The organism is Gammaproteobacteria bacterium (assembly GCA_019748175.1).
Taxonomy (GTDB): domain Bacteria; phylum Pseudomonadota; class Gammaproteobacteria; order JAIEPX01; family JAIEPX01; genus JAIEPX01.
Genome location: JAIEPX010000012.1, coordinates 115,343 through 173,013, shown reverse-complemented (window position 1 = coordinate 173,013; position 57,671 = coordinate 115,343). Strand labels below are relative to the sequence as shown.

Genomic DNA, 57,671 nt, shown 5'->3' with positions numbered 1-57,671 from the left:
ATATTTACATTTCAAAACCGTTGCAGAAGCCGTTGCAGTCCCTCAAATATTGTATAACGTTCCCGGCAGAACCAGTTGTGATTTATTACCTGAAACCGTAGCGCGATTAAGTAAAATCTCTAATATAGTAGGCATAAAAGAAGCCAGTCCTGATCCGCAACGCCCAGCGCAACTTATGCAAGCATTGACTGAAACTGCAAATCTATCTTCCAAACCCATCATTGATATTTTCAGTGGTGATGATATTAATGCCTTAGCGTACATGAAACAGGGAGCAAAAGGTGTGATTTCAGTCACCGCAAACGTAGCCCCTCAGTTAGTGCGCGAGATGAGTGACGCGGCTTTATCAGGTAATTTAGAGAAGGCTGAAAAACTTAATCAACAATTAAATCCTTTAAATACGGATTTATTTGTTGAGACCAATCCTATTCCTACAAAATGGGCATTATCTGAAATGGGTAAAATTCCGGCGGGAATTCGTTTGCCATTAACGCAGCTGAATCATTCTAAGCAAAGTATTGTTAGGGAAGCGCTAACAAAAGTGGGTGTGCTATAATTCTGTAGGTTAATTAAGGCAATGATTACATTAGTGGAGTTTTAAGATGAATATTACACGGTTTTTAACGGTACCCTGTTTAGTGGGAACAATCATTATTACAGGCTGCAGTAGCATGAGCGAAAGTTATAAGAATTATGATCCTTCACGCCGATATCTTCGCACAGATGCGTATTTTTCTGATCCAATAGCTGTTCCTCCCTCTTTGAGTAATAATAAAATAGAAGAATATTACCCAGTACCGAGGTCATCAGGAGATATTACAGGTGGTGATAAACCTTCATTGGTTCCACCCAGTAATTCAATGGGCAGCGTTTAGTCTTTTAGAATGGTAATTCTCAGCGCGTGAATATCGGTTTCCATCAGTGTGCCTAGGGCTTGATAAATTAATCGATGCGATTCCACAAGGCTTTTATCCTTAAATTGCGGTGATTGAATCGCAAGGGCAAAATGTCCCATACCCGTGCTTGCACCCGCGTGTCCCGCATGGTGTTGACTCTCATCAATGACTTCAAGCTTTAGAGGAGAAAGTGCTTGTGTAAGACACTCTCTAATAAGTGTAATTCGATCGTTTGCGTTCATTATAATGTTCCCGTTGCAGAAGAGGGTTTAGTATCATTATCGTCTTTTAAATAGCGCATCATGTAAATACTTTGTGCTAGTGCAAACAATAAAGTCGCCCCCATCGCGCCAATTAATTTAAAGTAGACCCAAACATTGGTACTATAATGATAAGCAACATAGATATTCACAAATCCTAACACGATAAAAAATATTGCCCATGAGAAATTAAGTTTTTGCCAAACGGCATGAGGTAAAGAAACTTTTGAATCCATCAGTCGTTGCAAAAATGGTTTGCTGCCGAAAAATTGTGAGCCTATAAAAAACACACCAAAAACCCAGTAAATAACTGTTGGTTTCCATTTAACAAACAAAGGATTATGAAAAATAATTGTTGCAGAACCTAAAATAGAAATCGTTAAAAAAGTGACGACTTGCATGGTTTCAAAACGACGAAATTTAACCCAGAAACTCAACACCTGTAATCCTGATGTAACCATCGCGACCATCGTTGCAACATAAATATCGAATAAAAAATATGCGATGAAGAAAAATAAGATCGGTAAAAAATCAAATAATAATTTCATGCAGTGTTCGCCTCGTGTGATCATCGTTAATCCCCAGATATTATCACAAGGATGAACTAAGAGTAAGAGGGAATGGGGTAGTAAGAAATATAGCTAGTTTTTCAATTTGCTATGACGCTATAAGATTCATATTATCTTGAGTCGCGTAGGCGAAGAATCCGACTTTCTTGAAGGTAATGAAATACATCATTACACTTGGGGTGTTCTTAGAGAGGAGAAGTGTTTCTCCCCTCTAAGTGGTCAATTTGGACTTAGTTCAAATTGATCAACAATAACAGGAAGTAGTTTCCTGTTTTAACGGAAACTACTGGGCGCAGCGAGGGGGACCCGACCGAGCCATTTTCGGAAAGACAGTCGGAATTCTCACGCCGACTTAAAGGAAATCAAGAGACTAAGGTTTTACTTTCTTTCTCAGGAACATTTGATTCAAATCAGCTATAATTTTAATCGATCTCAATAGAGAGTAGACGACAATGGAGTAACTTTGTGACACAGGTTCTTAACATTCATCCGGATAATCCCCAACTTCGATTGGTTAGATTAGCAGCGGATTGCATACGCCAAGGGGGTGTGATTGTATATCCTACGGACTCCGCGTACGCCCTTGGTTGTCAAATAGGCGATAAGAAGGCGTTAGAGCGCATTCGTCAACTGCGAGAATTGGAAGAAGGTCACAACTTTACCTTAGTCTGCAGCGATCTATCGGAAATCGCTACATACGCCAAAGTCGACAATCCCGTTTATCGCTTTCTTAAAGCCCATACTCCCGGAGCCTTTACTTTCATTTTAGATGCCACAAACGAGGTTCCCAAGCGGTTGCAGCACCCCAAACGTAAAACCATAGGTATTCGAGTGCCCGATAATCAAGTGGCCCTGGCTCTTTTGAAAGACTTGAATGAACCGATCATGAGTGTGACCTTGATTCTTCCTGGTAGCGAAGACCCCCTATTTGATCCCGATGAAATCATTGAGCGGCTCGATAATCGGGTTGATATCATTGTCAATTCCGGATATTGCGATATTGAACCCACCACAGTTGTTGAATTAACCAGCGGCGAGGCGTCAATTATTCGGCAGGGAAAAGGTATTTTGTAATTAAATCAACAAGTTAGCTCTTTAATTCTTTAGAGCAATCATTATCCAGTCTATTTATATTTATTTTTGTTAATCGTTTCGATTCAGTTTTCGCTTCTTTAAGAAGAGAATCCCAGTCATCTGGAGGATATCCTCTTGCTAAGATTTTTTTAAATACTAGATAAGCATCTAATTTATTATTGTATGCGCGCTTAGTTTCCCCGTCATTTACCCAGGCGTAAACAATTATTTTATTTTTAAGATGGTACCTAAAAACTAATCGGTATTGCTGAAAGAATTTTGCGCGGAACCAATGTTTGTATTCTTCCCCCAGCGTTGTTCCGAGTCTATATTCTGGCTTTGATGGATCGTGAGGGATTTTTTCAAACGCAAGTTCTGTAATTGCAGCCAGTCGTTTAGTTGCATTTTTCTCTCTATATTTGACAGGATCTTTTTTCTGATATTTTTGAACTTGCTGTAATAGATCTTCGTATTGATCTAAAAACAGTGGATGTACAAATATATTCCATCCATTTACGACTAATGCCTGAGGTTTTGACAATTTTACTCATCCTCATCAGGCAAGGGTGTATCTAAATCAACTTTAACTTTAGCAACAAGTTTGCGCGCGCGATTAACTAACTCTGGGCTCAGTGCGCGAAGATGCGACGGATTTTCCTGAATATCTTTTGCAAGAAAGGATAAAAAGTCGCCAAGAATTGGATCCTCTTCAGTGGTGCGAAACATCAGCACCTTACCATTCTTTTGAACTATATAGGTGATTTTGTCGCGCTTTCCTAAATGCAAAGCAATACGGATTGGCTCAGGAATGGTGGTTTGATAGCGATCGGTCAAAGTAGACTCGACGTGCAATAATACGCTCATGTCATCTCTCCTCAAATATAATACCTCATACTATGAGTGTAATGCATTTGCATTACCTTGTCAAGGCGCCGCTTAGGCTGATTTTGACAGTCCATGTAAATGCTTTAAAAGTCCAGTGTTAGTGCCCATAATACTATAATCCATTTTATTGAGACCTAAATGAGCAAAAAAATTACGACAGTTTTTGCTTATAGCCTAGTAAATTCGATTACTGATAATCCTGCTATAATTACATTATATAACCTAATTAGGAGCTAATATGGAATTAACCTCATTGATTTCACAATTGATTTCACATGCATTATGGCCCGCTGTAGCAACAATTTTTATTTGGAAATTTCAGAGTGATATCAGCAGTCTTCTTTCGGCTTTATCTAAAAATAGTGAGCTCAATTTTCTTGGTGTTAACGTTAAACTTAAAGGGCCTTTGGATAATATACCAACTGATCAGTTAACTTCATTAGATTCACAAGGGTCGAAATACCTCGAATCATATGAGAGTCCAGTTGTGTGTGATGAGAAAAAAAACATCATGATTCAACTTAGCGGTGAGAAGTTAAAAAAGACTGCCGAAATACTCGTCTACCATTTGGCAAATTCACAAGTCAATATTAGAATGCTGTTGTTGGAGAGGATAACTTTTCCAGAGCAGGTAAAATTACTATTGTTTCTTAACAATAAATTCAAGCCCTGGCCAAGATCAGATTTGACTGTTTTTTATGATGAATGGAAAAAAAGATATCAAGGTGAAGAATATTCTTTTGACCAGTTTGTAAATTTTTTAAACTTGAATCAATTAATATCCCATAATGAGAGCAGTTATTATATCACACAGTATGGAAAGGAATTTCTTCAATTTCTTATTAAAATGGGGTCTCCTCTTCTGAGATAGTTTTGAATTATCTCAAGAAGTTGAATGGTAACTATTATTGGTCCGGGAATGGCTTGCGGTTAAACAGCGGTTGGTATGCTATAATATACGTATGTATGCGAGAAAATAAAACTCTATTATTTCCGGGCTAGATTGTAGGTAAAGTAGGGCACGTGTATGCAAAAGAAAGACGAGCAAATTTTACAACAAAGCGAACTCAGTCAGTTTACGTACAAAAAAATAGTGAAAGCACAGGGTCAGAGTTCTATACCATTCAAACACGATGATCAAAGTATCAATAAAGCGTTACGGTTTGATAGTGGGGGGTATGTCTCATTTTCGATTATACCTATCGATAAATCGGAATCATCAAAACCCTCTGCACAAGATCGAAGGGCAATGTTTCAGAATCGCGCAAAGCCCCCTCCCCGAGAGCAAGATCGCCCTCAATGGACGGTAACGCCTGCTCAGCAAAATAAAGAAACCCCGATGATGAAAGAAGCGGGCTGGAAATTTCATTTATCGATTGCTCAAAATTCTGAAAATGTAGAAAAAGCTTGGGATGTCCTTTTGCCACTATTGATTAAACACAAAGTTGGTCAGGCTAAGGTTGTGAAACCAGAGCATCCTTCAGAAGCTAGTAAAGTTATTGCAGTGTACACATTTAATGGAGGTCCAAAGTTAGATCAATGGGAGCCATTTCTCAAAGATGTTGAGTCAGCATTCAAAGACTGTAAAATTGATCCTGGCGAAAAAATATTTGAACACAAAATCGAAGGTAGTGAGTATATATATTATCGTAATGATGCTGGTTTCGATGGTAAGTATGTAGCGGATGAATATAAATTTATGTATAGAGTGGTGGACAAAATACCAATACCCGGATCAGAAATGACAAAATTAGATGCTGAGTTAAAGGAAAATCAAAATATGGTAGGTTGTATTGTAAAATTAAGGGATAGTGATACTTGTTGTCTTTATGTAAAGGATAATGATAATTGGCACGTACAGAAATTCGATGTTGGTCAGTTGAGAAATCTCGAAAATCCGAATCAGCCTCATCCGATTACTATTTCTCCAATTAATAATCGCCCAGCCTATCTTGAACTAGTTGTGCCACGGTTGAATAAAACAATACCTGATACAAATAATGTAACCAAAGAACCAAACCCCTTTAAGACTGTTGATTTTACTCAGACTCGGTCCTTGGCGACAGTAAATTTTAGCAAATAACTTGTTGAAATTTACCAAAATACTAATTATACTACCGTGTAGGTCATGCATTTATAGGTTACAACGTACGAGGGGAAGAATATGAAACATAATCTAGAAGTACTCATTTCTAAAATTGAGCTCTCTGATGACAAAGAACATTTATATTTACATACAAGAAACGATAAAGATTGTAACTGTCTCTGGACCCAACTTGCGGGACAAGCGTTAGATCACACAGAGGGGCGTCAGCCAATCTTGTATAATATGCCTGAAGATCCTCCTGAGTCTTTAGTGTTAGATATTGAAAGTGATCCTGATCAATTAATATTATTATTACATTATCTGGAAAATGATATGAAGGATCACGCATTTTTGCCCCCAGGTACTACAGAACTTATTCGAGTCCAAATAAATGAACAACCCGCTAAGCATGAAAGAAGTCTACCATTTAAATAAGAATTACATTTTAGCCTGACTGTTGTATAAACTATATTGGTGAGAAGTAGAAGAGGCTACCCCGAAAAGAGGAGATATTTATGAAGCGTGATCGTAGTGAAGATGAAAAAATAGTTGGCGCATCCAAAACAAAAGCGGCGTTTTTTCAATCTACAGCAGATATGGCAGTACAAAACGGGGTCCAAAATAATCAGCGTAATATTAATGATTTCCCGGATTTTATACAGTACTTTTTAAAAATGAACACATGTTCCGGTATCTCAGAATTTATTCCTGAAGTGATGCAAGACAATCGTTTCTGTGTCATTAATACGAATAAGCTAGTTCATCCTGTTCAATATGGTTGGGATCAGCGAGGGCGCACGTTTGTATGCCTTATGCTAAGAGGCGATTTTAACGAAAATAGAGTGCTCATTCTCCATCGTAGCTCTCAAAATGGTTGGCAATATTGTACTTGTGGCCATAATAGCATGGTTAGTCCCTTCGAATTTGATGAAAACAATTCTAGATTCGGCGATTTTCTTACGAATCCCCAAGTTTCATGCCAAGCGAAGGTAAGGGCTTTGGAGCAACTATTTCAGAACTATCGAGAACGTTTGCCAGCCCCAGACTTTTAGACTAATACCCATACTCTAAATCTTCATTCAACCTGCAATTTTTATAAATAAATAGTATTTATATGCGATATTTATTATAAATAGTGGTTTCTGCTTTCATTGTCTCTTAATCTTTATGGTCTATACTGTAAGTGTAGAACGTATGGTATGAAGGAGAGCGACATGTCCGTAGAGAAAACGATAGCTTCAGCGTTACAAAAGATGCTTGATGATTTGGCCCCCATTCTTAAAGAGCAAGGTTTCGAAGTGCAAAATGGTCAGATCTTTGATCTTTCCGAGCACGGTATCCACGATAGTAAAGGCAAAGTGCAGCACAGTGATTCACAGAAGGCCCTAACTGACCCGGTGGCCCTTAGTAATTATCGGCTCCGAGCAGGTAAGGCCATGTGGAACTTTGCGACAGTGGTCAAGAAAATTTTGGAGACAGACGGCACGTTTCAAAAAGGACGATTAGCAATAAGTCAATCGAGTTTTATTATTGCTAACATCGAATATCTCGACAAATTACACTTCGACGAATTGGGAAATCTTAAGCCAAACCAAACTGCAAGCTACGCTTCACTCGTTGTTGATCCGACCACTCATGCATTAGCTAAAACATATCATCAATTTTTAACAACGTTCATTGAAAACAAAGATGCCATCCTAAAGGAATTACCTGGTTTGGTTAGTGGTATGGTGAAATCGGCTCTTACAGAAGCAGAAAAAATAACCCAAACCCTGCACGCCCGCGAAACTGAATTTGAAAAAATGATCAAAGAATTAAAATCTTCTGCAACCAACGTTCTAGCAAGCCATCAACCCTTTTTTTTACTGACTGAGAAAATTAAACGTGAACTGGCAGAGATGGAAGGGAATCGAAAAACTTCTCCTGATCAACTTCTGGCGTTTATAAAGACGCAGCAAGAACAATTATCAAAGGCAAAAGCAGATAGAAAAACGATAGAAGATGATATAGAGACCTTGAAAGAAGCGCGAGATAGAATGGCTGCCAGATCAGCATCAGAGATTAAAATGGATACTAAGCCTATTGTTGAATATTTTGACGCTACCCTAAAAACATTGACCGACTACCTTAGTAAATTTGACGAAACCGTACAACAGCAACAAGCGCTTCTAGAAGAGCTGAAACAAAAAGAAGCAGTCATACTTTCACAAATGAAGGATGGAAAGCGTAACACTCCGGTAGGGGAACGACCAGCAGCTCTAAGAGCCGCTATAGAAGAGCTAAAACAGCAAAAGAAGATCCTCGAAGACAACCAAAGAATAGACCAGGATTTAAGTAACATACGAAATTTGTCGCCCTTAAAGTCATTTATCGATCAGGCGGCACAAATCAAATTTCCCTATCCTAAAGCTCAATTTGACAAAATGGCGAGTTTATTAAACCTTAATGATAAAGAAAAAAAGAAATTAGAAATTATCTGTGACTCCTTCGTATTACTCGATGAAGCAAAAAAACAACGACAAGAGGCTGTTCAAAAACTGATGGACCTTGCGAATAAGCGATTGGGAGCCATTGCTTCTTATTGTGATGACTATATTGGAAAACTTCGCGAGATACGTGGCGCTGAGTCTGCATCACAGACGGATATCCTGGAAGTTGAGAAGAAAATACAAGATCAATCAGAGCAACTTGATAAAACCATTCAACAGGAACTCGGTGATTATCATCGTAAATTAGAGCCGCTATTAATCTCTCTTAAAAAACTCATCCCGCTCCTCAATGAAAGCCTCAAAAAGAAGAATATCGAAGAAGCCAACAGTCTTGTGGGGGAAGCTCAACAATTAATTGTGAAGATCGATGAGTTAGGTAGCGAGTATGCCGATTGTGAGCCCAATAAACCCGATTCTGCTGATCAGAAAGAAATAGAAGTGGCGAAGTTGTGTGTTAAAGAAGGCAGTGAAAAACTCGGTAGACTGATAATGGATGAACAAAAATTTAATGAGAGGAAAAAACTATTCGATGACTATTTCAAAGATGACGGAATAGCAATGAAATACCTTGATGACAGAAAAAAACAGAATGCACTATTTGATAAGCTTCAATATCAATTTAGTTTTTTTAGAAAACCAGGAGAAAAATCAGTTGCTCAAGCCTCGGGAGATTTTATTTATAATATTGGTATAGACATTAGTAAATACGTTGATAGCGGCAAAGTAGAGCATCTTGAACCGGCTATTGCGAAAATTGCTAAGGCCCTAAAGGATAATCGCTTCCCATCTCGAAAATCTAAGGGCAAGGAAGGCGAGTCAATGAACGCTATGCTGGTAAAATTAGCCAGCTCCTTATCCAGTGAATACCTAAAAAATGCCCCAGATAAAGGCCTGCAGCCAACAGATACTGAAGTTAAGGGTAATTCTAGAATCTAGTTTAAAGTATCCACTATTAAAAAATATGATTATATAACCAAATAATAACTAGCAACCCAAATGGCACACCCAGTAACCACGCGATGAAATATCTCATAATATCCTCCTTTTGAAGAAAAAATGTAGATATAAATTTGAATTTAATTCAGATGTATATCATTACTTTCTTTACAGATCTCAAGCGAATTAAGATAAAAAGCTGTTAAGCAGTCTGATTCAATAACGTTGATTATAGATTGTTAAAATCAATGTGCTAAGGACATTTCACCTTTAGTTAGTCTTGCTGTAAGTATAGTAGGTATTTAGAAACGCATTCTTAAATGACGAAATCATAAATTTAGCAAAAATAAATAAAGTCGAAATATGCATAATTATTTAGTTGTAAAAATAATTATTGTGTGATAGTGTAATTAGGTAAAACTGGATTGTTTTACATAATTTTAATTTAAAAGGAGAAGAGTATGAGTAGCAATAAATTGTTGATTGCCTCAGCTGCATTATTTACTTTAGGCATGTCTATGCCAGCATTCCCACATGGTGATGGTTCTGGAGTATACAATGCTTCAGGAATATACCTAGGAGTTCAAGGCGGGTACACACGCTCTCATTATGATCTCGACGCTTTTCTAAGCAAAGATTTCAGAAAAGATGAACTTGCGGGTCGTGCATACGTAGGATATCAAATTAATCCATTTCTTGGAGTAGAGACTGGCTTCACGATGATAGCGGGTACAGAATTACCTGATAACTTTGGTGATGTCAAAACGACGCAGTTGGATCTACTTTTAAAAGTAGGTATGCCTTTTGGCGATACTGGCTTAAGAGCTGATTTGAAAGCGGGTGCTGCACACGTGAAGTGGAAATTTGATGCTAATGATGTTGCTGAATCTGTTGGGTTAAATGATGTATCTAACTGGAAAATCAGACCTGTTGCTGGCGCTACCGTCAGTTATTATTTCAACAGGAATATTGCCATAGATGCTTCATACATCCACGTTTTTGGTGATCCTGAGAGCTCACATTTTGGTACGCCAACAGTTGATCTAGCGATGCTAGGTGTTAGCTTTTTGTTCAGCGTTTCATAAAGTGAGTCATTTATGACAGGGCTGTTAAAGACAATTATCAAGGAATGTGTCTAGGGATCAAACCTCAGTTTGATCCCTAGCATATATTAGCTTTCTAGAATATTAATTAATCCACCAGTCGTTTTTTCTGTATACAATATGATGTTCCATTCTGATGTACTCCGAACAATGAAACTTAGAGATGCTACTCATGAGCTCTAGCATGTGTGGGACTGCATTTCATTGATCTTGACTTAGAGCTGCAAATCATTAAACATAAGAATATCAATTTAACTGAATCGATTTTCGTTAGAGGCTATTTTAATGTCGCATGCGTTTTACAAAATTATATTCACTTTCGTAATTTTGCTCTTAATAGGAGGTATTGTTATGGCAATTAACGCCACTTCACACGCTAATACATCGAATTCTGAGAGTAATAAAACGATAATGCAATCCTATTTTTTAGATATGTGGAACAATAAAAATACTGCTTTGATCAAAAAACTCGTTGCAGATAATTACACGCATCATTCATCTGATGGAAAGATTACTCATGGAAGAGAGCATGTCGAGAATGTTGTTGAAAAAGTATACAAGGCATTTCCTGATATTCACTGGACCATTAAATTAATGGTCGCTGATAATGAGATGGTAGCAACTTATATTGAAGGTGATGGAACTCAAGTGAGCGATGGTAAAAAAGTCCACTTTAAAGAAGCATTTTATCATCGAATTGAAGATGGAAAAATTGTTGAAGGTTGGGCTCTACCTGTTAAGTGAAAAATATGTAAATGAAAAAGAACGATGATCTTAGCGATAAGCATGCGGTCTTCATCAACAGTAGGCTTCTGCACCAGCTAAGAGTAATTGGGTTGCAAGGCCCGCCTCAAAGCTCTGTTTAGCCCTAAAGCAGGGCCAGACCTGACCTAAGCCTGTGTTTTTAGCAAATCCCCGTGGTAATATCACGTTTAATGGTCAATTAGCTATAGAAAGTCAAGCCAGATCAGAGGTTTTCTATTGAGGCTCACCTCTAGCACTGGTATGATGTTTGTTTACTTTTTGGTGGTATAGAGATGACAATAGACCTTGAGAACGAGCAGCTGCAAGCCGAAGATCCTATTGCGCTGGTTCGGGGTGAAGCTTACACAGCTTTACCCAAGGATCTTTACATCCCACCAGAAGCTCTGCAGGTGATTTTGGAATCATTTGAAGGCCCTCTAGACCTGCTGTTATACCTGATTAAGCGCCAAAATCTCGATATTTTGGATATCCCTGTCGCTGAGATTACCCGTCAATATGTATCGTATGTTGAGCTTATGCATATTATGAATTTTGAGTTGGCGGCTGAATACCTCGTGATGGCCGCTATGTTGGCTGAAATCAAATCTCGAATGCTGTTGCCTCGGTCAGCCGAAGATGCGGCAGATAATGAAACCGATCCTCGTGCAGAATTGGTTCGACGTTTGCAAGAATATGAACGATTTAAGCGAGCAGCTGAAAATATCGATAATCTCGAACGAATGGACAGAGATTTCTTCCCAATCAGCGCAGTCGATTCGGGTGAAATTTCAGCTCCTATGGCGTTGGGGCAAGTCGATTTAAAAGAATTATTAGCAGCGCTGGTCAAAGTCTTTGAACGTGCAAAATTAAATGCACATCATCATATTGAAAAAGAGGTATTATCACTACGCGAACGAATGTCTGATATTTTACACAAAATCAGATCTGATGAATTTACACGTTTCAGTGATCTTTTTGATTGCTCTGAAGGTCGGTTAGGTGTGGTAGTGAGTTTTATTGCAGTTTTGGAATTGTTAAAACAATCAATGATTGAAATTGTTCAAGCTGAGCCTTTTGCTCCAATTCATGTTAAGGCAGTTGCATAGGAGAATTCTGGTGGAATTATCGGTAGATCAAATTAAACGAATTATAGAAGCATCACTGTTGATGAATCGTGAACCACAGCCAGCGAAAAAGATCGCTGAATTATTTACACCTGAAGAAAATGTGAATGAACGTGCAATCATTGATACGCTAACAATCTTAGCAGATGATTATCGTGGACGTGGAATTGAATTAGTGGAAGTCGCTACAGGTTATCGATTTCAAGTGTGCGCTGATTTAGCACCGTGGATTCAACGTACGATGGCAGAAAAACCACAGCGTTATTCTCGCGCATTATTAGAAACGCTGGCATTAATTGCTTATCGCCAACCTATCACGCGTGCAGAAATTGAAGAAGTACGTGGTGTTGTTGTAAGCACACAAATTATGCGTACACTCGAAGAAAGAGAATGGGTGCGAGTGATTGGTCATCGTGATGTTCCAGGTCGTCCAGCACTGTATGCGACCACGAAACAGTTTCTAAATGATTTGAACTTGAAAAGCCTTGGTGAATTGCCGACTTTAGCAGAGCTTCAAGATCTTGATAAAATTGACGGAGAAATACAGCAATTAAATTTAGATATTGCAAACCCGCAGGAAAGTACAGCTGAGTTAACTGAATTAACAAATGATCTTGCCCATGAAACACAAGCTTCTGAGGATGCACAACCAGAATCCATATTGGCGGTAGAAAATGATGCTGAAATCAATAACGATGCAGAGGAAGATGAGTTAAATGAGCATTCATTGACTGAAGATAATTTTGAAGAAAATAGTGCTCAACTAGACAGTGAAATGGCGGAAGATGAAATCGAAGTAGAAGTAGAAGAAACTATGAATGAATTAGATGAAGAGGAAGAAGAAATCTTAGCTTCAGATGATTTGCAAGAAGATGATGAGACTGAAATGTCTGATGAAGAACAAGATAGCATTGAAAGAAATAGCGATTTTAATGGATCCACAGAGTTTGATGATAATGAATTAGTTGATGAGGATGAGAAAATGGAAGGCGAGCTTGAATTAACAGAATCTGAATCGTAATGAATACAGAAAAACTACAAAAAGTATTAGCACGAGCAGGTTTAGGTTCACGCCGTACATTGGAAGCATGGATTTCTCAGGGTCGCATTGAAGTGAATGGCACAGTAGCAAAACTGGGAGCGCGAGTCTCAGATCGCGATAAAATTAAAGTGGATGGTCGGTTAATTAAATTTCCTGAGAGTTCTAAAAATCCTCGTGTTTTACTTTATCACAAGCCTGCTGGAGAAGTGTGTACTCGCAAAGATCCAGAAGGACGTGCAACAGTATTTCAAGCGCTGCCCAAATTACCAGGGGGACGTTGGGTTGCTGTGGGCAGATTAGATTATAATACAGCAGGACTACTAATCTTTACGGATAGTGGTGAATTTGCGAATCAATTAATGCATCCTTCGGCAAATTTAGAACGTGAATACGCTGTTCGAGTTTTTGGTGCGATTGACTTAGATATTCTTAAACAATTAAAAGACGGAATTACTTTAGAAGATGGATTTGCAAAATTCGAAAATATTCTTGATGCAGGCGGGCAAGGCTCCAATCATTGGTATCATGTGATAGTCAAAGAAGGCCGCAATCGCATCGTGAGACGACTTTGGGAAGCGCAAGGCATCACAGTCAGCCGACTGATTCGAGTACGTTATGGACCTGTTGCACTTCCAAGACGTTTACCTCAAGGGTCATGGCAAGAGCTAACTCCTAAAGAAATTACGGATCTTTTGAAGTCTCTTAAAGAGTATGTAAAAGAGGATAGTTAGTGATGTATATTCTGGAAACTTAAGGGGGCAGATTTAATATCCAGCACTAAACTCGTTTGTTTGAACATAATCAAGTTGAAAGATACCGTCCCTATCCAACATGGTTTGGAATAATTTAATAGCTTTTGATTGCCAATGTTTTACATTTCTGTTTATATCAAGCCCGTAGAGAAGAGTGTGATCGCGAAGCTCACGAATGAAACTGAGAACAGGTGAATCTTCAGAAATCTTTTCTATAATTGCAAAATATTTGAGTCTTTGATAATAATCTATTAAATTCTGCAGTGATGCTTTTACAAAAACGTGAGCCGGATCACTAAGAATGTAGCGAAATTCATTTTCAATAGCATCTTTCAACTCAGAAAATAATTTTGCATTGAAATCGACATTAGGTGTAGGTCTGATAGTATGAGAAAAAAAGGATCGAGATCTAAGGGGTGATGGTGGGGGTGAAGGTAAAATCGCCACTTTTTCTAGTGATGGGTCCTCGGCCGGTAAGTTATTTGTTTCTTCTTCTGATTCATCTTCACGAGAGACAGCTAAAAAATCTTCTTCAGATTGATCTTCTTTAGATTCATTTTCAGTTTCTTCTTGCGACTTATCTTCAGGAATGGAATGCCCATCTTCATCTTCTGGTTGTGGTGATGGAGATTGAATTTCTTTAGGAGAAAGTTCTTGAGAGGTTGATTGCTTACTATATGAAGAATTTTCTTCATCAACGATGTCGTTTAATTCACTTTCAATAGGGATGATTTGTTCAGGAGCTGGTTCTTCTTGACCCTCTATTTCTGGTGCCATAATTTCAGCTGAAAGTTCAAGGGTACTATCACCTTCTGCTGAATTATTTTGTGTCTCAATATCTTGATGCGTGGCTTTAGGTGAATCTTCTGCAGGAAGAGGAGGAGTAGTGTGACCCTCAGTTGAATTACGTTGTGAGTCAATTTTTGGATCATTCATTTCATGACTGAGTAGAGGAAGGGTAATTTCTACTTCATTTATGTTATGTGGGTCTTGTATTTCGTTTGATTCTAATTCAACCACTACAACAGCATCATCCTGGGGAGTATTGTGCTCTAAATACGTTAGATTTTTCACATCAGTGTGTTCTTGGTTTGTAGCAGCTTCAATCAATTCACGCTTATTCCGATTTTTCTTTTTTTTACGTTTTTTCTTTGTTTTTTGGGGAAAATCCTCAACTACAGGGTTCTCTGAGGGTTTTTCTGGTGCGGGTGGTAGGAATTCGTCAATAATTTTTGCAAGCAACTCATCATTATCTGCGCGTGCGGATTCTGCACTGGGCAATTGATGTCCCATATTGAAGCTATATTCAACAAATGCCCTAACACAAGCTTCAGATTTTAAGAGTTTAGCAATAGTGAAAGGGTTTTCTTTATCATTATTTTGTTTTTTAGGATCAGCTCCAATAGTAAGGAGTTGTGATACAGCTCCTGATTGTTTTTTTCTGCAGGCTACATGCAGTGGAGTGTCGCCTTTTTTATTTTGAGGATCAACTGGAACATGAATATCCGTTATCAAAAAATTGATCGATTTTGTTTTTCCATTCGCACTGGCTGTATGTAGCGGCGTGTTTTCAGTATCTGGTATAAGGCTACTCGTTGAGAGAATGAATTCTTTCCAACGTCTAAGCTCATTAAGTTTCTCATCTTTAATAAGTTTATTGATATGTGTTCGTACTTGTTCTGGGTGAGTTTTAGTCCAATGCTTTTGTAATAACAAATAAATTCGTTCATGTGTATTCTTGTTCTCTTTTCTTGATTTTTGGCTAGCAAAAGCTAAATTAAGTAATGTATATTGATCAGTCAAATTAGCTGCAACGATAGGTTTGATAAAATCTAACTCACAGACATCAATTAATCGCTCAACAATTTCCAGGTATCCTTCATACACGGCGATACTCAACACGCTATGTCCTTTATAATGTCCCCGGGTAGCAACAAAATTACATTTTGCGCCTTCGTCTACCAATTTATTCACGGCAAACAAATTACCCATCCGAGAAGCGATAAATAAAGCTGTTTCGCCATTAGTCACCAAATTGCAATCTACGGTGAAGCAAGATGAATTCAGTAATATTCTGACGATATTATCACGTTCTTTATCGGCCAAACCTTTATAGCCTCTTAATAAAGCCAGAGTTAATGCAGATTCATTGTTAACCGTTATAATATTAGGGTCAACACCTTTTCTTGTCATAAGTGTCAAAAAGTTTTGTGCTGTGGCATATTGAGCTGCCAATAAAAACGGCGAAATACCATCACTCAACTGTGTAGGAGCTAATTCTGGTAGAGATAACAGAAACTGGACTATCTCGTGATGTTTTTCACTGAGTGCACTTCCTAATGCGGTACATCTTCCAAGATTAACTTCTGCCCCGAAGCTCGTTAATAGTTTTACCGCGTCTAGATTACCTGCTTCACAACTAATATAGAGTGGAGTACATCTAGTCTCATCTCTTGAAGTCTCGTTAATATCACCTTTTAGCTCTTTAACAAGAAGATCTAATAAATAGGGATTTTCACAATTCTCACAGGCCATCATGATAATGTTATATCCAAATTTTTTACTACTCTTTTCTACTATGGTAGAATTTGGAGTAAATTTGAATAATTTCAAGTAAAATCTTAAAAAATCGCGTTGTTTTAAGTGTGCTCTATCTTTATCAATATTGGGTTTAATTTTCATAGGAGAAATTAATTTAAGAATAAATCTCATCAATATTTTAGAAAGAGCCCTAAGGCTTATATTTCCGGTGATTTCCTCTTCGACAAGATGATTTATTAATTTATTAAGGCGAGTATCTTTATGAGCTTTTAACTTCGATATTAGTTCAGCAATAGAATTATATTTTTGATTAAATGTTTTTCTGAGTGTTTCAGTGTATATCAAATTAAAATAGTGAATAGTTTTTGCATCTTCATCATCTTCACTCGCTTCTTCAGTTGTAGTCACTTCATCTTCGTCATCGTCATCGCTCTTATTGAGGACTAAGGACGTATCTTCAGTAATTATTTCTTTAGTAACACCATTTTTTTTCATTAGTTTATCTGCCTGTAATTTGAAGTTAAGCGGCCCGACCTAAGTTTGATAAGTTCTTACAGAGCTCGTCAAACTTAGATCGGGCCCCTATATCTTTATACGGAGGTTTTTTCCTCAATTAAATCTATTAATTCATAGATCAAATCCATTGCTGCTCGCGGATTGAGTTGATCTGGATTTACTCGCTGTAATTTAGTAATAACAGGATGTTGTTCCTGTACAAACAAATCACCTTGTTGGGGTTGTAAGGCTTTTTGAGTGATAGTGTGATGTTCAAGATCGCGCAATTTTTGTTTTGCTCGTCGAATCACTGATTGAGGCACACCGGCTAATTGAGCCACATGAATTCCGTAACTTTGATTAGCAGGACCTGGATTCACTCGGTGTAAAAAAACCACACGATCACCATGTTCTACAGCATTCAGATGTACATTGCCGATATTAGTTAAAGCTTCAGGCAATGTCGTGAGCTCAAAATAATGCGTAGCAAAAAGGCAAAGTGATTTATTGTGATTAGCTAAATGTTCTGCTGTGGCCCACGCAAGTGCAAGTCCGTCAAACGTACTCGTGCCCCGACCAATTTCATCCATTAAAACAAGACTATTTTCTGTGGCATTGTGCAATATCGTTGCAGCCTCAGTCATTTCCACCATAAAAGTGGAGCGACCACCTGCTAAATCATCCGCAGCGCCGATGCGCGTAAAAATGCGATCGATGGGGCCAATGCTAGCAAATTCGGCAGGAACAAAACTCCCAATGTGAGCGAGCAAGATGATCAGTGCCGTTTGTCGCATATACGTGGACTTACCCCCCATGTTTGGTCCAGTGATAATTAATAAACTGGTTTTAGGATCAAGTTGAAGATCGTTGGGCACGAAAGGTGAGGAGGCTGTGGTTTCAACAACAGGATGTCGGGCTTCCCTTAATGTAATTCCAGGTTCGTCAGTTAATTGTGGTGCGACATAATTAAGTGTGTCCGCTCGTTCAGCGAGATTAATTAATACATCACATTCTGCGAGTGCGTGAGCGGTAATTTGTAATTCGGGTAAGTGAATTAATAACGTTTCTAGCAGTGCGTCGTACAACATTTTTTCTCGAGCGAGTGCTTTTGATTTTGCACCCAATACTTTTTCTTCGTATTCTTTTAATTCGGGCGTGATATAACGTTCAGCATTTTTCAGTGTTTGTCGACGTAAATATTCTGTGGGAGCTTGCGCGCTTTGTGCGCGAGTCAACTCAATATAATATCCGTGAATGCGATTATATCCGACTTTTAATGTATTAATTCCGGTGCGTTGACGTTCTCGAATTTCAAGTTGCACAAGAAAATCGTTGCTTTCTTCACTGAGTGAACGTAATTCATCCAGTTCTGCATCATAACCGGTTGCGATGACTCCGCCGTCACGAATTACAACGGGAGGATTTTCAACTACAGCGTCTGATAATTGTTGATGTAATGCTGAGTATTCGCCTAATTGATTATGTAATGATTGAATTTTTCGATCTTCAAAATGTGAAAGAGCTTGTTTCAAAGCGGGAAGCACCGCTAATGTACTTCGCAATGTCACGAGATCTCGAGGACGTGCAGAACGTAATGCAATACGTGCACCAATTCTTTCGATGTCGCCGACGGTGTTAAAATGCGATTGAAGAGCGCTAAATTGACGCGTTTCTTTAAAAGTTGCAATGGCACATTGACGTTCATGCAATACAACACGATCTCGTATAGGTCGCAACAGCCAACGTCTGAGTAATCGTGATCCCATTGGAGTTGCAGTTTTGTCGATCACTGAGGCCAACGTAAATTCTTTTCCGCCGGCTAAGTTGTGCACAATTTCTAAATTGCGCTGAGTGGTTGCATCGAGTAAAACACATTGATCACGACGTTCAATTTTCAGCGATCGAATATGGGGTAGAGCACCACGCTGTGTATATTTAACATATTGCAACAATGCGCCTGCCGCACATAATCCGAGTGGATAATCTGCGCATTCAAAACTCGACAGATCTTGTGTGCCAAATTGATCGCAGAGCTGCCGATTTGCGCTTGCTAAATCGAATTCCCATACGGGACGTCGACGTAAACCTTTAAAATGTGCAACGAGTGGTTCGAAAGTATTGTCTTCACTGATTAAAATTTCTGCGGGTTGGAGTCGTTCTAATTCTGCTAAAAGATTCTCTGGCGATACGAGTTGTAAAAGCGCAAAGGCACCGGAAGTGACATCAATGAAACTGACGCCAAAACGTTCCTTGTTGTTGAAAATGGCCACTAATAAATTGTCACGACGTTCTTCGAGCAGGGCTTCTTCGGAAACTGTACCGGGCGTGACAATTCGCGTTACTTGGCGTTCGACGGGGCCTTTGCTAGTAGCTACATCGCCTACTTGTTCACACATGGCAACTGATTCGCCGTGTTTGATGAGTTTCGCCAAGTAGCCATCAACTGCGTGGTAGGGGACTCCTGCCATCGGAATGGGTGTCCCACCCGAATTTCCACGCGAGGTAAGCGTGATGTCTAGTAATTGGTGGGCGCGAAGGGCATCTTCCATGAAGAGTTCATAAAAATCGCCCATGCGATAGAACAATAATATATCAGGGTATTGAGCTTTGATGCGTAAATATTGTTGCATCATGGGAGTATGTTGATTATTGGTGATTTCATCTGATGTCATCATTTTTCCCTAGCGGTTTATCATCAACGTTGGAATAAATCATATCTGAAATTTTTCCTTAATGAAACGAGTAGGAATCTTTTAAATATCGTGGAATAATGGACCTGATAGGTAATAAACTAATTCACAATGAGAGGGGATGAAACTATGATGGATGACAACAAAAAGAAGGCGCTATCCGCGGCGCTGACTCAAATTGAACGTCAGTTTGGCAAAGGATCAATTATGTTGATGGGTGATCCGAGTATCGCTCAAGGCATTGATGTGATTTCTACAGGGTCTTTGGGGTTGGATATTGCGCTAGGAATTGGCGGCTTACCTAAAGGTCGTGTGGTGGAAATATACGGACCTGAGTCTTCTGGTAAAACAACCTTAACCTTACAGGTCATCGCTCAATGTCAAAAAGCCGGTGGAACGGCGGCGTTTGTCGATGCAGAGCACGCGTTAGATCCAGCTTATGCTGAAAAACTGGGTGTGAATGTTGATGAATTGCTTGTTTCTCAACCGGACACAGGTGAGCAGGCACTAGAAATTGCTGATATGTTGGTCCGATCAAGTGCAGTGGATGTTATTGTCATCGACTCGGTGGCTGCCTTAACGCCTAAAGCAGAAATTGAAGGCGAGATGGGCGATCAGCACATGGGCCTACAAGCTCGATTAATGTCTCAAGCATTACGGAAACTCACCGGCAACATTAAGCGCACAAATACCTTGGTGATTTTCATTAACCAAATTCGTATGAAGATTGGCGTGATGTTCGGAAGTCCTGAAACGACAACGGGTGGTAATGCATTAAAGTTTTACGCTTCTGTTCGTTTAGATATTCGCCGGATTGGCGCCATCAAAAAAGGTGATGAAGTTTTGGGAAGTGAAACCAAAGTTAAGGTGGTTAAAAACAAATGTGCACCTCCGTTTAAAGTGGCTGAGTTTGATATTCTTTATGGCGAAGGCATTTCATGGGAAGGTGAGCTGATCGATAAGGGTGTTGAGCACGGGTTCGTAGAGAAGTCAGGTGCTTGGTACAGCTATAAAGGCGAAAGAATTGGTCAAGGTAAAGATAATGCGCGTGTCTTTTTAAAAGAAAATCACGCAATGGCGAAGGAAATTGATGCTGCACTTCGCGCAAAATTATTAGTACCTACTACAAAAACTTCTGCTGCAGCTGAAGTGATTGAAGAGCCCGAAGAAGCATAATTGTAAAGGGAATAGTTGAGTGACGAAATCGTCTTCTGCTTCTGCCGTCATGCTTCGTGCCATGGATTTGTTAGCGCGACGTGAACATTCGCAGTTTGAGTTGGCTCGCAAATTGCGAATGAAAGGTTTTGCCGAAGACGATATTCCCAGGACTCTTGCTTCATTGATGAAAAGTGGATTGCTTTCTGATCAACGATTTGCCGAGCAATATTGTCGAGCTAGAACTCGGCGAGGATTTGGTCCACGAAGAATAGAGCAAGCTTTACGTGAGCGCGGTGTGTCAGAAGAATTAATTGCGCAGACGTTGGGTGATATTCCAAACCAAGATTGGAAAGCATTAGCTCAAAGTACCTGGGTAAAAAAATTTGCAGGCAAAAAGCCCGAAGATTATCTGTCTTGGGCAAAGCAGAAGCGATTTTTGCAATATCGAGGATTTGAGGATGAACACAGTGAATGGTTGTCTTATGAAAATTTATAAAGGTCCTTTGTTTATTTTTAATTTAGTGACAGGGTAGTGCTTCTACCGATTAATTATGCGAGTTTAGTCTATGAAAACCAGTGAAATTCGATCAAAATTTTTAGCGTATTTTAAACAGCATGGCCATAGCGTTGTTTCCAGTAGCTCATTAATTCCAGGAAATGACCCTACATTATTATTTACAAACGCAGGTATGGTGCAGTTTAAAGATGTATTTTTAGGTATGGAACAACGGCCTTATAATCGTGCAACAAGTAGCCAATGTTGTGTACGAGCCGGTGGAAAACATAATGATCTTGATAACGTAGGCTATACCGCTCGCCATCACACGTTTTTTGAAATGCTCGGTAATTTTAGTTTTGGTGATTATTTTAAAAAAGCAGCGATCGAGTTTGCTTGGAAGTTTTTAACTCAAGAATTAAAAATACCAAAAGAAAAGTTGTGGATAACCGTTTATAAAGACGATAAAGAAGCAGAAGACATTTGGTTGAACGATATTGGCGTGAGTCGAGATCAATTCGCTCATCTTGGTGAAAAAAGTAACTTCTGGTCTATGGGTGACACAGGACCGTGCGGTCCTTGCACTGAAATTTTTTATGATCACGGCGATAGTATTCCCGGCGGACCTCCAGGATCTCCAGAAGAAGACGGCGATCGCTATGTTGAAATTTGGAATTTAGTTTTCATGCAATTTAATCGCCATCCTGATGGTTCCATGACACCTTTACCAAAACCGTCAGTGGATACCGGAATGGGATTGGAACGTATAGCTGCAGTTAAGCAACAGGTACACAGTAATTATGATATTGATCTTTTTCAACATTTGATTCAGGCGACGCAAGCTCTTTTGCTTCAAGCAAAGTTGTCAAATGATGAAGAAAGTCTTACTTCTATTCGTGTTATTGCCGATCATATTCGTTCAGTTGCATTTTTGATCGCCGATGGTGTAATTCCTTCCAATGAAGGAAGAGGCTATGTTTTAAGACGTATTTTGCGTCGAGCGATTCGTCACGGAAAAAAATTAGGATTATCACCTTCATTTTTCCATGAAATGGTTCAGCCACTGGTTGATGTAATGGGTGATGCCTATCCACGATTAATCGAAGAAAAAGACCGTATTATTTCAGTATTAAAACGCGAAGAAGATCAGTTTGAAAAAACATTAGATCAAGGCATGCAATTATTGGAAGAAGCGTTTGCAAAAATATCGGGTCAAGAAATTCCGGGTGAAGTTGTTTTTAAATTATACGATACCTATGGGTTTCCTACGGATTTAACGGCAGATATTGCGCGTGAGCGTGGATTTGCCGTTGATTACGCAGGTTTTGATGAGGCGATGGGTGCGCAACGCAAACAATCGCAATCAGCGAGTCAATTTGCCGTTGATTATACCGGGCAATTACAGGTGCAGGGTGAAACGGCTTTTACGGGTTATGATAAAACGACTGACGAAGCGACAGTCACTGCCTTGTTTGACCAAGATGGTAAAGCAACTAAAGAATTAATTGAAGGGCAGTCGGGTATTGTGATTTTGGATCGTACACCTTTCTATGCAGAAGCGGGCGGCCAAATTGGTGATAAAGGAAAAATACAATATGAACAGGGATATTTTAGAGTCTCTGATACCAAAAAGCAGGGCATGGTGCATCTTCATTATGGGAAGATAAATCACGGGGTTTTGCGCGTAAATACCAAAGTCGATGCCGAAGTTGATTCGGATCGTCAATCCATAATGATCAATCACACCGCAACACATTTACTACACGCTGCATTACGACGCGTTGTTGGCGCTCATGTTATTCAAAAAGGATCCCTCGTCGCGGCTGATCGTTTGCGCTTTGATTACGCTCATCATGAACCCATGACACCACAACAAATTTTGGATGTTGAGCGCTTAGTCAATCAACAAATCCGTGCGAATTTAACAGGTAATGTTGAAACCATGTCACCCGAACAAGCCACTAAAAAAGGTGCGATGGCGCTGTTTGGAGAAAAATATGGCGATGAAGTTCGAGTGCTTAGTATCGGTGAGTTCTCGATGGAATTATGTGGCGGCACGCACGTTAAACATACAGGTGAAATCGGTTTATTTAAAATTATTTCTGAAACAGGCATTGCTGCTGGCATTCGACGTTTAGAAGCTGTAACTGGCGATGCTGCATTAACATGGTTAGAAGAAACTGAATCTCATTTATTGCAGGCTGCGCAATTACTCAAAACAAATCGACAAAATATTATTTTAAAATTAGAGCAGAGCATAGAAGAAAAGCGTCAGCTCGAAAAAGAAATAAATCAGTTAAAATCACAACTTGCGGGATCAAAAACGTCTGATCTCATTAGCCAAGCTAAAGACATTAACGGAGTAAAAGTTTTAGCGGCAAGAGTTGATGGAGTTGATGTCAAAACTGCACGTGATTTAATCGATCAACTCAAAGATAAACTAGGCAGTGCCATCATTTTGATAGCGACAGTCGAAGATCAAAAAGTTCGACTGGTTGCCGGAGCTACTAAAAATTGCGCCGATCGCCTCAGCGCCGGAGAACTTGTCAATTTTGTTGCTGCACAACTTGGCGGCAAAGGCGGTGGTCGCTCTGAACTTGCACAAGGCAGTGGTGAAAACCCCGAAAAATTAGATGAAGCATTGGATGGCGTATTTGATTGGGTTAAGGCCCAAGAGGGTGGTCTAAAAGTTGCTCAAGGTTAATCTGACTATCAAAGGTAAAATAATCGCATAGCCAAATCGAATTTATAGGAACTATTCTAGGCATAGGAGATTGACAGTGAAAAAAGAGTTTGTTCACGGAAGAAGTCATGTTGCTGATGCGTTACTTAGTGAGTTTTGTAAGCGCAAAACACCTTACAACATGGAGGCATTCGGAATACCTATACAAGTTGATGATACCGTCTATCCTCCAGAAACTGATGAAATCACGCTCCTATATTTAGAGGATAAAGGCACTAGTATGCTTCGTTCAGGTGTTCGTGTTTTAGATTTTGGTACCGGTACTGGTATCCTTGCTATATTTGCTGCAAAACATGGAGCGCAGGTGACAGCCATAGATATCAATCCTAAGGCTGTGCAATGTACACAACACAATTGCAATGTAAATGGTGTGGCTGATCAGGTTCAGGTCTTGTTAAGCGATGGTTTTTCTAATATTTCTCCCGACTCTAAATTCGATATTATCCTTGCTTCTATACCTTGGGAAAGCTCAGAAGCTAATAATAATATGGAAATCGCTTTTTACGACCCGCAATTTAAAGCGCGCACCAATCTTTTTGAAACTGGCTATCATCATTTACATCCAGATGGCTGTATTCTTATTAGTTATTCACGCCGTGTAGAAAAGATAAATCCAATGAAAACTTTTTCCGATAATTTCGACTTTCAAATTGTTCATCAGGTTCCTGCTACGGATGGAAACGAAGAGACTTATTTGATTAAGGCTACAAAAAAATAAAAGTCATCGTATCTCAAGATAGGACCCCATTATTTTTTTGGTTTTGAATTCCATCCCATAAAGTTATACAGGTAGTACTGTGCCATACCGGTATATTCATGCAGAGCCAAGTCAAGAAGGGCTAAATTCTGAGATAATGGTAGCAGAGAGATATGTGCTGATAATCGATCAGAGGCTGCTGGCAAGGGATATAAATCAAACGCCTGGAATAATAGCAAAGATCGTTTCATATGAAAGCCAGAGGTAACCAAGGTGAGGTTATCAAGATTTTGTGAACGAATAAGTTCGCTGGAGAATTTTGCATTTTCAAAGGTATTTCGGCTCTTAGATTCCATGATGATGTCTGCAGAAGGCACCCCAATTTCCATTAACTCACGTGCCATAACAGCGGCTTCTGCAGTGCCATGCTTTGTTGGATCTCCCCCGGAAGTGATGACGCGACAGACGACTGCTTGCTTTTTGCAGAGATAATAAAGTCGTGCAGCTTCGTGAATCCTAGAGTATCCAAGTGGATGCGTGGAGATGTGTGAAGTAGCAGGCCATTGTGTAGTGCCTATCCCAAGAATCAAAATCGCGTTTCGCTTTGTCCAATGAGGCGTTTCAAGGGGCGCCTGTGATTGCAGTGAATTGAGAGTAAGTTGAGTGAGTAATCCAGAGCCTGCCAGTAAGAATAAGACCAAAGTAACTAGGTTGAAAAATATTCCAGTACGTCTACGATTTAAGATTAAACTAGCTACAGCAACCAGTAGCATGGTGAGAATGATGATGATTGACATGGCTTAGATTCCTTCTGCTCAACAGCCATATTCTATACTCAAAACGTCTCAGTTTACAGTAGAAGTTAATAATGATTTTGTAAAACCTAGACGCGACGCCGTTATCTTATTTCTTTCTAATCATTTATCTGGTATATTCTTCATACAAAATGCAAGGAGGCATATATGAATAAGAAAGGATTATCGCATAATTCTATTGTAGAAAAATTTAGAGATTTACATCAAAGAGTGTTGGCTAAAAAACAGTCGAACGACGTTCTTATTGATTTTGTTCAATATTATGCAGTTCAGTCACTTCCCATGTTTTTGGAAGCCACGAGTCTGGAAGCAGATTTAGAGACGCTTTGCTGTGACGATACGCTCAGTAGTTTTTGGGATACGCTTATCACTTCAGAAGATTATCTATCTTTGTTAGAATTGGATGGTCAACTTGCATGTTATCAATTAAAGCCACAGTCTAGCCTATTAAGTTATTTTTTAATTAAAGGTGTTTTTTATTATAGTAAACATCTTGAGTTACAAAGAGTACAGACTACTTCAGGTCAAGCCACATCCAAACTTTACTTAATGAAAGCTCTCTCAAGCTATAATTTTCACGCATTTTGTGATTATTTAAATGAAATTATTGTTTTAGCAGATAGGGCGCTAGCGGAAGATAAAAAAGTTGATCTTAGTGAGTATAATAAATTTAGCGGTAACTTATATATTATTGGAAGGCAATTCGGGGCTGCAGGATTTTTGATGTTGGCTAATCTCAATCTTCCTTTATTCAAGTATTTTGGCCAAGTTGAAAAGAGCGGCAGACTTTTCTACAAATATCTTTATGAAGCCTATTTCGCTATACTTCTTGCGGAAAGGCTTGGGAAGTACTATTTAAATGATTCATTCAATGCATTACATGGAAATCAGCTTGCATCACTCTTAAATGAATCATTTGATTCAATTTTAACAATGAAAGACTATATTAAGAATACTATAGTGCATAATAAAGGCAATTCTACGCGAATCGCAAGTATTGAAACTGAGGCACTAGAACTTTATAAAAAATGGGTTCGCTCTCATTATCAAGAAGAATATTTTACGCGCGAATCTCTGTTATGTTTAGACTAATATTCCATTGATACGACTACTTAATTGTATTGCTGAGTGAAGAGGAATCGTCCAGTTAGAAATCCAACTTCTTTTTTGCAATGGCATCGATATCTTTTTTACTTTCTTGAGAGGTCTCCGTGATATCTGAATCTGGGGATATTGAAGTGGGCATTTTGAAAAAATTTTGACTCCCATGAGGTGGCGTTTTAAGTGATGCTTCAGGTAATGGGCTACTCTGATCTAAATCACTGGATTGAGTCATTGAACTCTTGTCATTTAACCACTCAAGAGGTTCACGTTCTCCCCAAGGAGGACTGCATCTCATGCCATCCATATAAAACACAACTCTATTTTTAACTTGTTCCCAATTTTTAGCACAGAGTCTTAATTCTTTGGATGTGTAACTTTTATAGTTGTCGTGTGCTTTGTTTCGTATAGCTTCGGGCTGGAAGAAGTCTAAACAGAAATGTATTTTACTGCTGTGTGTTAAAAGAGCCACTTTACAAGAATAAATAAATGCTTTGTCTGCTCTTGCTTCACCTTTCTCAGTAATCATTTTCGGAGCAAACTTCTTGTGTGCTTTCCATGAATCAAGATGTCTTTGTGCAAAAGCATTATATTGTGTTTGTTTATTTTTTGGCGATTCAGCCTCTGCACCAAACATATATTCTGCAGAGAGTTCTTTATTGATGTCATCCACGGTGATAAACAATATTGTTGAGTCTGATTTACTTAACTGAAGACGAATAATTTCATAGTAAAGGGCTCGAGCTTCGTTTTCTAACCCAAACAGTAAATCCCCGGCTTCAAAGTGTTTTACAAGGTCTGATTTATCGATAGGTTCTTTTACAGGAGTACTTTCGTTCATACAATCCCCAAGCTTTTCATACAATAATCGGATATATTACCCATAGAACCTTAAGATAATATTAACTGATGTGTGAAAAAGGTCGAATCTAGACGAAGACACAGCGCAATGTGACAATCTCTAAAGGTCTGCTTTACTTAGAGATAGGTTTATTGTTCAAGGATGAGGCAATGAAAGTACAAATTTTAGGATTCAGTTTAGCTCTACTTGCTCAAAGTTCAGTTTTTGCGGCAGATGCGAAGGAAGCAGTCATCAATCGAGCTGACGTCACCTTACTCATTTGAAATTGAGGATTGTAAATTAGGATTGGTAAGTAATTCTTCAGTTGTGAAATCAGAAAAATTCAAATAGCCTAAACAGAGTACATATCCAAATTTGTTCATTTCTGAAGGGGATCCAGCAGGGAGGGTCTCTAAGTTTTTATTAAGTACGACTAATTTTGCGTTAGGTATTGGCTTTCCAATGACTGTCTGTGTATTGATAGGTTTCGGTAATAATCCTGGAGTGAGTTGGCCGACTTCCATATTGATAAAGGCGTTGCATAATTTAATAACGTGGGATGTATTTACAATATTTGAGATAGCAGCATTATCCACCGAGCGAGTTTGTAAAATGATAGTTCGTACAGATTGAGGTAATTGATCAGTATATAAAAGGTTATTTAACTGTGCTGGTGTGATAGAAATCAGTGTAATATTATTGGAAAAAGGGACTTCCGATAGATTTTCTATATCTCTTACAAGATGTACTGTTCCTCCAGCACATAAAGCTGGGAATATTTCAAATAACGACATTTCATTGTAATGGTGATTTGAAGCTAATACGCCAGATAGTTCCTCTTTTGTGAATTGTGACAAAGACCATTGTGTTAAAATACTGATGTTTCTGTGGCTGACCAAAATGCGTGTTTGGCTGTGCTGTGAGTGAGATGTTGGTATAACGATTGCTATATCATCGAGATTAATAGGTATTAATGGGTTATCACTTGATTTGAGTCGAATAAACTGCCAGTCCCTATCGAGGCAGATCATTTTGTTATCAAGAGTACTGAATTTTCTCAGAAAATCTTTTTCTGTAATGATTGCTCTACAACTTAGTTGGACAGAATCGATACTACTAGGAGTTATATCACAGTTTATGGGTGAAAAAGCGGCGCCAGATTTTAAGACAGCCAGAATAGCAATGAGTAAATCAAAATCACGATTCAGGCAAATACCAACTATATCACCTTGTGTGATATCCAAATCTATAAGATAGTGAGAGAGTTGGTTTGCCAGATTATTTAATTTTTCATACGTCAAGCATATCCCATTGTTTACTGCGGCAAATGAGCTATATTCTTTTTCAGCAATGGATTCGAACATCTCAATCACAGTTATTCTTGGATAAGATATATCTGAATCATTGAAAAATGCATTATTGTGAGAATCGTGATTTCCCATATTTTCACTATCATGAATAGCAGTGTTTATTTGTTTGGCTAGTGTTTCAACATTTGGATCGAAAAACATAGTTTCGTGGTTACCTGGGGCTATAATGGTTTTTAAGTATGGAGTCCTTCCTGTCCAGTGGTTACTTGGGGACTCGATGTCAGAGAAAATACTTAAGGTACTTTTCGCTTTGAATAGTACTAGAGGGCAATCAATCCAATCGAGACTATAGGCATCAAGTAAATGTGAACGATGCCATGCAAAGTCAATAATAGGTTTAATACTGTTATTATTAACTTCAGGAAGTTTCTTCTTTAGCTCATTATACTGCGCTTTCATCTCTTTTTTCAAAAAACGATGTGTAGAAACTTCGTCAGGGTATTCTGCCCACCCATCTAGTAGTCCTACAAATAAGACTTTTTTACCTTCAGCGATCAATTGTTTTGCGATTTCTGCTGCCATATTTGCACCGAAGGATGCACCTGCCAGAAGATAAGGACCATTTGGATGAATGTTTTTAATTTCTTTAGCATAGAATGTAGCCATTGCTTCGAAAGTAGAAAAATGAGCTCTCTCTGTAGATAAAGCAGGATCTTGTAATCCATAAATTGGTCGATCTTTACCTAAATATTGTGCGAGTTTAACAAACCAGAATATTGTTCCACCTACAGGGTGAATTAAAAATAATGGTGGTTTATCTCCTTTTAATTGTAAACCAACTATAGGAGAAGTGATGTTTTCGTAGCTATCAAGATTTTGAAATTTTTTATGAATTATAGCTTTGGCTAATTGTCGTGGAGTTTGTAAGGTTAAAATATCAGGCAAAGATAAAGATATTGAGAAGCAATCTTGTATATTCGATAATATCTGAATTGCTGAGATAGAATTACCACCGAGTTCAAAAAAACTATCATTAGGTTCAATATTTTTTGCAGAGAGTACTTTATTAAATAGATTTAAGATTAGTTGTTCGGTCGGGTTTTCAACGGGGTTATAATTCCCGATGTCTTTTTTATGATGAGATGCATATAGTTGCAAGATTTGCTCTTTATCGACCTTTCCATTTGTATTGATTGGTATCCCTTCAACGGGAATAAACTCATCAGGAATCATGTAGTACGGTAAATATGAAGCGAGATGCGTGCGTAAGTCTGATATGTCAAAATTCATATTTGGATTTTTTAAAGTGAAAAATGCTTTCAAATGAGCTTCATTATAATTATCCCCAACTTTTAATACAACACAATCTTTGATCGATGTGAATTTTAGTAAGATAGTACGAATTTCTTCTAGTTCAATTCGATACCCACGTATTTTAACTTGATTGTCTAGTCGATCAATAAACTCTAGTTCGCCTGAAGGTAGCCACCTAGCTAAATCACCTGTGCGATACAGTCTTTCTGCTACTGAGCTAGAATAGGGGTTTGGAATAAAACGTTTCTTATTTAGTTCGGGTCTATTAATGTATCCTGGAGTTATACCATCTCCACCAATTACAAGCTCTCCTGGAACGCCAATCGGTGCTATTTTTTGTCTTTGATCTAAGATATAGATAGCTGTATTTGCAATAGGTTTACCTATTACGATCTTTTTATTTGAATATACACGAGAGATAGTAGACCAAATTGTCGTTTCTGTAGGTCCGTATACATTCCATAAATTTGCACCCATAGCTAAGATTGAATTAGCCAAGCTTTGCGTGAGCGTCTCTCCACCCGAGATGATTTTAATTCCTTTTTTAGGTTTCCAACCCGCATTTACCATTAAGAATAGAAGACTAGGGGTACCTTGAATTATAGTTGGAGAGCTTTCGTTCATAAGTTTAGTGAGAGAAGAATTAGTTTTTGTAGATTCAGAGCTTGCAATTTCAAGCTCCATTCCCCAAAGCAATGGCCCAAATATTTCGAGTGCAGATATGTCAAATGAGATACTTGTGAATGATAGTAATTTATCATTTGAAGAAAGTTTTAATTCTCTAAATATTGAGTAGATTGTATTGATTACACTTTTGTGTTGAATCTGTATGCCTTTTGGCAAGCCTGTAGTGCCTGAGGTATAAATGATATAAATCAGATCACTATAGGATAATTCTATTAATGGGAGGTTGTCATAAACAGTTGTAATAAGGTTGCTATTAAGAATATCAATGGATAGGCTTAGATATTTAGGATCGATAATACCTAATAATGAAGATTGAGTGAATATGAATTTAGCACCCGCATCATCGAGTATGTAATTAACCCTATAGGTGGGGTAAGTTGTATCAATTGGTAAATAAACACCCCCAGCTTTAAGTATTGCTAAAAGGGCAATTACCATTTCAATACTTCTATCAATATAAACAGCGACAACATCACCCTTGTTTAAACCATTTTCAAGGAGATAATTAGCCCAGCGATTGGTCACTTTATCAAGTTTATCGTACGTCAGTTTTTCATTTTGATAGGTGATCGCAGTTTTAGATGGATATAGGTTTGCTATTTCCGTAAAAAGGTTCGTGATAGTGAAATGAGGATAATCTGATTTTCGATGGTTCCAAGAGTTTTTTAGCAATGATGATTCAGTAATTGAAAGTATATCAATATCCTTAGTATTACGTATATTATCATCAATAATTTCGCAGAGGGTGTGGTAATAATTTGTCATAATGTTTTCAATTATAGTTGTACATATAACATTTTTGTTATATGTCATAACCAGTTGAATTTTATCATGAGGGTATACATTAAGGACGAGTGGATAATGAGTAATCGCGTTGACTTTTAATTCACTGATATGTTCATCAATAAAATCCAAGGGGTAATTCTCAAAAACGAAAAGCGTATCGAAAAGTTGGTCTTGTGTATTTCGTTTAAGCCACTTATAGATATCTAACAGTGCTGTATGAGAATGTTGTGTTATATCAAGGATGTTGTCATTTATCCGCTTAAGTGATTGCTGCAATGGCTCATCATCTTCGAGTGTAATTCTGCACGGTAGTGTATTAATGAGCGGACCGATGATGCTTTCATTAGTGAAATAATCATTAGGTCTTGTTGAAATCGCAACACCGACGCTAATGTCCAATGAGTCAGTGTATCGTGAGATCAGTAAAGCCCATGCGTATAACATTACGGTGTTAAGCGAGGTGTTGCAGGACTTTGAAAACTTTTTGATTTTAGATGCGTACTTATCGGGTATTACGAACTCATGTTGATGAAAGTCCGGGGATGTATTTTCATGAATTTCACCGAGTAATTTTGTTATTGCGATACTATTAAATCTATTTAAGTATTTTATCCAAAAACGCTTACTTAATTTATGATTAAATTTTTGATTTTGATAAGCGATGTATTCGGAAAAAGGTACCGCTGGAGGTAGGTAGTATTGTTGATCTGAAAGAAGGGCGTGGTATATTAGATATAATTCTGAAATGACATTTTTTATACTAGACGCGCCAAGTAAAATATGATGATGTGTCCAAACTATGACGTATGTACTTGGGTTGGTTTGAATAATACTTAATCGCATCAGAGGATGATCTGAAAAGTCAAAATAACGTTCTTGATCTTCGCGAAGTATCGCATTTATCATCGCCTTTTTTGCTTCTCGTGATAATGAAGAGCAAATATAATTTTTCCACGGTAATTTGATCGTTGAATCGACAATCTGAATAGGAGATTTGAAATGTTTCCAAAGGAAGGTGGTTCTAAATATACTATGGCGTTTGATAATGGTTTCCCAAGCCTTTTTAAATACCCGCAAATCTAAAGCGCGGGTATCTGTCCAAATATATTGAGAGTGATAAATATTACTGTCAGGATATTGTAAGTGGTGGAACAACAAACCACTTTGTAACGAAGAAAGCTGAGCAATATTTTCTAAATTAGGGTATTTAGTAATGCAGATACTTAATTGTTCCTGAGTGAGGGAGGCTAGTGGGAAGTCGTGAGACACCAACGTTTGTGATAGTGAATTGATACATTGAGAAACGATAGAATTAATATTTTTTATGTAGTGGTTGGAAACTGCTTGGATTGTAGAGGCTTTGTAATAATTAGCACTATATTTCCATTCCAAATGTAACTTATCGTTTTTGATCCACGCTGTTAATTCAATCAAAAATTGCCGTAAAGAAGTCGCCGAGTCTGTTAATCTAATTGGGCGTCCAACCAATTGCATGTCACTAGTATTGATCCCAGCATCAAAATTCCCAAGAAAATTAAAACACATTGAGGAAACTAAGATGTCATTCACTATTTTGCGAGTGTTAAGATCTTCTGTAAGATATTTGACTAATCCAAAGCCAATGCCTTGTCGCGGAATATTGCCAATTTTTTTACGGACATTTCTGAGCATGTTTAAATATTGAATTTTATTTTGTGAAGATTCTAATGATAATTTTATAGGTGAAAGAGAGGTAAACCATCCCATAGACCGTGATAAATCAAGTTTGCTATTGAAGGTTTCACGACCATGGCTCTCCATGTAAAAATTAATTTCATTTAGATCAAAATAATCACACAATGTGATTGCCAATGCTGTAGTTAATATATCCCTCGCGCTTACTTGCTTATATGTTAAGCTTATATTGGTAAGGTCGAGTTCACTTTCGATAGTTTTTGCATTTTTCTCAGTATTTTCGCCTCGTCTAAAATCAGTTGGTATTTCATTATCAGATGATTGCTGTAGCCAGTAATTGGTTTCATTTAACAAGGTAATTGATGATGAAAATTCACAGAGGTACTTACTCCATGATTTAAAAGAGGATGATTTTATTGGAAGTGGAATTGTTTTGTTATGATAATAAGTATGGTATGCCATGAAGAAATCGTCTAAGAATATTCTCCAAGAAACCCCGTCAATTACTAGATGGTGTGCGATTATTGCGAGGTAATTATCATTTGATCCGCTAAACAGTACACATCTCACTAAAGGAGGCTGGTCTAGTTTAAATTTAGAGTATGTTTTAGATATTTTACTTTCCATTTCAGCAATTTTAGAGTCATACTTTTTGCTGGCAAGTGTGTCGTGATTTACTTTGAATGGTTCAACTATGCTATTAATAGTTTGTTGCCAGTGACCTTCTGAATTCTCATAGAAGGTTCGTAAGATGTCATGGTGTTGAATAAGTGCGTCGAAGGTTTTTTCAATAATTGATTCATCTGGTTTTGCATCTAATTTAAGTAATACATATTGACTAAAACTTGATGTCATGGAATATGCAGACTCGAAAAACCAATGTTGAATTGGTGTTAAGGGGATATTTCCTTCAATCGTGTCTGTTATACTTTCATTTGACGTCTTTGATTGTATTGGTTTTAGACGTGGGGCAAGTTTTGATATGCAGGGGTAATGAAAAATATCAGCTGCTTTTAATTTCCAGCCATCATGGTACGCTTTTGTGATTATTTGCATTGCGATGATTGAGTCGCCACCCATTGCAAAAAAATTATCATTTCTGCCTATGTGTTTTATTCTTAATATTTGACTCCATATTTTGACTAATAAGGCTTCTTTATCATTTCGTGGAGCTTGATAGTTCTTTGCATCAAGAGGTAATGGATCAGGCAGTTTTGAATGGTCAATCTTTTTGCTAGGTGACAAAGGAAAATTATCGATGATGACATACTGTAAGGGTACCATGTATTCTGGCAAATGTTGAGACAAGTAATGTTGCAATTCAACTATGTTGAAATGTTGACTTTCTGGTACAATATATGCAATTAATTGATGTCTGTTTGATTTAATTGGTTTGGAGACGACAACTCCCTGTTTGACAGAATGATATTTTAACAGCCAACTTTCAATTTCACCTAATTCGACTCTAATTCCTTTTATTTTAACTTGACTATCTATTCGAGAAATGAAAAGAATGTTCCCATCTGGTAGCATTTTCACTATGTCGCCAGTTTTATACAGTGTATTGCCCTTTGAAAACGGGTCTTTAATAAATGCTTTTTGAGTCAGTTGTTCGTGGTTAATATAACCTTTAGCGATTCCAAGTCCTCCTAGATACAATTCGCCTGGAACTCCGACTGGAAGTAGATTGAAATAATTATCAAGTATATAAGCTGAGCTGTATGAAATAGATTTTCCAATTGGGATGCTATCACGACCTGGTTTGAGTTTATCGATAGTATAATATGTTGACCAAGTTGTATTTTCAGTAGGGCCATACCCGTTTATGATAGTGAGATTTAGATTCAGCTCTTCTTTTCTCTTTAAAAGCCTTCGAACATCTTCACTTCGAACAACTTCTCCTCCTAGAATCAATATTCTCAGGTTATCAAAAGTATCTGGCTCGGCTTTATAAACTTCCACGAAAACTGCTGGGGTCATGAACAAGATTGTACAATTATCTCTAATAATATTATGTAATTTTTCTGGTTCTAAACCTAGAGTTTTATCAATGATAAATAAGGTGGATCCGTTCAGTAATGCTCCCCAAATTTCAAAAGTTGATACATCAAAAATTAGCGTAGTGAATTGAGCAACAATATCATTTTGAGTAAACTGTACATAATTTTGCTCCTTGACTAATCGCACAATTCCTTTATGGTAAATCTGAACGCCCTTGGGATCACCTGTTGATCCTGAAGTGTATAATATGTACGCCAGGTCATCAGGTAATATTTTGACTTGATGATTTGTAGGTAGTGAGTATTGGTCAAGTATTTCAGTATTCTCAACATTAAGTACCGGAATATTGAGGTTTTCAGTGCATGCATGAGTTACTTGTAAATTCTGGGTATTAGTGAGAACCATTGCAGCATCAACGTCTTTAAGAATATATCGCAGTCTGTTTGTAGGATTATCTGGGTTTAGTGGAACATATATGCAATTAATTTTTAGTATTGCAAGCATCGATATAATTGCAGTATCAGACTGATTCATTATTAAAGCTATTGATTTTTGCGGGGATTTTACATGCTCTAGAATATACGCTGCAAGGTGATTAGATTGGTTATCCAGATCTTCATAAGTTAATGAGTGTTCAGAGGAAATTATGCTGAGATGATTTCCATAACGATTAACTTGCTCCTTAAAGAGTTGTATAACGTTTGAATTAAGAATATTTTTTGTATCATCTATCTTTGCAGGTAGTAATTGTTGAATTTCTTTTTTATCTAAATATGAATGAGCAATAATTGGTGTTAAAATATTATTTTTGATAGAATCAAGCAAATTAAAGAGATGAGAATGTATTTTATCTAATAATTCTTTAGGTTTAATTTCTTCGTTTTTAGAAGAACCTAGTGCAAGTACGTATTCCCTGTTGGCAGTGTCAATTGTCAATTTGAAATATGAGGTTGTTAATTCTAGTTGTGACTTTAATTGAGGTTCTTTTTTGTTAATATACTCGATTAGGCACGGATATATTCCTGGATGACTAGTTGATATATCAGTTAAGTCAGGATAACGATAGGTAATGTCATTTAAAAATGTTGAATGTGTAGTTACTTGATTTATTTTTTTTTCAATCTGAGCATATAAATCTAAAAACGTGTCTTGAGGTTCGAAATGCAGATTGAGTGGAACGATATCTGAAAAGAAACTTGTGTTGATTTCAGTATTTTGTTGTGGTCTGTAAATGCCTAGTGTTATGTTATTTTTATTTGTGATGCGAAATAAATATATTGACAGAATGCATAGATAAGAAATTTCCCAATCAAAATGTTGATTTTTGTGGCTCAGTAGAGGTTCAAGATCAAGCTTTTTTTGGCTTGTTATTTTAAATTTTGTAGTCGGATGAGAAAAGTATGGAAAGCTTGTGGGATTAATGGCGCAAAGCTCATCCACCCAGTAACGTTCATGTGGAAATAATTGGGTAATTTTAGAAGATATTTTTTCCATTAGAGCGATATCATGGTGAGAAATAGTGTCTCCTTCACTTAATTGGGTCAATTTTTTTAGATTAAGAAAATTACAAGGGTGCCCATCCAGGGTTTTTAGTGAGGTTATGAATACATCGCCTGTTTTGGTGGCTATTTGAATGTGGTCATTAGTAATTTCTATTATTTGACCAGGTTCACAATCTGAACTGGAGGCCTTAATTTGCATTTCCTGGATGATGAAACATCGGGTTCCGATAAAAAACTTACAGGAAGCAAAATCATTGAGAGTATGTCCAAAATACATTGATCGCCAACTGCGATAGATATTTTGGCTGGTATCATTAAAATTAATGATTCCGCCTAGTGGAGGTTTAGCAGTGTATCCGTAGTAAGTTCTCTTAGATAAATCTTGAGGTTGAGTGATAAGATAAACACGTTGAAGATCTTCTAACAGTTCGTTGAATAGTTCTAAACCGGCTTCATAACATTTCATGTTTAGTACGAGTGCTGTATCGTCTGGGAGTATTTCAACTCTTTTTTGTTTTACTATATCCCCCGAATCAACTTTGCCTGACATCATATGCCAAGTAACTCCATGGGTGCTTTCATTGTTTAGAATTGCCCATGATGTTGCATGGAGTCCTGCATAACGGGGCAATGGGCTATCATGGAAATTGATAGCTCCCCGGCGAGGTAGCTGGAGGATCTCGTCAGTCAAAATATCTTCATGAATTATGCTGAATAAATAATCAATTTTGGTTTTTAGCTCTGATTGAATCCAAGTGTCTGTGTTTTTATAGTAAGGAATATTATTCGATACAGCCAGTGATTCGAGCTGTGGATCAGGTGAAACAATTGAAACTAGAGTGAAATTTGGGTTACTAAACAACCGGCTCGCACATTCCAAAGCGAGGCTGTTTTTGCCTATAACGACGCATTTAATACTTTCAGTACTTGTAGCCTTTGCCATATTATCAATACATCCTGAAGGTAAGATACTAATCTTGCTTTGATAGAGTATTTAGTTGACGGTCGCTACGATGTAAAGTGTATCCAGGACGAAAGCAAGTCTCTTAAATTGTTTCATTATAGCCTGGAATATATTAACATGTAAACGTAATAGTGTGGCATGTAACGTTATTCTGTATCCAGAGATTACAGGAGTTTTAGGATGATCTCATCGTTGAGTAACATGAAGGGTGACATGAAAACAAAAAATATTTGTGAAATTATAGCGAATTTATCAAGTTATATCTATTGGCAAGATGCCTCAGGTGTGATTTTAGGCTGCAATGACAGCATGTTGAAATTATTAGGCCTAAAAACGAAACAAAAATTACTTGGTAAAAACTATAGCAAGATACAAAAAAATAGTTTAATTCACGCGGGTGTCTTCGAAGAATTAAGGTCTTATGATAATAAAGTGCTCGAAAACAATAAAAAATATGAGCATGTGCTCTGGATACCGTTGAAAAAAGGCAAAAAAATTCTAGTGTCTTGTATACATAAGCCTATCTGTGTGAAAAAGAAAGTGACTGGCATCATCGTTCAGATGATCGATATCACAGAGCATAATAAGAAAGAAAAACAATTGGAAAAAATGATTAGGTCCGCTGAAAAAGAAACTAAACTTGCAGCACTTCAGTTAGATAGAATCTTAGCTCATTTACCTTCTAACGTTTATTGGGTCGATAAAAATTCTGCAAATCTAGGCTGTAATGATAATTTAGCAAAGATTCTCGGTTTTAATTCTCGAAAAGAAGTAAGAGGTTTAACGTATTATGATATGGCTAAAATTCGAAATTGGCCAAAAGAACAGGCAAAATTGTGGCGATCAAATGACCTGGAAGTAATGAAAACAGGTAAACCCAACGAAAATATCAATTTCTTAACAACTTCTAATGGTGAAATCATTTACCAAACTACAACTCGAGTGCCGTTTAGAAATGAACATGGCAAGATTGTCGGTGTCATTGGTATTTCTACAGATATTACTGATCGTGTTAAGAAAGAAAATGAACTTGTTGAGGCACGTGAAAAGGCTGAAATAGCAAATCAAGCCAAATCTGACTTTTTGGCGACGGTTAGCCATGAATTAAGAACGCCATTAAATGGTATCATCGGGATGACCGAACTTTTATCAAGACAAAAGCTTTCAACTGATCAAATCTTGTTAGTTGAAGATATCACTAATTCTGGAAAAACATTATTATCACTTATCAACAGTATTCTTGATCTTTCAAAGCTTGAGGCCGGTGAATTAGAAATCATTAATACTCCTTTCGATTTAGTGTACATAATTGATAGTGTAATAAAACAAGTATCAACACTGGCGGGTCAAAAGAATATTACTTTATCTACAAAAATAGATGGTGATGTACCGACATTGTTACTTGGAGATAGTCAAAGACTTTACCAAATACTACTTAATATATTAGGTAATGCGGTTAAGTTTACGGATCATGGTAAAGCTGATTTGATAGTGAAGTTTTTAGAGAGGTCGAATAGAAAATATACATTGTCTTTTATCATTAAAGATACAGGTATTGGTATTCCCTCAGATCAAATTGAGGTAATTTTCGACCGCTTTCGTCAGTTAGATTCTTCCTATAGTAAGCTTCATAGTGGTACAGGTTTAGGTCTTGCCATCGTGAAGCAATTGGTAGAACTAATGAAAGGTGAAATTTTCGTTGATAGTAAATTCAATAAGGGAACAACATTTACAGTAAATTTAACATTTACAGCCCAGCCTCAACTTAACAAATCAAATTTATGGGCAAGCAAGTATGCTCAGGTGAAAATTTTAATTGTAGATGATGATCTTAGTGTGGGCACAAAAATATTACAGCTTATCCATACTTCTTCAGTATCTTTAGTGTCAAGTTCGAGTGCATTTGACGCTCTTGAAAATGCCGCAAAACGCAATCATCATTATCAGCTAATATTGCTTTCAAACCATTCACATTTTTATAATAAAGGAAATTTAGGCAAGTTAAAGGAGGCTCTTCCTGCGTTATATAATCCTATGTTATTACTTTATTCTGATAAGAATCAAAAATTAGAAAAGAATGATAATGGTATTTTTGATTTCATTCATATTGCCGGTTATGACAATAAATTTATAGTGCACTTAGCATCTTGCTGGGAAAAATATCAAGCAAGTTTAACACATGCCTCAAAACTTTTCGCCGATATTAATCCAAAAATTCTTCTCGTCGAAGATAATTTAATTAATCAACGAGTAGTCCTTCATTTCTTGAAAGATTTGGGCTGTAAAGCGGATGTAGCTGATAATGGCATATTAGCCTTGAAGTTGTTTAAAAAGAATACCTACGATCTTATCTTAATGGACATTGGGCTGCCGGATATGGATGGTTTTGTTGTGACACAAAAAATTCGAGAGTTAGAAAAAAATGATCATCATACGCCCGTTATAGCATTAACTGCGTATGCTTCCGAAAATGATAGAGAAAAGTGCTTGCAAGCTGGAATCGATAATGTACTGACAAAACCTATTACGAGTATTGGTTTAACTCATATGTTATCAGCATGGCTTTTATCGCTTAGAGTGAAGTCTTAGTTATTTCTTTCATAGATAAAGACAGAGCATAATTTGACAATCTCATAAGGTCTGCTTTACTTAAAGATAAGTTTATTGTTCAAGGAAGAGGCAATGAAAGTACAAATTTTAGGATTCAGTTTAGTTCTGCTTGCTCACAGTTCAGTTTTTGCAGCTGACGCGAAGGAAGCAGTCATCAATCGAGCTGGCGTTACCATTGGATCTATAGAAATATCCAACAAAACTGACCTTGATATGGCTTATCGGATATCAGGTAAATTCGATGGATTCGTTTACGGTGTTAGAGCTGGCGAGACGGATAGGTACGTTTTCAAAGGTAGTGATACTTATACCTCTAGAATCGAAACTGGCATATGTAGAAAGATGGATGTTACGGGCAGCGTTTGCCGTGAGTTTGATAGCTTACAAGCTTGCTTGAATGAGGATTTTAGTGGATTTAGACGTTATAACACTGTCGACCTCTTATCGGAAAGCAGTTGTGAACTTGTTAATAGCTACAATTGGTAAAGATATTAAGAAAATACCACTACGTAACTAGTCGAATGCTACTTTTTTCTCTATAATCAATGGTAGGTACACCTTGGATAGGGGTGTTATTACTCTAATTAATAGAATGAATCGTTATGGCGCTAATCGTTCAAAAATTTGGTGGAACCTCAGTCGGTACTGTCGAGCGTATTCACTATGTCGCAGATAAAGTTATGGCGACACGTCATCAAGGTAATGATGTGGTAGTGGTTCTATCCGCTATGAACGGTGAAACCGATAGGCTGATTCAACTAGCCAAATCAGTTAATGCAGAACCTAATTCACGTGAATATGACATGATGGTCTCTACAGGTGAGCAAGTCTCTATATCCTTGTTAAGTATTGCCTTGTTGGCTCGTGGTTGTCCGGCAAGATCATTGACTGGGGTTCAGGCGGGGATTAAAACGGATAGTTCTCATAAAAAAGCCCGTATAGTTGACATTGATCCTACCCGTCTACAAAAAGAGTTGAGTGAGGGTAGAGTACCTGTGGTTGCAGGTTTTCAGGGATTTGACGAGTACGGAAGCATTACAACGCTAGGTCGCGGTGGTTCTGATACCACAGCTGTTGCTCTGGCGGCTGCTCTAAAGGCCCATGAATGTCAAATTTATACGGATGTGGATGGTGTTTACACTACAGACCCTAGAGTCGTACCGCAGGCTCGACGTTTAGATCGCGTCACATTCGAAGAAATGTTAGAATTAGCCAGTCTTGGTGCTAAAGTCTTGCAAATTCGAGCTGTGGAGTTTGCTGGAAAATACAACGTCCCCGTGCGAGTGTTGTCAACTTTTGAAGACGGCCCGGGAACACTAATTGCTTATGAGGATACTCGAATGGAACAACCTATTGTTTCAGGTATAGCGTTTGATCGTAATCAGGCAAAAATCACGATTCGTGGCGTTCCTGATAGACCTGGTATAGCCCGATTTATATTGGGTGCAGTCTCAGATCGAGATATCGATGTGGATATGATCGTGCAAAATGTGCCTTCTGTAGACAAAACCATCGATTTTAGCTTCACTGTTCAACGAGATGATTATAAAACAGCCCTTGAGCTTATGAATGAAGCAGCTGTTCAACTAGAGGCTTCAGAAGTGTTGGGTGATGATAAGATTGCTAAATTATCTATTGTGGGTGTTGGGATGAAATCCCATGCAGGCGTAGCCACTCGCATGTTTCAAGCATTAGGCGATGAAGGTATTAACATTCACTTAATTTCAACATCAGAAATAAAAATATCAGTGCTTGTTAATGAAAAATATACGGAGCTAGGGGCAAGAACACTGCATTCAACCTTCGGTTTGGATGCTGCCCCCCTAGATGAGCAGAGTACTAATACTACTAAATAATTCGTATAACGTGGATATTACCTATGCAATATCCACGTAAAGTAGCGCAATATAATAGAAGCATTTGAAATTTTATGTTATTTATCAAGGCTTAAGGTTATTTTAAGAAATGGCCGATATACTGTGTTGCGTGCTCTCTGATTATTATGGCAAATTTAGCAGCATGGTCTATATTTAAGCTAATGATACTAGGAGTTTTTTTAAGGATGACGATAGGAGATGAGTAATGCTTATACTGACGCGACGAATAGGTGAATCGATTATCATTGGCGATGATATCACATTGACAGTGTTGGGAGTTAAAGGGAACCAAGTTCGAATTGGTGTCAACGCCCCAAAAACAGTTTCAGTTCATCGAGAGGAAATTTATCAACGGATACAACAGGAACGTACCAGCGACGATCCTTTAAACGTAGATATTTCTCAACAAGGTTATCATGACGATGAGTCGGATGACGAAGATAATAGAGGAAATGCGGGTTAATCTGACTCGCATTCTTTTTGAGCTTCCGCAATTCTTTTACCAACAATATTTTATACCAGCAAAAATAGCCCATTTTCGAATACACTGATATTAAATTGAAGGTTTAATTTCTTCCTGTCGAAAAAAAGGCCAGAAGGCCTTTTTTCGTTGATTGGCGCGCCCGGAGAGATTCGAACTCCCGACCACCTGGTTCGTAGCCAGGTACTCTATCCAACTGAGCTACGGGCGCAATTGAAGCTAAAAATAATGGCGGAGAGGGAGGATTATTCAGATCATCCATGATCTTCACCCTTCGGGCTCGCTTCGCTCATGCAAAATTGCTCCAGGCAATTTTGCCGACCCTCTTCTCGGGTTCTCATCCCGATACTCCTCATATTGGTAAGTACAAGCTTTGCAAGTCTGCACTTATCAATATGGCGGAGAGGGAGGGATTCGAACCCTCGATGGAGTTTAATCCCCATACTCCCTTAGCAGGGGAGCGCCTTCAGCCACTCGGCCACCTCTCCGAAGATTTGGGATGATAGCATTCTCTGCTAACGGAATAAAGCCTGTGTTAAATGTTCTTCTCGGCTGAGGTAATACGCATGAGTGGTATACTTCTACGGATTTAGTATTACAAGACTCGACGCCAATATTGTGAGCTACCTATTAGGTAGTTGGCTAATTTGATGTTCAGTCTTTTCAATTAAGGCATCTACCTTTTTTATCGCTTTATCGATATGTTTAAATACTATGTCTTGGCCTGATTTTGAAAAAGTAAAGGCATCGCGATAGGCGACAATTTTATTAAGCTGTTTTTTGTAGAAATTGAGCAATGCGAGTTGGTTCTTTGGATTAATTTCAGCACCAATTGTGTCTTTATTTTTCATAGTGAGTTCAACAGATTCTATTGCTCGATCTATTCCGCGCACTAGCCACATCATTTTCCAGAAATTACCTTTATAATGAAAAAGTGCTTTAGTACTAACTTTTGCTACAGGTAAAAGGACAAGCTCAGTTTTTTGTTCTTTTTGAGCCTGCTGTTTTTGTTCGGAAATATGTTCTTTGAGTCTATTGACCATCGCTGTTCTACTTTCAAAGCCTCTAGGATGGTGGACAGTGACAAAGACTTGTTTATTGTCTGAAGGCTGCACTTCTATACCCCTAAGCTTTTCTGAAGGACTTTTTTGAGAAGATGTTTTTTTAACCGTTGTGGGATTAGTGTATTTTTTAAGTGATAAAATGTGTATTTTATAGATGTCTTTCCAGCGGTTAAACATCTCGCGATGCGATTGATCAGGACATTTATCGCAGTAATTCATCAGTAAATTCATTCTATTTTCCAGTCGTTCAATGATAACGCTAGCATTTTTTACAGTTTGATCTCTAGTTTTGTTGTCGATAATTGATCTGAGTGCATGAACTTCATCAAGAATTGATTCATGAGCACTTTTGGCATAATCCATATCGAAATGAGAAAGGGGGATTGGATTACCGTCTTTATCAACTTCTTTTCTGTCAAGGGCATTAATCCTATTTTGATAAGATTCGATATAATTTATAGCATTACTATGGAGCTCTCTGATTGTTCTAATTTGTGCTCCACTGAAATAACTATTTTTTCCGTAGCCAGGATTGAGTTGTTGATCGTGAATTTGTTGGATAAGATTTTCAGACCACGTGTTAATTAAATCTTTTAGTTCGCTAATGTTGTGAATATACGGAGGGTGTAGAGGATGTGCAGAAGGAAGATTCCCATTAAGATCTCTTCCTTGAATAATGCCAAGATGGAAAATAAGGTGTCTGCAGGTAAAGCTGTACGCATCAATTTGTCCTCGAATAGTACCGCGTGTCGATTTGACATCAAGCTCTTTATAACTGAATGTTTCTGCAATATAGAGAGTATATTCTGGGTTAGAACGTATTTTATTTTTCGTTCTATCGAAGGATCTTTTTTGTGTGAGCCCTAATTTTATGCCAACCACTGCAACTGGTGCATATTGTAAAGTCATTTTCTTTAGATCTTGAGACCTGTCTACAGCAGCTTTATTCTCACCTTTAGTGAGAACAATATTACTATCGATATCATAAATTCCTTGTACAATTTGAGTGGCTGTACGAATTCGATCTTCAAGTCTTTTTCTCGTTATGCTTTTTCCAACACCTATTATTATCGCTGGAATCGCGAGTGGGGGAAAAAAGAATGCCCCTATACCGAAAGCTATGAAGGCTAAATTAAAGATTCTATCAATGTGCTTAGTTGTCATCATAACTTGCTGTGCAGTATTGAGCCGGCTGGCTTTTTTTCGTAATTCAGTCGTTAATTCTTTTGTGGATTTTTCAGCATTTATTAAGCTATTCTTTAATTCGATGATTTCAGAATAAAGAGTTTTGGCTTCGTCGGAAGTTGAGTCTAGAAGCTCGGTCTGATTATTGTCAATTAAGTCAGTAATTTGTTGATCATTCAAATTTGTATATCCTCTTAATTGGTTTATTTTAGATTCTATTCTATCAGTTAAGATTTTAGACAGAGAATCATACATTTCTGAGAATAATTGAATCTGCATACCCGTAGAAAAAAGTGCTTTTTGGTGTTTTTTTCGACCAGCAATCCATTTTTTTGAATAAAAAACATCGTCAGCTATTTGGTAACCAGCAATAAAAATTGGTCCAAGGGGTGTTTTTTTGAAGACAAACCGAAACAGGTCGGGTGAAGCTTTCATCATTAGATTAATAAATAGATTGGTGTAGTGTACAGATGAAAGTACAGCAGTTTCTGATGTGGTTTTTTTTGTGGTACTGCTTTTCATCCCAATAAACAGTTCATCTATTTTTTCTGCAAGTTGTATAACGATAGGTGGAGCATCTCTAAGGATGTTGAAGGCATCTTCTGAAGGTTTAGATAATTTCTCCCAAGCAGTCGACACGGAATCTACTAATTCTTTGATGAGCGTTTCATCTTGTGATAATACAACTGAGCTAAGTATTTTTTTTCTATGTTCACTCAGTATGTCTTGAACATTTAACTCATTCGGGCTGCAATTGATGGTGATAGTTGATCGACCTTCTTCACTGCTAGCGTTGAGTGTACATTTTAATCCAGCCTCACTAAGAACGTTCTGAACAATAGTAGCAACTTCTGTTGGTAATGTTTGAGATTGAATTGAGCCATCATCTGATGTCCAGTCAATTCTTCTATACGGACTTTCAAGCCCACTTAATAGGGTTCGCATACGTCGCGTTAATTCTCTATTTGCACGGGCAGCCCTTATTTTATCAAAGTTGATGATCGGTATTCTAATCTTTATACTATGCATCTGCAGCCTCATGGATTTTATTAATCCCTACTCTAATTATAGTAGAGTAATGTAAACTAGATATTGCATAGTAAAGTAATACTTAATATATAAAAGATAGCTCATTGTTTTATAATAGAAACATTGCAATAAAGTGTTAGTGAGTTTTCCTGCCGCGATGAGGGGTTTTAGGGGAGAGAATCGTGATTCTCACCTATAAATACAAGGCATTGAGCCAGCAAAATACCAAAAATTCTTAACCGGGAGATGTTGTCATGCGGCTATTGTATCGACTGTAAGCAAAATACACGATAAATCCAACGAGTAACCAAATGATAAAACGCCACCAGGTGACAGGATTTAGGTGTAAAATGAGGTATAAACAAAATCCTACGCCTAACAGTGGGATGACTGGCATAAAAGGTGTTTTAAAAGGACGATTGAGTTGAGGCTGTCGATATCGGAGTACAATCACACCGACGCAAACAATAACGAAAGCGGCTAACGTTCCAATATTCACCATTTCAGCTAATTCATGAATGGGAATAAATCCAGAAAATGCTGACATCAACAAACCACTCCAAATAATAATTCGGATTGGTGTGCGAGTTGTTGGATTAACTTGCGAAAACATCTTAGGTAGAAGGCCATCGCGTGACATGGCAAGAAAAACCCGAGTAAGTCCGTAATACATGACCAGAATCACCGTAGTAAGCCCTGCAATAGCGCCTACAGCAACTAAACTCGCTGCTGTATTATGTCCTAAGTTCAATAAAGCCTGACTAATGGGAGAGCTTACGTTTAATGTAGGGTAGGGGACTATGCCTGTTAAAAGGCCGGAAACAACAATGTAAAGAATTGTACAAAATGCGAGCGAGGTAATGATTCCAATGGGCAGATCACGTTCAGGCTTAATAACTTCTTCAGCTGTTGTAGAAACTGCATCAAATCCAATATAAGCAAAGAAAACTAATGCCGCCCCATTAAAAACGCCATTCCAACCAAAGGGCATGAAAGGTGACCAATTAGCAGGATTAACATGTTTTACTGCAATAAAAATAAAGAGAGCGATGACAGTTAATTTAGTGAGTACCATAAGTTTATTAAATCGGGCAGTGAATTTCACTCCGATGATCAACATCATCGCAATAAATAGTACAATTAACATAGCAGGAAGATTAAATAATCCTCCTTCAAATGGGCTTTTTAAAAGGTATTCAGGGATTTTAATTCCAATCCCAGCAAACATATTTTGTGCATAACCGCTCCATCCAACCGATACGGCAGACACAGAAACCGCGTATTCTAAAATCAAATCCCAGCCGATGATCCATGCGATTAATTCACCCATAGAGGCGTAGGCATAACCATAAGCACTACCACAGCCACCCACCGTAGAGGCTAATTCTGCATAGGATAAGGCCGAAAATGCACAAGCTAATCCGGCGATCACATAAGAAAATACAACCGCTGGACCGGCTTGTGTGGCGGCTGCAAAACCTGTTAATACAAAGATACCAGCCCCAATTATGGCGCCGATTCCTAAAAGAGTGAGATCTAAGGCAGTTAGGCAAGGTCTTAATTTGACGCCGTAGTCTTCATTGAGGTCTGGGACTGGTTTTGTCCTAAATAACGAATTCATAGCTTTTGCCTTCCTTCCCTGGTAGAGCATAATCCTTGATCCTATGACCTTTAGTATAGTCACTAACTTGAAGGTTTGCTCAGAGTGTTAGAATCTTTCTCGGAGGCTCTCTTACCTAGCAAAACGTCAATGCCTTTTGAAAATGCTCCATTACCTAGCACATTGGCACAGGTGATGACGGGATCAAATAAGATATACAAGGCTGTAATAAGGGATAACATGGCTGAATTGAAGCCCAAATAAGTTTCTAAAATAGGTAGCATGACTAATATTCCACCGCCCGGTATAGCAGCCACAGAAAACTTTGCGAGGACAAAATACCCAGTAAATATTAAATAACTGATCATGCTGGGTTCTGCGATGCTATAATTTTTTAAAACAGCAAAAGCTAAAATCGGAATCGCAAAACAATCGCCGACAAGATGAACATTGACAGTAGCTGGTATAACGGAAGCAGCGAGCACTTTATTTTTTGCGTTTTTTTCAGCACCGATTATTGTGAGCGGCATACTGGCTGCGCTTGACATTGTACTAAACCCACTAATTGCTGCAGGTATCATATTTTTCACCGATTTTAAAAATTCTTGGAATCGACAATGACTGAACAAAAAATATCCGAGCATAATATAACTAAACTGAGCCAAGGCGATGATCATAAAAATAATGGAATAATGTTTCACTATCATTCCCATCACACCATCATGGTATAATTTTACGACAAACCCAGTGACAAAAAACGGGATGATGTAGATGAAAAAATGAAGAATCTTGCCAACAACTTTATCGAGAATTCCTGCAATTTTTCTAGCGGGATTTAACATAATCAATCCTGATAATATGCCCAACACAATTCCAGAAAACATGGCAATATCATTCGAAAGTATTTTGGGTAAATTGAAGGCCCAAGCAGGTTGTAAACCAACGGCTTCTTTAGGTAGATTGAGTGCGAGATCAAATTGATAAATCCAAATACCTACAAAGTGACTCAAAGACGTGGAGAGAAAATTGGAACACATTACGGCGATTAAAATGAGCCCGATGACTTTTGTTGCGTGATGAGCCAAATTAACAGCAGTTTTATATAATAAGCTGAAAATGATAATCGGCAATAAAAATAGAATAATGGATTTGATCGTCAAACTGATCGCAAAAAGAAATTGCTGTAAGGTTAATGGAAGATAGGAGTGTGTTAAGGCTACTAACAGTATGATTGCAAGCAAAATAAAAGGCATTTTACGAAACATTTTACATCTCCGAATAATTAGGTCCACTACCACCTTCTGGGGGAACCCAAAGAATATTTTGTGTTGGATCTTTTATATCGCACGTTTTACACTGAATACAGTTACTGGCGTTAATTTGTAAACGTGGTTTATCATTTTCTAAGACTATTTCATATACTTTAGCTGGACAGTACCGTGTTTCTGGGCTTGCGTAGGTAGTGTAATTCACATCGATAGCGAGAGATGGATTTTTTAATATCAAATGAACGGGTTGATCTTCACGATGATCTATGTTGGCTAAATAAACTGAACTTAGTTTATCAAAAGTGATTTTTCCGTCAGGTTTAGGATAGTCGATGGGTGAGTAGTGTTTTGCTGCTTTTAATCGAGTATGGTCTGCTACATGCTCGAATGTCCACGGAGCTTTACCTCGAAAAATAGTGGTGTCCAGAGCAGCATAAGCCAGCCCACCTAACAATCCCCAGCGAAATGCAGGCCGAATATTTCGCGCACGATACAGTTCATCATGCAGCGGGGATAATTTGATATGTTGAGTGTACGTTACTGATTCTTGACCCATTTCTTTTGAGAATGTGGCAAAAACAGATTCAGCTGCAATAATGGCTGATTCCATAGCATAATGAATACCTTTCAGTCGTGGTACGTTCAAAAATCCTGCTGCATCACCGATGAGCAATCCTCCAGGAAACGTTAATTTAGGTAGCGCTTGATATCCACCTTCACATAAAGCACGCGCGCCGTAGCATAAACGTTCGCCACCTTCGAAGTTGTTAATGATTGCAGGGTGAGTTTTAAAGCGTTGTAATTCAGCAAAGGGATCTAAATAGGGATTTTGGTAGTCTAAACCGACAACAAAACCGACAGACACATAATTTTCTCCCCAATGATATAAGAAGGATCCGCCGTAAGTTTTATTTTTTAAAGGCCAACCGACTGAGTGAATTACTTTTCCAGGCTGGTGCTTTTCTTGTGGAATTTTCCAAAGTTCTTTAATGCCAATGCCATAAGTTTGTGGTTTTTCTGAATCTCGTAATCCAAATCGTTCGATTATTTTTTGACTTAAAGAGCCGTGACATCCTTCAGCGAAAAAAGTTTGTTTCGCAATAATTTCAATGCCTTGTTGATATCGATCCGTGCGTTGACCATTTTTGTCTAAACCCATATCACCTGTGATGATTCCACAGACAAACCCATCATCATCGTAAATAATATCGGTCGCAGAAAAACCAGTGAAAATGCTGACATTTAATTTTTCAGCTTGTTTAGCTAACCATTGGCAGTATTCACCCAGACTTATAATATAGTTGCCGTCATTTTTCATTGTGTACGGAAGTGGTAGTTTGCGAGCCGTTGATTTTGTCAGCCACAAAAATTCTTCCTGAGTAACCACAGTGTTGACAGGTGCGCCAAGTGCTTTCCAATCTGGAATAAGTTGATATAGTGCACGTGGATTGAGTACGGCGCCTGATAATAGATGAGATCCAATTTGAGAGCCTTTTTCGATGACTGCAATGGTTAATTCGCGTTGATGATATTGATTTAATTGAGCTAAGCGAATGGCTGCACTAAGACCAGCGGGTCCAGCGCCCACGATTACAATATCAAAGTCCATTGTTTCTCGAGTCATAAGCTAACGATTCCTTAACGATAAATTTCCGTACATCCAACTATAAGGAGTTGGACTGGGCAAGACAACCTTTTCAAGATCGCCGCCGTAGGATTAAACTTTATTGAGCTCTCAAAGTCGGCGCGAGAATCCGACGTAAAATACTCTCGTGATGGACTGGGCAAGACGACCTTTTCAAGACCGCCGTAAATACATCCGTGTAGTCTTCGTTCGGACATCCATGTCCTAAGCCTGGTTATTGCATAAACAATCTACTACGAAACACAATAATACTGAATCTCCAGAAGATTTGAGAAAATTTGTTCGGTCACATAGAGTCAACTATGTTCCCGTCACAAATTTTCTCAAATCTTCTGTATCTTCAGCACTCTTGTGCTTCTCGCTACGATTAGTTTATGCAGTAACCAGGCTAGATCTTGAAAAGGTAGATCTTGCCCAGTCTTCTCAACTCAGTGCTAAATTTAAAATCTTCGACTCTGGAAAGTTTTCTTAAAAAAACGAACAGACTCCATTAGCTTTGCTTGTTGCAATAAAATTTAATTATCCAGAGTCGCGTAGGCGAAGAATCCGACTTTCTTGGAGAAAAATAAAGCGCAGCGAGGGGGACCCGAGCGAGCCATTTTCGGAAAGACAGTCGGATTGTAACGCCGACTTTAAGAACGCAACGAATTTGTACGAAACGAAGGCGGTCTTGAACAGGTTGTCTTGCCCAGTCCAACTCCGTAGGATCTCTGATTTCTGCTATGAGAATATGGCGAGATCTGTTATCCTTCGGCCTTTTCAAGGAAGTTGTGAATGAAAGTCGTCGTTGCGACAAAAAGGGTTATAGACTACCACACAAAAATCCGCGTAAAAGCCGATGGAAGTGGCGTAGAAACTCGCAATGTCAAAATGTCCATGAATCCTTTTGATGAAATTGCTTTGGAAGCCGCTATTCGATTAAAAGAAGCAGGGCAAGTGACAGAGATTATTGTGATTTCCTGCGGAACGACAGAATGCCAAGAAACCTTACGATTGGGTTTGGCAATGGGCGCTGATCGCGCCATTTTGATTGAAACCTCTGAAGAATTACAGTCCTTGGCGGTTGCAAAAATACTACAAGCAGTGGTGATAAAAGAGGAGCCTCACCTGGTTTTTTTAGGCAAGCAAGCCATCGACGATGATGCTAATCAAACGGGACAGATGTTGGCGGGCTTATTGAGCTGGCCACAGGGAACATTTGCCTCACAAATAAAATTAACTGGCGAAAAAATTGAAGTTGAAAGAGAAGTGGACGGAGGTCTTGAGAAAGTATTATTGAAATTACCCGCTATTGTGACTGCTGATTTACGGCTTAATCAACCACGTTTTCCAAGTTTACCCAATATAATGAAAGCTAAACAAAAACCCCTTGATGTGATTTCAGCAGCATCATTAAACGTTGATATTAAACCGCGCCTTACAACCCTTAAAATCACATCACCAGCCGCCAGGAAGCGTGGAATTAAAGTTAATACAATCAATGAGTTAATAGATAAACTTCATTCAACAGAGAAGGTGTTGTGATGGCTGTTTTAGTGATCGCTGAACATAATAATCAGACCGTGTCACCTTCAACGTTGGCTACTCTCACTGCAGCGGCTTCTCTTTCTTCTGAGATAATAGTGCTTGTTGCGGGTTCACAGTGTAACGCTGTAATCGACAGTGTCAGTAAAATTTCGGGCGTTGTGAAAGTATTAGTCTGTGATAATACTTGTTTTAAAAATCCTGTAGCTGAAGATATCGTCGCACTGCTAGAGCCTCTAGCCAAAAGTTTTACACATATATTAGCGTCCGCCACGACCTTTGGAAAAAACTTTATTCCGCGTTTAGCAGCACTATTGGATGTAGCCCCGATTACTGATGTCATTGCGATTGATAATGATGATACTTTTCAGCGGCCAATTTATGCGGGCAATGCCATTGCGACCGTCCAATCAAATGATCCTATCAAAGTGTTGACCATTCGCAGTACGACCTTTGAGGCGGCTGGAACACAAAACGTTGCGGCCATCACTGAGCCATTACCGTTTAGTTCTCAAAACAGTCAGTCAGAGTTTATTGAGAAAGACGCCCATCCTTCAGAGCGTCCCGAATTGACTTCCGCAAAGATCATTATTTCTGGTGGAAGGGGATTGCAAAATGCTGAACAATTTAAGATCATCGAGCGTCTGGCCGATCGATTACATGCTGCCGTAGGCGCTAGTCGAGCAGCGGTTGATGCTGGGTTTGTAACGAATGATTATCAGGTGGGCCAAACAGGTAAAGTGGTCGCGCCTGAATTATATATTGCGATTGGAATTTCTGGAGCGATTCAACATTTGGCAGGAATTACAGACAGCAAAATTATTGTAGCGATTAATAAAGATCCTGATGCACCAATATTTGAGGTGGCGGATTATGGATTAGTGGCTGATTTTTTTGCGATTCTGCCAGAGTTTGAAGACGCATTAACACAACTTGGATATTGAGGAGAATAAACCGTGATAATTGGCGTACCTAAAGAAGTAAAAAAAGGAGAACATCGGGTTGGCATGGTGCCCTCGAGTGTTTTGGAATTAGTGAATGATGGACATGAAGTATTAGTAGAAACGAATGCAGGAAAAGGTATTGATATTGAAGATGAAATATATAAACAACACGGTGCAAAAATTGTTGCAACGCCTGCCGAAATTTTTGCAAAGGCTGATATGATTGTAAAAGTAAAAGAACCTCAAGCAAGTGAATATAATTTACTTCGTGAAGGGCAAATATTATTTACTTATTTACATTTGGCTCCAGACCCACAACAAGCGAATGCGCTAGTAAAGTCTCGATGTTCTGCCATTGCATATGAAACAATTACTGATAGCCATGGTGGATTACCTCTGCTAACACCGATGAGTGAAGTTGCGGGAAGATTATCGATTCAAGCAGGTGCACACTGTTTAGAAAAAGCACAAAATGGTCGAGGAATATTACTCGGTGGAGTTCCTGGTGTAGGTCGAGGCAGTGTTGTGATTATTGGATGTGGTGTAGTCGGTACAAACGCACTTCGAATGGCTATTGGAACTGAAGCCCGAGTAACAGTACTCGACAAAAATTTAAAACGTTTGCGCGAAATCGATCTATTGTACGGTTCAAAAATTAAAACATTATATGCAACAGCTAGCACCATTGAAAAGGCCTTAATGGATGCTGATTTAGTAGTCGGTGCAGTTCTTGTGCATGGTGGTGCGGCTCCTAAGTTAATTACTCGAGAAATGATTAAGAAAATGCAACACGGTAGTGTGATTGTTGACGTATCAATTGACCAAGGTGGTTGCCTAGAAACTTCTCGAGCAACATCATTTGATGATCCTACTTATGTTGTTGATGGTGTGGTGCATTATTGTGTCGCCAATATGCCAGGTGCTGTTCCGCGAACTTCCGCGTTCGCACTAAATAATGCAACGTTACCTTATGTTAAAACACTCGCGAATAAAGGTTTAGAAAATGCATTAATAAATGATCCGCATTTTTTAAATGGCTTAAACGTTCATGCTGGACATGTGACTTACGAAGCGGTAGCGCGTGATTTAAATATGCCTTATTTACCGGCAAAAGAAGCGCTGTCCAAACATCCGGTGACAGCATAATGCTAGGCTGTTTTAGTGAATTAACTGCAGAGAGCATCCCAATTTATTTGGTAAACGCAGTTGATTTTCCAGCATGGCTAAATTCACAAGAACCTTCGCTGCGCAATTGGGTGCAGCGAATGGGTTTTCTGGCCAAAAAAGGTGAGCTTTGTCTCGTTCCTCAAAATGAAAATAACCTTTTGTGCGTGATATTGGGCATTGCTGATCGAGAAGATGCCTTACAAGTTGGAATTCTACCGAGCAAATTACCACAAGGTGTTTATTCACTTTCTGTTGAGTGGAAAGATTCTTTATTGGAGTGCGCTACGATTGCGTGGGGACTAGGGAGTTATCGTTTTACACGCTACAAAAAATCGCAACCTTACCGCGCAAAACTCGTTATTTCAGCATCATGTGATTCAAGTGAAATTCAGCGAACAGTCTCAGCAATTTATCGCGTTCGTGATTTAATTAATTCTACGCCGCACGATATGAACACTACCCATTTAGCGGCAGCCGCTCAGGAAGTTGCTCAAGAATGTGGCGCTTCGTTTAATCAAATCATTGGTGTTGATTTGCTCACTGAAAATTATCCGATGATTTACGCAGTTGGTAAAGGTAGTGAAAGTGAGCCACAGTTAATTGATTTACGTTGGGGAAATCAAGATCATCCTAAAGTGACTTTAGTAGGAAAAGGTGTTTGCTTTGATACCGGTGGATTAGATTTAAAATCCGCTGATGGCATGCGTTATATGAAAAAAGATATGGCGGGAGCTGCACATGTTTTGGGATTAGCACAAATGATTATGCAAGCTAATTTGCCCATACAATTACGCGTATTAATTCCCGCGGTCGAAAATGCTATTTCTGGTAGTTCTTATCATCCAGGCGATGTTTTAATGTCACGAAAAGGATTAACGGTAGAAGTTGGTAATACCGATGCAGAAGGTCGCTTGATACTGGCGGACGCATTAACAGAAGCAGCAAGTGAAAAACCAGAACTCATTCTAGATATCGCGACCTTAACAGGCGCTGCTCGGGTTGCTCTGGGGCATGAGATAGGTGCGTTATTTACTGATGATGAAACTTTAGCGAGTGAACTTTTGAAGCACTCAAAAATCACTTTGGACCCATTGTGGCGGTTACCAATCTATAAGCCTTATAGAGAAGGCCTTGAAAGTCCAGTAGCAGATTTATCCAATGTTGCAATTCCTATGTTTACTGCTGGTGCTATTAATGCTGCAGTATTTTTAAAAGAATTTGTGGGTAATGATATTTCCTGGGCTCATTTTGATATTATGGCATGGAATCCACGGGGATCTTACATGGGGCCAGAGGGTGGGGCAGCCAATGCCGTTAGAGCGATCTATAGCTATCTCAAAGAAAGATATCAATAATAGCTAGAGTATTTAGCAAAGAATCGATTCTTCAACTACAATGAATATAAGGAAATCCACCTGTAGAAGGACTGTCCTGATGATTTTAACAATGGAACTGTTACTGTTCTTGGCAACTCTCTGGGCGTTGTTGTTTTATCGCATTCGTCTAAAACTCAGTTCTGTCATTCTTGTGATTCTGGGTTTCACATGTTGGTTTCTAGGTTTTCTTTCTGATACTTTTACCATTATTTTAGCCTCAGTATTCTTGCCACTTTTCTTAATTATTAATATTCCCTGGTTGCGTGCACATTTAATTTCGAAATTTATTTTGCATAAAGTAAAATCCAGCATCCCTCCGATCAGTAAGACAGAACATGAAGCCATCGCATCAGGAAGTACATGGTGGGAACGTGATTTATTTTGCGGGCGTCCCGAGTGGAATAAACTCCATACATTTGGACAACCTGTTTTATTGAGTGATGGCCGTGCATTTTTGGCTCAGCAAGTTCCAAACTTATGCTCGATGTTGGATGATTGGAAAATAACGCATGATCAATTTGATTTACCGCCGGAAGTGTGGGCTTTTTTAAAAAAAGAAAAATTTTTTGGGATGACGATTCCTAAACGCTATGGTGGGTTAGGATTTTCTGCGTATACCCATTCATGTGTAGTTACTATGATCGCTTCGCGAAGTTACAGCGCTGCGGTGTGTGTAATGGTTCCAAATTCACTGGGACCTGCTGAATTATTACAACATTTTGGTACTGAACCGCAACGTGAATATTATTTACCACGGTTAGCGAATGGCGATGAAATCCCCTGTTTTGCGTTAACAAGCCCCACAGCCGGAAGTGATGCGACTTCAATTATTGACACTGGCATTGTGTGCAAAGGAGTTTATCAAGGAAAAGAATGTCTGGGCTTAAAACTCAACTGGGATAAACGGTATATTACGTTAGCCCCTGTGGCGACATTAGCAGGAATTGCCATTCATGTGTACGATCCCGATCGTTTGCTTGCAGGTGAAACAGATATTGGAATCACCTTAGTTTTAGTCCCTACGAATTTACCGGGCATTGAACACGGTAAACGCCATCTGCCACTGCATCAAGCATTTATGAATGGACCGATTCAAGGAACAGATGTGTTTGTGCCTTTGGAGAACGTTATTGGTGGTGAAACAATGTTAGGAAAAGGTTGGCACATGATGACAGATTCGCTTGCGGTCGGACGTGGAATTTCACTGCCTGCAGTGAGCACAGCGGCTGCAATACTGTGTTATCGCATGACGGGTGCTTATGCTCGCGTGCGAGAGCAATTTGGACATCCAATAGGAGATTTTGAAGGTATCAAAATTGCTTTAGCCCGGATTGGGGCAGGCACATACATGTGTGAAGCCGCTCGTGTATTTACTACCGGTGCTATCGATAGCGGCGCTAAACCTTCGATTGCTAGTGCGATTACTAAATATCATCTGACTGAACTCAGTCGTAAAATTGTAAACGATGCCATGGATATTCACGCTGGAAGAACAATTATTTTAGGAGAGCACAATTATTTAGCGAATATTTATACAGCCATTCCAATCGGAATTACTGTAGAAGGTGCTAATATTCTTACTCGAAACTTAATTATTTTTGGACAAGGCGCTTTTCGTTGTCATCCGTATTTAGCTAAAGAGCTTGAAGCATTTTCATCTTCTGATCCGAAGAGAGGATTATTAAAATTTGATCGCCTTATTTTTAAGCATATTGGTTTTGCAATGTGCAATTTTTCACGAGCATTAGTTTATGGAATTACTAACGGAAAGAATATTTCCGTGCCTATCGATGGAGTTTTTAAACAATATTATCGTCAATTATCGAGAATGAGTATTGCACTATCAATTGTCGTTGATGTGGCATTATTATCTATTGGTGGGGAACTTAAACGTAAGGAAAATTTATCTGCTCGATTAGGTGATGTGTTAAGTTACTTATATTTAGCATCAGCTGTATTAAAATACTTTCGAGAAAACGGTCAAACTTTAGAAGATAGGCCATTCGCAGAATATTCACTGCAATGGTGTCTGTTTCAAACACAGTCAGCCCTTTTAGGTTTTTTAGATAATATGCCAAGCCATCGATGGCGTTGGATATTAAAAAAGACGATTTTCACCTGGGGCG

The 57,671-nt window shown here is 38.3% G+C and carries 40 protein-coding genes and 2 tRNA genes (2 of these 42 running past the window's edge); 27 read left to right on the top strand and 15 right to left on the bottom strand.

Features of this window, described 5'->3' with window-relative positions:
* Positions 1-556: the 3' portion of a 4-hydroxy-tetrahydrodipicolinate synthase gene (gene dapA / locus K2X50_06940; GenBank protein MBX9586978.1), read on the top strand. 344 nt of this gene lie to the left of the window's left edge; 556 of the gene's 900 nt are visible here — the last part of the coding sequence; its start codon lies beyond the left edge, outside the window; it ends in the stop codon at positions 554-556.
* Between the two features lie 46 nt (positions 557-602).
* The gene (locus K2X50_06935) at positions 603-875 is read left to right on the top strand and encodes a hypothetical protein (protein ID MBX9586977.1); all 273 of its coding nucleotides are present in this window, start codon (positions 603-605) and stop codon (positions 873-875) included.
* Here K2X50_06935 and K2X50_06930 read toward each other — a convergent pair.
* On the bottom strand, positions 872-1,138 hold the full coding sequence (locus K2X50_06930) for a BolA family transcriptional regulator (protein ID MBX9586976.1): 267 nt from the start codon (positions 1,136-1,138) through the stop codon (positions 872-874). The two genes, K2X50_06935 and K2X50_06930, sit on opposite strands and share 4 nt — an antisense overlap.
* Positions 1,138-1,704: a septation protein A gene (locus K2X50_06925; GenBank protein ID MBX9586975.1), complete on the bottom strand. Its 567-nt coding sequence runs from the start codon at positions 1,702-1,704 to the stop codon at positions 1,138-1,140. Before K2X50_06925 ends, K2X50_06930 begins: the two co-directional genes overlap by 1 nt.
* Before the next feature lie 486 nt (positions 1,705-2,190).
* Between K2X50_06925 and K2X50_06920 the strand changes: the two genes are divergently transcribed.
* Positions 2,191-2,799, top strand: a complete 609-nt coding sequence (locus tag K2X50_06920) for a threonylcarbamoyl-AMP synthase (protein MBX9586974.1) — start codon at positions 2,191-2,193, stop codon at positions 2,797-2,799.
* Positions 2,800-2,812: 13 nt separating this feature from the next.
* On the opposite strand, the gene K2X50_06915 is transcribed toward K2X50_06920, so the two are convergent.
* A complete protein-coding gene (locus K2X50_06915) occupies positions 2,813-3,340 on the bottom strand; it encodes a type II toxin-antitoxin system YhaV family toxin (protein MBX9586973.1) in 528 nt (175 codons plus the stop codon).
* 2 nt (positions 3,341-3,342) lie between these two features.
* The gene (locus tag K2X50_06910) at positions 3,343-3,663 is read right to left on the bottom strand and encodes a type II toxin-antitoxin system PrlF family antitoxin (GenBank protein MBX9586972.1); all 321 of its coding nucleotides are present in this window, start codon (positions 3,661-3,663) and stop codon (positions 3,343-3,345) included.
* 259 nt (positions 3,664-3,922) lie between these two features.
* On the opposite strand from K2X50_06910, the gene K2X50_06905 reads away from it, so the two are divergent.
* The 10 genes from K2X50_06905 (at position 3,923) to K2X50_06860 (ending at position 13,939) form a co-directional block, all read left to right on the top strand.
* Entirely contained in the window at positions 3,923-4,555 is a 633-nt protein-coding gene (locus K2X50_06905; GenBank protein MBX9586971.1) for a hypothetical protein, read from the top strand.
* A 156-nt stretch (positions 4,556-4,711) separates the two neighbouring features.
* Positions 4,712-5,767 carry a hypothetical protein gene (locus tag K2X50_06900; protein MBX9586970.1) on the top strand — a complete coding sequence of 352 codons (1,056 nt, stop codon included), beginning with the start codon at positions 4,712-4,714 and terminating at the stop codon, positions 5,765-5,767.
* Positions 5,768-5,848: 81 nt separating this feature from the next.
* On the top strand, positions 5,849-6,205 hold the full coding sequence (locus K2X50_06895) for a hypothetical protein (GenBank protein MBX9586969.1): 357 nt from the start codon (positions 5,849-5,851) through the stop codon (positions 6,203-6,205).
* Positions 6,206-6,285: 80 nt separating this feature from the next.
* Positions 6,286-6,822 carry a hypothetical protein gene (locus K2X50_06890; GenBank protein MBX9586968.1) on the top strand — a complete coding sequence of 179 codons (537 nt, stop codon included), beginning with the start codon at positions 6,286-6,288 and terminating at the stop codon, positions 6,820-6,822.
* Between the two features lie 162 nt (positions 6,823-6,984).
* Positions 6,985-9,195: a hypothetical protein gene (locus K2X50_06885; GenBank protein ID MBX9586967.1), complete on the top strand. Its 2,211-nt coding sequence runs from the start codon at positions 6,985-6,987 to the stop codon at positions 9,193-9,195.
* A 461-nt stretch (positions 9,196-9,656) separates the two neighbouring features.
* Positions 9,657-10,280: an outer membrane beta-barrel protein gene (locus tag K2X50_06880; protein MBX9586966.1), complete on the top strand. Its 624-nt coding sequence runs from the start codon at positions 9,657-9,659 to the stop codon at positions 10,278-10,280.
* 369 nt (positions 10,281-10,649) lie between these two features.
* Entirely contained in the window at positions 10,650-11,042 is a 393-nt protein-coding gene (locus tag K2X50_06875; GenBank protein MBX9586965.1) for an ester cyclase, read from the top strand.
* A gap of 293 nt (positions 11,043-11,335) precedes the next feature.
* Positions 11,336-12,148, top strand: coding sequence for a segregation/condensation protein A (locus K2X50_06870; GenBank protein MBX9586964.1), 813 nt, complete (start codon positions 11,336-11,338; stop codon positions 12,146-12,148).
* Entirely contained in the window at positions 12,129-13,187 is a 1,059-nt protein-coding gene (gene scpB / locus K2X50_06865; GenBank protein ID MBX9586963.1) for an SMC-Scp complex subunit ScpB, read from the top strand. The genes K2X50_06870 and scpB overlap by 20 nt, the downstream gene beginning before the upstream one ends.
* On the top strand, positions 13,187-13,939 hold the full coding sequence (locus K2X50_06860) for a pseudouridine synthase (protein MBX9586962.1): 753 nt from the start codon (positions 13,187-13,189) through the stop codon (positions 13,937-13,939). The genes scpB and K2X50_06860 overlap by 1 nt, the downstream gene beginning before the upstream one ends.
* A 33-nt stretch (positions 13,940-13,972) precedes the next feature.
* On the opposite strand, the gene K2X50_06855 is transcribed toward K2X50_06860, so the two are convergent.
* Complete coding sequence (locus K2X50_06855; protein MBX9586961.1) at positions 13,973-16,996, bottom strand: ankyrin repeat domain-containing protein; 3,024 nt, start codon at positions 16,994-16,996, stop codon at positions 13,973-13,975.
* Positions 16,997-17,091: 95 nt separating this feature from the next.
* A complete protein-coding gene (mutS, locus tag K2X50_06850) occupies positions 17,092-19,668 on the bottom strand; it encodes a DNA mismatch repair protein MutS (protein ID MBX9586960.1) in 2,577 nt (858 codons plus the stop codon).
* A 150-nt stretch (positions 19,669-19,818) separates the two neighbouring features.
* Between mutS and recA the strand changes: the two genes are divergently transcribed.
* The 4 genes from recA to K2X50_06830 all read left to right on the top strand — a co-directional run bounded on the left by recA (position 19,819) and on the right by K2X50_06830 (position 24,801).
* Complete coding sequence (gene recA / locus K2X50_06845) at positions 19,819-20,862, top strand: recombinase RecA (protein MBX9586959.1); 1,044 nt, start codon at positions 19,819-19,821, stop codon at positions 20,860-20,862.
* Between the two features lie 49 nt (positions 20,863-20,911).
* Positions 20,912-21,340: a recombination regulator RecX gene (locus K2X50_06840; protein MBX9586958.1), complete on the top strand. Its 429-nt coding sequence runs from the start codon at positions 20,912-20,914 to the stop codon at positions 21,338-21,340.
* Positions 21,341-21,410: 70 nt separating this feature from the next.
* Positions 21,411-24,044, top strand: coding sequence for an alanine--tRNA ligase (gene alaS, locus K2X50_06835; GenBank protein MBX9586957.1), 2,634 nt, complete (start codon positions 21,411-21,413; stop codon positions 24,042-24,044).
* A gap of 76 nt (positions 24,045-24,120) precedes the next feature.
* Positions 24,121-24,801 carry a 50S ribosomal protein L11 methyltransferase gene (locus tag K2X50_06830; protein MBX9586956.1) on the top strand — a complete coding sequence of 227 codons (681 nt, stop codon included), beginning with the start codon at positions 24,121-24,123 and terminating at the stop codon, positions 24,799-24,801.
* 29 nt (positions 24,802-24,830) lie between these two features.
* On the opposite strand, the gene K2X50_06825 is transcribed toward K2X50_06830, so the two are convergent.
* Positions 24,831-25,577 (bottom strand): YdcF family protein, encoded by a 747-nt coding sequence (locus tag K2X50_06825; GenBank protein ID MBX9586955.1) that lies wholly within the window; start codon positions 25,575-25,577, stop codon positions 24,831-24,833.
* Positions 25,578-25,742: 165 nt separating this feature from the next.
* On the opposite strand from K2X50_06825, the gene K2X50_06820 reads away from it, so the two are divergent.
* The gene (locus K2X50_06820) at positions 25,743-26,687 is read left to right on the top strand and encodes a DUF5630 domain-containing protein (protein MBX9586954.1); all 945 of its coding nucleotides are present in this window, start codon (positions 25,743-25,745) and stop codon (positions 26,685-26,687) included.
* Between the two features lie 55 nt (positions 26,688-26,742).
* Here the strand turns inward: K2X50_06820 and K2X50_06815 are convergent, their stop codons facing one another.
* Positions 26,743-27,537 (bottom strand): hypothetical protein, encoded by a 795-nt coding sequence (locus K2X50_06815; GenBank protein MBX9586953.1) that lies wholly within the window; start codon positions 27,535-27,537, stop codon positions 26,743-26,745.
* 272 nt (positions 27,538-27,809) lie between these two features.
* Positions 27,810-37,754, bottom strand: a complete 9,945-nt coding sequence (locus K2X50_06810; GenBank protein MBX9586952.1) for an amino acid adenylation domain-containing protein — start codon at positions 37,752-37,754, stop codon at positions 27,810-27,812.
* 201 nt (positions 37,755-37,955) lie between these two features.
* Here K2X50_06810 and K2X50_06805 point away from each other — a divergent pair, with 201 nt between their 5' ends.
* From K2X50_06805 to csrA, 4 genes are all read left to right on the top strand, one after another.
* Entirely contained in the window at positions 37,956-40,364 is a 2,409-nt protein-coding gene (locus tag K2X50_06805) for a response regulator (GenBank protein ID MBX9586951.1), read from the top strand.
* Positions 40,365-40,457: 93 nt separating this feature from the next.
* Positions 40,458-40,871 carry a hypothetical protein gene (locus K2X50_06800; protein MBX9586950.1) on the top strand — a complete coding sequence of 138 codons (414 nt, stop codon included), beginning with the start codon at positions 40,458-40,460 and terminating at the stop codon, positions 40,869-40,871.
* Positions 40,872-40,987: 116 nt separating this feature from the next.
* Positions 40,988-42,241: an aspartate kinase gene (locus K2X50_06795; protein MBX9586949.1), complete on the top strand. Its 1,254-nt coding sequence runs from the start codon at positions 40,988-40,990 to the stop codon at positions 42,239-42,241.
* Between the two features lie 226 nt (positions 42,242-42,467).
* A complete protein-coding gene (gene csrA / locus K2X50_06790; protein ID MBX9586948.1) occupies positions 42,468-42,725 on the top strand; it encodes a carbon storage regulator CsrA in 258 nt (85 codons plus the stop codon).
* Positions 42,726-42,877: 152 nt separating this feature from the next.
* Here csrA and K2X50_06785 read toward each other — a convergent pair.
* The 6 genes from K2X50_06785 to K2X50_06760 form a co-directional block, all read right to left on the bottom strand.
* Positions 42,878-42,954, bottom strand: a tRNA-Arg gene (locus K2X50_06785).
* A gap of 185 nt (positions 42,955-43,139) precedes the next feature.
* A tRNA-Ser gene (locus tag K2X50_06780) sits at positions 43,140-43,231 on the bottom strand.
* Between the two features lie 135 nt (positions 43,232-43,366).
* The gene (locus tag K2X50_06775) at positions 43,367-46,021 is read right to left on the bottom strand and encodes a hypothetical protein (protein ID MBX9586947.1); all 2,655 of its coding nucleotides are present in this window, start codon (positions 46,019-46,021) and stop codon (positions 43,367-43,369) included.
* 235 nt (positions 46,022-46,256) lie between these two features.
* On the bottom strand, positions 46,257-47,642 hold the full coding sequence (locus K2X50_06770) for an amino acid permease (protein ID MBX9586946.1): 1,386 nt from the start codon (positions 47,640-47,642) through the stop codon (positions 46,257-46,259).
* 62 nt (positions 47,643-47,704) lie between these two features.
* Positions 47,705-48,886, bottom strand: a complete 1,182-nt coding sequence (locus K2X50_06765; GenBank protein ID MBX9586945.1) for a cation:dicarboxylase symporter family transporter — start codon at positions 48,884-48,886, stop codon at positions 47,705-47,707.
* A gap of 1 nt (position 48,887) precedes the next feature.
* On the bottom strand, positions 48,888-50,513 hold the full coding sequence (locus K2X50_06760; GenBank protein ID MBX9586944.1) for an electron transfer flavoprotein-ubiquinone oxidoreductase: 1,626 nt from the start codon (positions 50,511-50,513) through the stop codon (positions 48,888-48,890).
* 795 nt (positions 50,514-51,308) lie between these two features.
* On the opposite strand from K2X50_06760, the gene K2X50_06755 reads away from it, so the two are divergent.
* From K2X50_06755 to K2X50_06735, 5 genes are all read left to right on the top strand, one after another.
* A complete protein-coding gene (locus tag K2X50_06755) occupies positions 51,309-52,058 on the top strand; it encodes an electron transfer flavoprotein subunit beta/FixA family protein (GenBank protein MBX9586943.1) in 750 nt (249 codons plus the stop codon).
* Positions 52,058-53,002 (top strand): FAD-binding protein, encoded by a 945-nt coding sequence (locus tag K2X50_06750; protein ID MBX9586942.1) that lies wholly within the window; start codon positions 52,058-52,060, stop codon positions 53,000-53,002. The genes K2X50_06755 and K2X50_06750 overlap by 1 nt, the downstream gene beginning before the upstream one ends.
* A gap of 12 nt (positions 53,003-53,014) precedes the next feature.
* Positions 53,015-54,148, top strand: a complete 1,134-nt coding sequence (ald, locus tag K2X50_06745) for an alanine dehydrogenase (GenBank protein MBX9586941.1) — start codon at positions 53,015-53,017, stop codon at positions 54,146-54,148.
* Entirely contained in the window at positions 54,148-55,524 is a 1,377-nt protein-coding gene (locus K2X50_06740; GenBank protein MBX9586940.1) for a leucyl aminopeptidase family protein, read from the top strand. The genes ald and K2X50_06740 overlap by 1 nt, the downstream gene beginning before the upstream one ends.
* 91 nt (positions 55,525-55,615) lie before the next feature.
* Positions 55,616-57,671, top strand: partial view of an acyl-CoA dehydrogenase gene (locus K2X50_06735; protein ID MBX9586939.1) — the 5' portion only. 371 nt of this gene lie beyond the right edge of the window; only the first 2,056 of its 2,427 coding nucleotides appear in the window; its start codon is at positions 55,616-55,618; its stop codon lies off the right edge, out of view.

Excerpts from the sequence above, each read along its gene's own strand:
- K2X50_06935 (MBX9586977.1), top strand. The coding sequence starts at position 603 with ATGAATATTACACGGTTTTTAACGGTACCCTGTTTAGTGGGAACAATC.
- K2X50_06930 (MBX9586976.1), bottom strand. The coding sequence starts at position 1,138 with ATGAACGCAAACGATCGAATTACACTTATTAGAGAGTGTCTTACACAA.
- K2X50_06925 (MBX9586975.1), bottom strand. The coding sequence starts at position 1,704 with ATGAAATTATTATTTGATTTTTTACCGATCTTATTTTTCTTCATCGCA.
- K2X50_06910 (MBX9586972.1), bottom strand. The coding sequence starts at position 3,663 with ATGAGCGTATTATTGCACGTCGAGTCTACTTTGACCGATCGCTATCAA.
- K2X50_06905 (MBX9586971.1), top strand. The coding sequence starts at position 3,923 with ATGGAATTAACCTCATTGATTTCACAATTGATTTCACATGCATTATGG.
- K2X50_06900 (MBX9586970.1), top strand. The coding sequence starts at position 4,712 with ATGCAAAAGAAAGACGAGCAAATTTTACAACAAAGCGAACTCAGTCAG.
- K2X50_06895 (MBX9586969.1), top strand. The coding sequence starts at position 5,849 with ATGAAACATAATCTAGAAGTACTCATTTCTAAAATTGAGCTCTCTGAT.
- K2X50_06890 (MBX9586968.1), top strand. The coding sequence starts at position 6,286 with ATGAAGCGTGATCGTAGTGAAGATGAAAAAATAGTTGGCGCATCCAAA.
- K2X50_06885 (MBX9586967.1), top strand. The coding sequence starts at position 6,985 with ATGTCCGTAGAGAAAACGATAGCTTCAGCGTTACAAAAGATGCTTGAT.
- K2X50_06880 (MBX9586966.1), top strand. The coding sequence starts at position 9,657 with ATGAGTAGCAATAAATTGTTGATTGCCTCAGCTGCATTATTTACTTTA.
- K2X50_06875 (MBX9586965.1), top strand. The coding sequence starts at position 10,650 with ATGGCAATTAACGCCACTTCACACGCTAATACATCGAATTCTGAGAGT.
- K2X50_06870 (MBX9586964.1), top strand. The coding sequence starts at position 11,336 with ATGACAATAGACCTTGAGAACGAGCAGCTGCAAGCCGAAGATCCTATT.
- scpB (MBX9586963.1), top strand. The coding sequence starts at position 12,129 with ATGTTAAGGCAGTTGCATAGGAGAATTCTGGTGGAATTATCGGTAGAT.
- K2X50_06860 (MBX9586962.1), top strand. The coding sequence starts at position 13,187 with ATGAATACAGAAAAACTACAAAAAGTATTAGCACGAGCAGGTTTAGGT.
- K2X50_06855 (MBX9586961.1), bottom strand. The coding sequence starts at position 16,996 with ATGAAAAAAAATGGTGTTACTAAAGAAATAATTACTGAAGATACGTCC.
- mutS (MBX9586960.1), bottom strand. The coding sequence starts at position 19,668 with ATGACATCAGATGAAATCACCAATAATCAACATACTCCCATGATGCAA.
- recA (MBX9586959.1), top strand. The coding sequence starts at position 19,819 with ATGGATGACAACAAAAAGAAGGCGCTATCCGCGGCGCTGACTCAAATT.
- K2X50_06840 (MBX9586958.1), top strand. The coding sequence starts at position 20,912 with ATGCTTCGTGCCATGGATTTGTTAGCGCGACGTGAACATTCGCAGTTT.
- alaS (MBX9586957.1), top strand. The coding sequence starts at position 21,411 with ATGAAAACCAGTGAAATTCGATCAAAATTTTTAGCGTATTTTAAACAG.
- K2X50_06825 (MBX9586955.1), bottom strand. The coding sequence starts at position 25,577 with ATGTCAATCATCATCATTCTCACCATGCTACTGGTTGCTGTAGCTAGT.
- K2X50_06820 (MBX9586954.1), top strand. The coding sequence starts at position 25,743 with ATGAATAAGAAAGGATTATCGCATAATTCTATTGTAGAAAAATTTAGA.
- K2X50_06815 (MBX9586953.1), bottom strand. The coding sequence starts at position 27,537 with ATGAACGAAAGTACTCCTGTAAAAGAACCTATCGATAAATCAGACCTT.
- K2X50_06810 (MBX9586952.1), bottom strand. The coding sequence starts at position 37,754 with ATGGCAAAGGCTACAAGTACTGAAAGTATTAAATGCGTCGTTATAGGC.
- K2X50_06805 (MBX9586951.1), top strand. The coding sequence starts at position 37,956 with ATGATCTCATCGTTGAGTAACATGAAGGGTGACATGAAAACAAAAAAT.
- K2X50_06800 (MBX9586950.1), top strand. The coding sequence starts at position 40,458 with ATGAAAGTACAAATTTTAGGATTCAGTTTAGTTCTGCTTGCTCACAGT.
- K2X50_06795 (MBX9586949.1), top strand. The coding sequence starts at position 40,988 with ATGGCGCTAATCGTTCAAAAATTTGGTGGAACCTCAGTCGGTACTGTC.
- csrA (MBX9586948.1), top strand. The coding sequence starts at position 42,468 with ATGCTTATACTGACGCGACGAATAGGTGAATCGATTATCATTGGCGAT.
- K2X50_06775 (MBX9586947.1), bottom strand. The coding sequence starts at position 46,021 with ATGCATAGTATAAAGATTAGAATACCGATCATCAACTTTGATAAAATA.
- K2X50_06770 (MBX9586946.1), bottom strand. The coding sequence starts at position 47,642 with ATGAATTCGTTATTTAGGACAAAACCAGTCCCAGACCTCAATGAAGAC.
- K2X50_06765 (MBX9586945.1), bottom strand. The coding sequence starts at position 48,886 with ATGTTTCGTAAAATGCCTTTTATTTTGCTTGCAATCATACTGTTAGTA.
- K2X50_06760 (MBX9586944.1), bottom strand. The coding sequence starts at position 50,513 with ATGACTCGAGAAACAATGGACTTTGATATTGTAATCGTGGGCGCTGGA.
- K2X50_06755 (MBX9586943.1), top strand. The coding sequence starts at position 51,309 with ATGAAAGTCGTCGTTGCGACAAAAAGGGTTATAGACTACCACACAAAA.
- K2X50_06750 (MBX9586942.1), top strand. The coding sequence starts at position 52,058 with ATGGCTGTTTTAGTGATCGCTGAACATAATAATCAGACCGTGTCACCT.
- K2X50_06740 (MBX9586940.1), top strand. The coding sequence starts at position 54,148 with ATGCTAGGCTGTTTTAGTGAATTAACTGCAGAGAGCATCCCAATTTAT.